We start from the raw sequence: 55,587 nt of genomic DNA on the forward strand, positions 1-55,587 counted from the left end.
GAACGGGGACAACAACCAGAATCCGAGTCAGGTGTCGCGCTTGGCGGAGATCACGGCCGTTTTCTCCGTGATCTGCGTGATCGGCGTTCTCTACCTGCCCCTCATCCTCTGACGGTCTTGCGGTCGGGCTGAGGACATCTAAGCTGGGTTCACGCCCGGAGCGGACTGGTGGTCCGCATTGCCGATGTCCCGTTGCCCCGACCGGAGACCTCCCATGGACGCCGTGTGGCCTGATCTGCCTTATGCCGACTGGCGGGAGACCGCGAGGACCCTTCAACTCTGGACCCAGGTGGTCGGAAAGGTGCGGCTCGCGCTGTCGCCCTGGCTCAATCACGGCTGGCACGTTCCGCTCTACGTGACCGCCCGCGGACTCGGAACCTCGCCCGTCCCGTTCGGGGCCGAGATCCTGGAGATCGAGTTCGATTTCATCGCCCACCGCCTCGTCGCCCGCACGAGCCGCGGGGACGAGGGGACGCTCGATCTCAAACCTCAGACCGTGGCGGATTTCTACGCAGGCGTCATGAACCTCCTGCAGGGAATGGGCGTCCGCGTGGCGATCAGCGAGATGCCCAACGAGGTCCCCGACCCGATCCGCTTCTCGGAGGACCGGATCCATTCCGCCTACGACGCTGCAGCAGCCCACCGGTTCTGGCGCGCGCTCGTGCAGGCGGACCGGGTCTTCAAGCTCTTCCGCAGCAGCTTTCTCGGCAAGGCGAGCCCGGTTCATTTCTTCTGGGGCAGCTTCGATCTTGCGGTCACGCGATTCTCGGGGAGGCCCGCTCCCCTGCATCCGGGCGGCGTTCCGGGACTGCCGGATGCGGTCACCCGCGAGGCCTACTCGCACGAGGTGAGCAGCGCCGGCTTCTGGCCGGGCAGCGAAGCCTTCCCACAGGCCGCCTTCTACTCCTACGCCTATCCGGAGCCGAAGGGATTTCGCGAGCATTCGGTGTCGCCGCCGGCCTATTTCGATGCGACCCTCGGCGAGTTCATCCTGCCCTACGAGGCCGTCCGCAGCGCAGATGCACCGGATGCGCTGCTGCTCGATTTCCTTGAGACCACCTACGCGGCAGCGGCCGAGGCCGGACGCTGGGACCGGGCGGCGCTGGAATGCCCGCTCGGGATTCCGGCGCAGCCGCGGCTCGTCGGGTAGGGCAGGGAGCCGGCTTCGTCCTTACGCCGCCGCGTCGGCGAGCGCGATGTCGGCGTGGGTGGCCTCGGTGAGCGGCAGGTGGACGAGCACGATGGTGCCGACGCCTTCCTGGCTCTTGATGCGAAGCGATCCGCCGTGGAGCTCCGTGAGCGAGCGGGCGATGGCGAGGCCAAGCCCCGAGCCCTTGTAGCTCTTCGAGAACTCGGTCTCGACCTGCTCGAAGGGCCGGCCGAGCTTCTGCAGGGCATGGGCCGGGATGCCGATGCCGTTGTCCTCCACGTAGATGTTGACCGCCTTGCCGGCTTGGCGGGTGCGAACCGTGATGCAGCCGCCCTCGCTGGTGAACTTGGTGGCGTTCTGCAGCAGGTTGACGAGGATCTGGTGCAGGGCGCGCTCGTCCGCCGGCACCACGATGTCCTCCGGGTTCACGTCGACGGCGATCGTGAGGTTTTTGGTGCGGATCTGCTCGCTCACGAGCTTGATCGCGCGCTGGATCGACGAATGGACCTCGATTGGCTGCTTGGTCAGGCTCGTGCGGCCGGCCTCGATGCGCGACATGTCGAGAATGTCGTTGATCACCGACAGCAGGTACTCGCCGCTGGAGCGGATGTCGGTGCAGTATTCCTCGTACTTCTCCGAGCCGAGCGACCCGAAGATGCCGCTCTGCATCACTTCCGCGAAGCCGATGATGGCGTTGAGCGGCGTGCGCAGCTCATGGCTCATGTTGGCGAGGAACTCGGACTTGGCGCGGTTCGCGCTCTCGGCCTGCGCCTTCTGGTCGAGGTAGCGCTCGGCGAGGTCCGCGAGCTGGTGCGTCTGCGCCTCGAGCTTCTGGCGCGACTGCTTGAGGTCGAGAACCGTCGCGATGAGTTCCTTCTCGGACTCGACGAGACGATGCTCGTGGCGTTTGAGCGCGGTGATGTCCGTGCCGACCGACACGTAGCCGCCGTCCTTGGTGCGGCGCTCGTTGATCTGGAGCCAGCGCCCGTCCTGGAGCCGCGCCTCGAAGGTGCGCGCGCCCACGTCCTGGTTCTGCGCCCGCACGAACTGGTGCTGCACCTCCGGCGGACGGCCGAGCGCCATGACATCCGCATAGCCCATGCCCTGGAGGTTCGCATCCGGCGGCAGCTCGTGCAGCTTCTGGAACTTCGAATTGCAGAGCACGAGGCGGTTGTTGGCGTCCCACAGCACGAAGGCCTCGGAGATCGCCTCGATGGCGTCGTGGAGGCGCGCATCGGCCTTGGCGGTCTTCTCCTCGAGCTTGCGCTGCTCGGTCACGTCGACTGCGATGCCCACGAGGTGGCTCGCAGCGTCGTCGGGATCGTTCATCAGCTCGGCGCGGGCACGCAGCCACACCCAGTCGCCGCTGAGGCTGCGGATGCGGAACTCGTAGTCGACCAGCGAGGTGCTGGCGGAGGCGAGCTGCTCGGCCAGGGTGTAGAGGTCCTGATCCTCGGGATGGATCATGGCGTTGACTTCGCCGAACGAGAGGAACTCGTCCTGGCGCTCGTAGCCGAGGAGTTCGTACATCGAGTCGGACCAATAGATGCGGCCGCGTCCGATGTCCCAGTCCCACAGGCCGCAGCGGCCGCGGTTGAGGGCGGAGTCGATCCGGTCGCGCACCTTCTCGCAGACCTCGTCGGCAGCGCGGGCGCGGTTGGACTGCATCACGTAGGCGATGCCGAGGCCGAGCAGCACCACGATGGTGGCGCCGAGCAGCGACACGTGGCCGATGGTGCGCGTCCACCAGCCAGAGAGAACCCGCGGCAGCGGCTGCACGACGGCGATCTGCCCATCCGATGCCGCAAGGGAGCGAACAGTGGCGATGCCGTCCTCGCCGCCTGCGAGCCGGACCGTCATCACGCCGGCGCGGTCGGCGAAGAGCGCGAGCGGCTGCGCGTCGCCCAGCACGTCGGCGAGGGTGCGCGGCGTCGCGGCCGCGGCCGGATGCGCGGCCATGATCGCGCCGGTACGATCGACGAGAAGAAGGGTGCGACTGTGGCCGAGCGTGCTCTCCGGCATGCTCTTGGCGAGCGCGGCGAGCTGCGCGGCGGCGGCGTTGCGGTCGGCCGGCGCGGCGCGGTCGCCGAACTTGGCCGCTGCAAGCGACGCGATGATGTCGATGTCGGCGATGGCGTCGACCAGCGTGTCCTTGCGGTTCTCGCGCACTTGGATCCAGGCGCTCGCCGCAAGCGTGACGAGGAAGAGGGCCAGAAGAGCGGGAACTGCAAGCCGGAGCCAGGGTTCGTATTGCTCGAGCCGCCGATAGGTGGGGTTCGCATCAGATCGCGTTACCCCGAGAATCGTACCCGCACGTGCGGGTACGCATGCGGTCACCGCCCCCGCCATGCGATGCTTCCTCCGGAACCGTTTACGTCCTTGATCGGAGGACGTGCCGCATCTCTCCGAATCACCATCAATAGAATCATGGGCGAGTGATTTGTCTAGCTATGTGATCGATGAGGTTAACAAAAAATTGAGACCGCGTTTTTCCGGTCATCCGTCCGTGGTAGACGACCGGAAACACTTTACGTTACAGGAACTTACGCGCCACGCGGTTCCTCGAGGGAACGTGCGGCTATATCGCCTACATCGCGGGAAAGATTGGGCTTTCCGGCAATGCGCTGAAGGGCGTTTTTCGCGTGCGTCTGGCGCGTCTTTTCCATCATCCGCCAGCTGCTGAACGAGGTCAGCAACCGCGCCGCGAGCTGTGGGTTCAGCTCGTCCACCTGCAGCACAATATCGGCCAGGAAGTCGTATCCCGAACCGTCCTTCGCGTTGAACCGCACCTGGTTCAGCATCGCGAAACTGCCCACGAGCGCGCGCACGCGGTTGGGATTGCCGATCGCGAAGGCCTGATGCTCCATGAGACGCCTCACGCGTTCGAGCGTGCCGTCCTCCGGGATCGCCGCCTGCAGCGTGAACCACTTGTCGAGCACGAGCGGCTCGTCGCGGTAGCGTTCCTCGAACCGGGCGAGCGCGGCCTCGCGTGCGTCGCCCGGAAGGGTCATCAGCACGCCGAGTGCTGCGAGCCGGTCCGTCATATTGCCGGCGTCGTCGACCTGCTCGACCGCAAGCTGCTCGCCCAGCGCCGCATCGGCCGCCGCCAGGAGATCGAGCGAGGCGTTCCGCAGCGCACGACGGCCCGCGCTCGCCGCGTCGGGGCTGTAGGGGCCGCGCTCGGCGAGAGAGTCGCGGAACCGATGAAGCGTTTCCCGGCAGGCTTGCCCGATGCGTCGGCGCATGGCCTTGCGGGCATGGTGAATCGCGTCGGGATCGATGTCGCGGCCGATCTCCTGCGCGATGTCCGCCTCGCTCGGAAGGGCGAGGACGAGAGCCGCGAAGGCCGGATCGTCGAGGGCGTCCGCCTCCATGAAGGCGCACAGGGCGGAGGCGAGATCCGCAAGATCGGAATCGGCGACCGCATCGCCCTTCGCCTGCGCGACGAGGAGACGCATGGCGACCGTCTGGGTCGCCTGCCAGCGGTTGAAGGCGTCGCTGTCGTGGCGGAGCAGCACGAGCAGCTCCTCGTTCGACAGGTCGAGCGACGTCCGCACCGGGGCCGAGAATTCGCGGAACAGGGACGGCACCGGCTGGGAGGTCACGCCCGTGAAGGCGAGGCTGTCGGCAGCCTTGTCGAGCAGGAAGACGCCCTGGGGGCTCACCCGATCGGAGGCGGCCTGCAGGGGCTCGCCGTCGCGGGACACGAGTCCGAGCGCGACCGGGATCGCCATCGGCTCCTTGTCCGGCTGGCCCGGCGTCGGCGGGGTCGCCTGCGTGAAGTCGAGGCGGTAGGTCTTCGCCGCCGGGTCGTAGGTTCCCGTCACGGTGACGCGGGGCGTGCCGGCCTGGGCGTACCAGCGGGCGAAATGCGACAGGTCGTGCCCGGTCACCTCCGCGAAGGCGGCGAGGAAGTCCTCCACGGTGGCGGCGGTGCCGTCGCAGCGCTCGAAATAGAGGTCCATCCCGCGCCGGAAATCCTCCGGGCCGATGATGGTCTTGAGCATGCGCACGATCTCGGCCCCCTTCTCGTAGACCGTCGCCGTGTAGAAGTTGTTGATCTCCCGGTACTGCGTCGGCCGCACCGGGTGGGAGAGGGGGCTCGCATCCTCCAGGAACTGGCGCGCCCGCAGGGTCTTCACCTCGGCGATGCGGTGCACGGGGCGCGAGCGCTCGTCGGACGAGAACTCCTGGTCGCGGAACACCGTGAGGCCCTCCTTCAGGCAGAGCTGGAACCAGTCGCGGCAGGTCACGCGGTTGCCGGACCAGTTGTGGAAGTACTCGTGCGCGATGATCGCCTCGATGTTGGCGTAGTCCACGTCCGTTGCGGTCTCCGGGCTCGCCAGCACGTACTTGTCGTTGAAGATGTTGAGGCCCTTGTTCTCCATCGCGCCCATGTTGAAGTCGGACACGGCCACGATGTTGAACACGTCGAGATCGTATTCGCGGCCGAAGACGCGCTCGTCCCAGCGCATGGAGCGCTCAAGCGCATCGAGGGCGTAGTCCGCGCGGCTCTCCTTGCCGGCCTCCACATAGATGGCGAGTTCCACCTCGCGGCCGCCCATGGTCCTGAACGTCTTGCCGACGCGGCCCAAGCGGCCGCCGACCAGCGCGAAGAGATAGGACGGCTTCGGGTGCGGATCGTGCCACACGGCATAGTGCCGGCCGGTGCCCGCGATCTCACCCGCCTCGATCCGGTTGCCGTTGCCGAGCAGGACAGGTGCCTCGTCCTTATCGGCCTCGATGCGGGTGGTGTAGACCGCCATCACGTCCGGCCGGTCGAGGAAGTAGGTGATGCGCCGGAACCCTTCCGCCTCGCACTGGGTGCAGTAGTTCCCGCTGGAGCGGTAAAGGCCCATCAGCTTGGTGTTCGAGGTCGGGTCGATCTCCGTCTCGATGGTGAGGGTGAAGGGGCCGCGCGGCGGCTGGGTGATGGTGAGCGATTGCGGCGAGGCCTCGAATTCGCTGTCGGGGAGGGGGCGGCCGTCGAGCGCGACGGATGTCAGGCTGACCTCGTCCCCGTCCAGGACCAGCGGCGCATCCGCGCGCCCCTTCGGATTCGGCCGCAGGGAAAGCGTGGCCGTGACGCGCGTCGCCGTGGGATGGAGCCGGACGTCGAGTTCGACCCGATCGATCAGGAAGTCGCTTGGCCGGTAATCCTCGAGGCGGACGATCTGGGCAATGTCGGTGCGCATCTTTCAGCTTTCGTGGGCGTCGCTCTGTCTTGTGATCTGGAGTCCCGGCCGGGTGGCGCAAGACCTCGGGATGGGGTCGGGCAATGGTTAATTTTCATTAAACATCATGAAGCTTTCCTGATGCTGGTGCAGCTTGGCCCTTGATCTTGCCGCAGGATGCGCCATCACGTAGCCGGAGAGTGACTCGATGTGATCTTTGGCTTTGGCGGCGCGACGACCCCATCCGTCATTCCGGGCTCCGCTGACGAGCCGCCCCGGAATGGCGGACCGAGATTCAACCTAGGCACCGCCCATATCGACCGCAAGAAGGGAAGACCGCCATGGAATACCTGCACACGATGGTTCGGGTTTCGGACCTCGACAAATCCCTCGATTTCTTCTGCAACAAGTTCGGCCTCGTCGAAGTCCGCAGGACGGAAAACGAGAAGGGGCGCTACACCCTCGTGTTCCTCGCCGCCCCGGGCGACGTGGACAAGGCCAAGGACTCCAAGGCGCCCCTGCTCGAGCTCACCTATAACTGGGACGAGAAGGAGTATGCCGGAGGACGGAATTTCGGTCATCTCGCCTACCGGGTCGATGACATTTATCAGACCTGCCAGAAGCTGATGGATGCGGGCGTCACCATCAACCGGCCGCCCCGCGACGGCTACATGGCCTTCGTCAAGACCCCGGACAACATCTCGATCGAGCTGCTCCAGCGCGGCGAGCCCAAGGCCCCACAGGAGCCCTGGGCCTCCATGCCCAATACGGGAACCTGGTAGGATTCAAGCGTTTCAGGCGCCCTGAGGCTCACCGTGAAAGGGCGCGGCTTGCGCGCCCAAAGATGGTGTTGGCGAAAAGCGCTTGCTCCGTCATTGTACCCGGCTCACCATAAGGAGCCGGGTCCAACCGGCGGAGGACGATAGTGACACGGGATGCGATCCGCTTCTGGCGGCATGGACGAGTTGTCGAAGTCACGGGCTTTCACCCGCGCACCACGCTTCTGGACTATTTGAGGCTCAACGAGCGCAAGCTCGGCACCAAGGAAGGCTGCGCCGAGGGCGATTGCGGCGCGTGCACCGTCGCGCTCGGGCGGGTTCGGGGCGGACGGGTGCGGTACGAACCGGTCAATGCCTGCATCCTGCTTCTCGGCCAGGTCGACGGCGCGGAGCTCGTGACCGTCGAGGATCTCGCGGTCGGGGACGATCTGCACCCGGTCCAGGCCGCCATGGTGGCGCGCCACGGCTCGCAATGCGGCTTCTGCACGCCTGGCATCGTCATGAGCCTCTTCGCGCTCTACCACGAAGGCGGGCGCCCCCTCGACCGTCAGGCGGCGAACGACGCGCTCGCGGGCAATCTGTGCCGCTGCACCGGTTACCGCCCCATCGTCGACGCAGCGCTCGACGCGTGCAGCGCGGAGGCAGGCGACCACTTCACGAAAGCGAGCGACGCGACCGTCCAGGGCCTCACGGCGCTGGCCGACGGGCGGGATCTTTTCATAGGAGACGCGGCGCGCTTCTTCGCCGCACCGGCGAGCGAGGATTCGCTCGCGGCGCTCTACGCGCAGCACCCCGACGCCACGCTGGTCGCAGGCTGCACCGATGTGGGCCTGTGGGTCACGAAAGGAATGGCCGAGCTCGACAGGGTCATCTGGCTCGGCCGCGTCGCCGGCCTCGACATCATCGAGGATTCCGACGACGCGCTCGCCATCGGCGCCACCGCAACGCATGCGCAGGCCTATTCTTCGCTCGCGCGGATCGATGCGGATCTCGGCGAGCTCATGCGGCGCTTCGGTTCGGCGCAGGTGCGCGCCTCAGGCACGGTGGGCGGCAACATCGCCAACGGCTCGCCGATCGGCGACCTCGCGCCCGCGCTGATCGCGCTGGACTCCACGATCGAGCTGCGCCGCGGCGACGCGACCCGCACCCTTCCGCTCGAAAGCTTCTTCATCGCCTATCGCCGGCAGGACCGGCAGCCCGGCGAGTACCTGCGCCGCGTCACGGTGCCGAAGCTGAAGGCGCACGAGGTCTTTCGCGCCTACAAGGTGTCGAAGCGGTTCGATGAAGACATCTCGGCCGCCATGGGGGCATTCAGGTTCACCCTCGACGGCCGCCGCGTCGCCTCCGCGCGAATCGCCTTCGGGGGCATGGCGGGAATTCCGAAGCGCGCCACGGAAACCGAGCAGGCGCTCGCCGGCATCTCGCTCGACGATCCGTCCGCCTGGGGCGAGGCGCTCGCCGCCATCGGGCGCGACTACCAGCCCCTCGACGATCATCGCGCCTCGGCCGCGTACCGTTCGACTGTGGCGCGCAACCTCCTGTTCAAGGCGTTGAGCGAGACCGCCTCCGGCCGAACCGACGCGACCCGTCTCGTCGGCGGGCGCGAGGCCCTCGAGGCCGCGGAGTAGGCGATGAACGAGCGTATCAAGATGGACGTTCCCGCCGCTTCCCCTCTCCGCCACGATGATGCGGCCGAGACCCTTCGCCACGTCCGCCAGCCGTTGCCGCACGATTCCGGCCGCAAGCACGTGCAGGGCACGGCCCAGTACATCGACGACATCCGCGAGCCCGAGGGCACGCTGCACGTCGCCATCGGCCAGTCGCCGAAGGCGCGCGGGCGGCTGATCTCCCTCGACGTCTCCGCCGGGCGCGCGGTGCCGGGCGTCGTTGCGGTGCTCACCGCCGACGACATTCCGGGCAAGAACGACGTGTCGCCCGCCTTCGGCGACGACCGGCTCTTCGTCGAGGACGTGATCGACTTCCTCGGCCAGGCGGTGTTCGCGGTGGTCGCGACGAACCGCGACGTGGCGCGTCGCGCCGTGAAGCTCGCCGTGATGGAGATCGAGCACGAGCGTCCCAGCATCACCGTCGAAGATGCGCTGGAGCGCGGCGAGACCGTGCTGCCGGACTACGCCTTCGGACGCGGCGACGCCAATGCGGCGATTGCGGCTTCGCCGCGCTCGCTCGCAGGCCAGTTCCGCGTCGGCGGGCAGGAGCATTTCTATCTCGAAGGACAGGTCGCGCTCGCCATTCCGGGCGAGGACGGCGACGTTCACGTTTATTCCTCGACGCAGCATCCGAGCGAGGTGCAGCACGTGGTTGCGCGCGTGCTCGACATCCCCGATTCTTATGTGGTCTGCGAGACGCGCCGCATGGGCGGCGGCTTCGGCGGCAAGGAGAGCCAGGCGACGCAATGGGCCGTGACGGCGGCGCTCGCGGCGCGTGTCACCGGGCGTCCGTGCAAGCTGCGCCTCGACCGCGACGACGACTTCATCCTCACCGGCAAGCGCCACGACTTCCGCTGCGACTGGAGCGTCGGCTTCGACGAGGACGGGCGCATTCAGGGCTATGCGGTGGAGCTTCTCGCCCGCTGCGGCTGCTCGGCCGATCTCTCCGGCGGCGTCGTCGACCGCGCCATGTTCCATGCCGACAACGCCTATTGGATGCCGGCGGTGCATGTGGGCTCGAAGCGGCTCAAGACCAACACCGTGTCGAACACCGCCTTCCGCGGGTTCGGCGGACCGCAAGGGATGCTCGCGGCCGAGCATGTGATGGACCAGATCGCCTGGGCGACGGGGCGCGACCCGCTCGACGTGCGCTACGCGAACTTCTACCGCCCTGGAGGCAACCACACGCCCTTCGGCATGGAGGTGGAGGAGACCGACACGCTCCTCGGCCTCGTGCAGAATCTGGAGCGCAGCTCCGACTACCGCGCACGGCGCCAGGAGATCGCCGCCTTCAACGCGTCCTCGCCGATCATGAAGCGTGGGCTGGCGCTGACCCCGGTGAAGTTCGGCATCAGCTTCACGCTCACCCATCTCAACCAGGCGGGCGCGCTCGTGCACGTCTATCAGGACGGGTCCGTGCACCTCAACCACGGCGGCACCGAGATGGGGCAGGGGCTCTACATCAAGGTGGCGCAGGTGGTGGCGGAGGAGTTCGGCATCGCCATGGAGCGCGTGCGCATCACCGCGACCACCACCGCGAAGGTGCCGAACACGTCCCCAACCGCCGCCTCGTCAGGATCGGACCTCAACGGCATGGCGGCGCGGGTCGCGGCGGGCGCCATCAAGCGCCGCATGATCGCCCACGCGGCGAAGGCTTACGACGTGCCGGAGGAGCAGGTCGAGTTCCGCGACGACCGCGTGTTCATCGGCAACGAGAGCCTGTCCTTCACCGAGCTCGCGAGGAAATGCATCCAGGCCCGCGTGGCGCTTTCCGAGGCGGGCCACTACGCCACGCCGAAGATCACCTGGAACCGCGACAAGGCGACGGGCCGCCCGTTCTTCTACTTCGCGTACGGGGCGGCCTGCTCCGAGGTGATCGTCGACACCCTGACCGGCGAGAACCGCCTGCTGCGGGCGGACATCCTCCACGACGTCGGCAAGTCGCTGAACCCCGCCATCGACATCGGCCAGATCGAAGGAGGCTTCGTTCAGGGCATGGGCTGGCTCACCACCGAGGAACTGGTGTTCAACAGCGAGGGACGCCTGCTCACGCACGCCCCCTCCACCTACAAGATCCCGGTCGCGTCCGACGTGCCGGCGGATTTCCGCGTTGCGCTCTATCCCAACGCCAACCGGGAGGAGACGATCTACCGGTCGAAGGCGGTGGGCGAGCCGCCGATCATGCTGGCGAACAGCGTCTTCTGCGCGCTCGCCGATGCGGTGCATTCGCTCGATCCGTCGAAGGCCGTTCCGCTCGATGCGCCGGCGACCCCGGAGGCGATCCTGCGCGCCTGCGAGGCCCTGCGCGGGAGGCCCATGGGGTGAAAGTCTGGCACCAGCTTGCGGAGCTCGTCCGCCGCCACGACGCGGCGGCCCTCGTCAGCGTCCACGACGTGAAGGGATCGGCCCCGCGCGAGGCCGGCGCCTGCATGGTCGTGCGCCGCGACGGGGCGTTCCACGGCACCATCGGCGGCGGCCAGCTCGAATTCCTGATGCTCGACATCGCCCGCGGCATGCTGGAGCGCCATGAGCGCCCGGCGCGCTTCGTCGATCAGGCGCTCGGCCCCGATCTCGGCCAGTGCTGCGGCGGGCGGGTCAAGATCCTCATCGAGACCTTCGGCAAGCAGGACCTGGAGGACATCGACTCCCTCGTCGAGGCCGAGGAGGAGGGCGAGTTCGAGGTCGAATGCCGCCTGGTGGACGGTCGCGTCGTGCGCGACCTGTCCTCGGCGGTCGGCGACGACAAGGGCACCCAATGGCGCGAGACCCACGGGGAGAACCGGACGCCGGTGCTCATCTTCGGGGCAGGCCATGTCGGCCGTGCCCTCGTGCTGGCGCTGGCGCCGCTGCCGTTTGCCGTCCGCTGGCTCGACGACCGGGAAGGGGCCTTCCCGTCCCACATGCCCGCCAACGCGACGGCGGTGCGCATGCAGGATCCGGCCGCCGAGATCGCCAACGCGCCCGCCAATGCGGTCGTCCTGGTCATGACCCACGACCACCCCCTCGACATGGCGATCACGGAGGCGGCGCTCCGCCGGGGCTTCCCGTATGTGGGCCTGATCGGCAGCGCCACGAAGCGGGCGCGGTTCGAGAAGCGGTTCCGGGAGATGGGCCTGTCCGACCGGCAGATCCGCGCCTTGGTCTGCCCGATCGGGCTTCCCGGCATCAAGGCCAAGGAGCCGGCGGTGATCGCGGCTTCCGTTGCGGCACAACTCCTCCAGGTGCGGGAGCGGCGCTCGTCCGTGTTAAATTTCTCGCGTCCGGCCGCCGCAAACGATAAAACCGCCCTATGACACACGACCAAGCAGAAGATCAGCGCCATCTCGCCCGCGCTGTCGCTCTTTCGCGCGAGCACATGCACGAAGGCGCCGGCGGCCCATTCGGGGCCGTGATCGTGCGCGACGGCAAGGTGCTGGCCGAGGGCTGGAACCGGGTGACCTCCACCAACGACCCGACGGCGCATGCCGAGGTGACGGCGATCCGCCGCGCCTGCGAGGCGGTGGGCGATTTCGCGCTCCACGGCGCCACCCTCTATACGAGCTGCGAGCCGTGCCCCATGTGTCTGGCCTCCGCCTACTGGGCCCGGGTGTCCCGGATCGTCTACGCCAACACCCGGCAGGATGCGGCCGAGATCGGCTTCGACGACAGCCTGATCTACGACGAGATCCCGAAGGATCCGACCGAGCGCCTCATCCCCATGGACCACCTGCCGAGCCTGGAGGCCAGAGCGGTGTTCGAGGCCTGGGCGAACAAGCCCGACAAGGTCTCCTATTAAAGAAACCGCCTGCCCATCCTATCTCAAGAACCAGACCGTCAACCTCCCGAGGCCCCAGCCATGCCCCGCGTCACCACCATCGTCCGCAAGCCCGCCGTGAAGGCCGACCGCGTCGTCGACACGATCACCCTCGACCACGCGGCCCGCAACCGCCGCGAGGGCGTGCTGAAAGGCGAGGGCGGGACCGAGATCCGGCTCGACCTCGACATGGAGACCACCATCAACGACGGCGACGCCCTGCGGCTCGAGGACGGGCGCCTCGTCCAGGTGAAGGCCGCGCCGGAGCGCCTGCTGGAGGTGAAGGCCGAGAACCCCTTGCGCCTCACGCGCCTCGCCTGGCATCTCGGCAGCCAGCACGGCCTCGTCGAGGTGGCGGCGGATGCGATCTACGTGGAGAACGACCCCGTGATCGCCGAGCTGGTGCGCGGGCAGGGCTGCACCGCGACCCCGGTCGAGCGCCCGTTCCGGCCAGAGCGCAGCGCCCACCATTGCGACCACGATCACGGCCACGGACATCACCACCACGGCCATGCGCATGGTCATTCCCATGGGCATGAGCACGATCATGGCCACGCCCATGCCCACGCTCACGTCCATCACGACCACAAGCATGATCATGATCACCACCACGATCACGATCATGGCCACGAGCACGGCCCGGGCTGCGGATGCGGCCACCATCACGGGCACAAGCACGACCACTGACCGGCTCTACCGGACGCCGCCATGTCCAAGACCACCCGCGCCACGCAGGCCCTGCAGCAGACGGGCGTGTCCTTCACGGTCCACGCCTACGATTACGACCCGAACGCCGAGCGCATCGGCCTCCAGGCCGCGGAGGCGCTCGGCGCGGACCCGTCGAGCGTGCTCAAGACCCTCATGGTGACGGTGGACGGCAAGCCCGCCTGCGCGGTCGTGCCCTCGGACCGCGAGGTGAACCTGAAGAAGCTCGCGGCGGCTCTCGGCGGCAAGACCGCCCAGATGATGAAGCCGGCCGATGCGGAGCGCATGACCGGCTACCACGTGGGCGGCATCAGCCCGTTCGGGCAGAAGAAGAGGGTGCCGACCCTGATCGAGGAGACGGCCCTGGCGCACGAGAGCGTCTTCATCAACGGCGGCCAGCGCGGCCTTCAGGTCCGTCTCGCCCCGCAGGATGCAGCCAGGGCGCTGGACGCGAAGGCCGTCGCCCTGGTCTGACGCCCTCGGGCTAGAAGTGGAAATCTCCGAGCCCGAGCTTGTGGACGAGCGTCTCGATCTGCGGCGTCGCGACGGGCACGTGGTGGGCCACCTGGGCCGCGTAGCCGGCCAGCAGGTCCGCCACGTTCGTGTTGTGGTGCCCCGGCTCCGCCCATGCCGCCTCGACGGCCTCCACCAGCAGGGTCTTCGCCTCCTTGACCGGGAACGTGAAGGCGACGTTGCCGAGGGGGAGGTTCAGGTCTCCCGGCGGCAGGCCCTTCAGATCGGCTGCGAGGTCCAGGAGCTTGTCCGCCGCGAGCGCTCCGAGGCGGCCGTGGCCGGTCGCCAGTTCGCCGGAGGTCTTCTCGAGCCAGCTTGCCAGGCCGGCTACCTCCTGCGCGTCCGGCTGGATGCTGCCCTGCTTGATCAGGCTCACGGCCTTGTCGATCGCCTTCGGCAGGTTGAGCTTGGCGAGGTATTCCGGGTGGTGGTCGTGCACGACGATGCGCCCGATGATTCCGATGATCGCGGCGCCCGCATAGAGATCGCCTTCACCCGTGACGGCATTGGCCGGCAGGGCCATGATGCCCTTGATCAGCGCGACATCCGCCTTCGCCTCGGCGCGAAGGTTGGGCGCGTTGCGGATGGCGATGTCGTGCTTGCGAAAGAGCGCGTCGAGCGGATCGACCGGCGTCGCCGTGAAGCTCGGCGCCTCGTCGGGGCCGAGCAGGATGCCGCCGGCATAGTCCGGGCCGCCGTAGAGGCCGTAGGTCGGCACCTGAAGGTCCTGGTCGTCCGGAGCCAGTACAAGCCAGTTGATGGGCATCGTTCCCCCTTGTGACACAATCGTTTCCGGCCGATGCAAAGGATCCGTCGGCCGCCTTTCGCCGAGGAGAGGGGCGCAATCGGGCGAGATTGCGGTGACGCGGATGCGGGCGGTCCCGTGGGAAAACTACGTACCTCTTTCGGGGTGGACCCGGCGGATCGTCTCCGCATCGGGCGTCAACGGATCTGGACCTTCCCGGTGGCGCATGACTGATGGGAGGAGGCTGCTTTGGGAAAGGGCGCAGTCCAATCGAGCCGTTGCCGGCTCCCCTAGCGCAGTCTCGGGCCAAAGCAGCCATCACTCCGGGCACGCGCCGGGCCCAGCACGCCGTCCGCCGAAACGGATCCCCTTGATCCCTGGGGCCGAAGTGAGGTGAAGGCCCGGCCACGATCGAATGCGCAGCCCGAGGACCGCCCCTCATCTCACGTCCGAAACGCCTTGGTCGGCACCTTCGGCCGAGACCGTACCAGAGCCGACCGTCATGCACCAGGGAACGGATTGCGCCGTCGCCTGGCCTTCTTTTAAAAAGTCGGACAGGAACCCCCATTTGGAGCACGCGGAGCGCTGTGGTATTCGCAGCGCCTCCCGGGCATTGAAATCTCAGCGAAATTTCTGAGCCGGTCCAATCTTGGCAGGACGTATGAAGCAGGTAACTTTCGGAAACGATTGGCGTTTTTCCATTGCGCCGATGATGGACTGGACTGATCGTTTTTGCCGGTCGCTCCACCGCGTCCTGTCGCGGCGCGCGCTCCTCTATACCGAGATGGTCACTACCGGTGCCGTCATCCATGGTCCCCGCGAGCGGCTGCTCGGCTTCGACGAGGCGGAGCACCCGGTGGCCGTCCAGCTCGGCGGCTCGGATCCGAAGGAACTGGCCCAGGCCGCCCGGATCTGCGCCGATTTCGGCTATGACGAGATCAACCTCAACGTGGGCTGCCCGTCCGACCGGGTGCAGAACGGCCGCTTCGGCGCCTGCCTGATGCAGGAGCCCGGCCTCGTGGGCGACTGCGTCGCCGCCATGAAGGCCGCCGTGTCGCTTCCCGTGACGGTGAAGTGCCGCATCGGCGTCGACGACCAGGACACTGAGGAAGCCCTGAACCGCCTCACCGACAGCGTGGTGGCGGCGGGATGCGACGCGCTCACGGTCCATGCCCGCAAGGCCTGGCTCCAGGGCCTGTCGCCCAAGGAGAACCGGGACATTCCGCCCCTCGACTACCCTCGCGTCTACCGCCTCAAGCAGGCCCGGCCGGACCTGCCCGTCGCCATCAATGGCGGCATCAAGACCATGGCGGAGGTGCACGAGCATCTGCGCCATGTAGATGGGGTGATGCTGGGCCGCGTGGCTTACCAGGAGCCGGAGATCCTCCTCTGCGTCGACCGGGAGCTTTTCGGAGAGGAGCCGCCGGTGGCCGACGCCTTCGAGGCGATCGAAGCCTATGAGCCCTACGTGGCGGTCCGCCTCGCCGAGGGCGTGCGCCTCCACGCCATGACCCGGCACATGCTCGGCCTCTTCACCGGCCGCCCCGGCGCGCGGGCCTATCGGCGCCATCTGGCGACCGAGGGCGTGAAGCCGAATGCGGACCTTCAGACCCTGAGGGACGCGGTGGCTCTGGTCTCGCGGGAGCCGCTGGAATCGGCCGGGATGGTGCTCGCGGCCGCGGGCTGACCGGCCGGTCAATTCGTGATTGCCGTTCTGGATTTGCTCCCGCCGCAGGACGCATTCTTCGCCTGCCGGTTGGGCGGGATTTCTCGCTCAAATTGAAACATCGTGACAAAACGCACATGCTGGTGCGACATTCGGGAAAAATTCCCACGTCTCCCATTGATATGTTGTTTCGCATCCTATGATCTGGGCGTCCGGCCAGGCTTCCGCCCGAGCCGGACGCTGCGAGTGATCATGGAGACCAACATGAAGGTTCGCATTCACACGGCTGTTCTCGCCACCGCCATCGGGCTCTTCAGCCTCTCGCCGGCTTCGGCATTCTGGGATGAGAGCCGCCCTCCGCCGAATGGCCTGAACGGATTATCGACGAACGGCCTGTCGGCGAATGGCCTGTCCGCCAATGGCCTCTCCGCCAACGGCCTTTCCACGAATGGCTTGGGCACCAACGGGTTGTCAGCGAATGGCCGGTCCGAGACGGGCTACAGCGTGGGCGACGCTACGATCAGAGCCGTCGTACTGACGGACGGCGCGCGGGCCGAACTTCATTAAGATCCCACTCGAATGCATCTGCCCTTCCGCCTGCGGCGGGAGGGCCTTTGCCCATGTGCCTGCTTTCCCGATTTCTCCTTCCGGTCTGTCTCTGGCTCGCCTTCCACGCATCGGCTCAAGCGTTGGAGGGTCGCTTCGCTCTCGACGGGCTCGATCTCGTCCTGCGCCTCGACGACGACCGCGCCTTGCGCGGGGGCGGCTTGAGCGGTCTGACCCTGGTGACGGCGGCTCCCTCCGGCGAGACCGAGATCCGCATCGACGGGATCGCTCGTGAAGGCAGCCTCGCAGGGCGGCCGATCACCTTCTACCGGATGTCCGTAAAGGACCGGGATGGCGTCTACGGGCCTCTCTGCGACGTGGACCCGGACGGCGAGCGCGCCGCCTTCGCGTTCCCGAACGGGGCGGGCGGGTTCTCTCTGACCTGCACCAGTGGGGCGGAAGGCAAGTGCATCCTCTTCGGCTACCTGCCCTGGGAGACCCGCGAGGGCGTTCCGCTCCGCGACCTGCACCGGGCCTGCATCCATATGCTGCGCGCCGATTATGGCGGCGACGACCGGCCGACCACCCGCAACGGCACGAAGGTCAACCTCTACGACCGCTTCGGCATCCAGGACCCGGGCCATGCCGCCGGCATGGCCTTCGAGGCCGCCTGGGGACCGGAGGGAGCGATCTGCGTCGCGCATCCCCCATCGCCGACAACGTGACGCTCGACGAGCTGACGGCCCGCCATGCGCGCCTGAAGGGGCGCGTGGGCCCGCATGTCTGTTACGAGGAGGCGATGCGGGCCGATCCGCGCGCTCTGCTGTTCAACGAATCCGTACTGACGTGGCGCAGCCGGAGATAGACGCTCACCCCGACCGGCTGACGTCGCTGTCCTTGCCGCGCAGGATCAGCCGGTTGCCGCGAACCTCGTAGGAGGCGAGGCGTTCGAGGAACGTCATGCCCAGCAGGTTGGCGTGCAGGACGCCGCTGCGGGCGACCAGCGCCCGCACGTTGCGTTCCGTGATCGGGCCGACCGACAGGCGCTCGATCACGATCGACGCGGCCAGCGCCGTGCCGTTGGCGGTGGAGACGGGGATCGAGTAGTTCAGCGTCTCGGTCTTGATGCCGAGTTGGGCCGCGTTCTCGGCCCGCAGCACCACGGTGCTGGCGCCCGTATCGAAGATGAAGCGGGCCTCGCGGCCATTCACCTTCCCGGTCACCACGAAGCTGCCGTCCGAGCGCCGGGCCGCCACCACCTCGCCTTCGGGCGTCACGACGGTTCGACCGAGCGAGATGTCGCCGATGGCCCGGTCGAGCACAGTCTGCAATTCGCTCCGCGACCCATAGGCGACGAGGAGCGCCACCAGGATGCCGCCGCTCAGCGCGACGGACTGCACGCCATAGGTCCAGTGGCGGCGGAACCCGTCGATGATGGAGCCCGCCATGACCAGGCAGATGCCGCCGAAGCCCAGCAGCATGGCGGCTTCGAGCGGGGAAAGGTCCGCGATCGGGTCCTCGCGCACCAGCGCGACCAGGATCGCGGCGCCGAGAAGCAGGCTGCTGACTGCGCCGAGACCCGGCATCAGGAAGCCTCGTCCGGCTCAGTCGGCATGAAGGCCCGGCGCATGCGCTCCGGCAGCTCTGCCATGATGCGCAGCCGCTCCTCCTCCGGCAGGCGGAACCAGCTTCCGATCTCCTCCCGCGTGCGCCCGCAGCCCTCGCACAGGCCCGTTTCGGGATCGAGGAGGCAGACGCGGATGCAGGGGCTCGAGACGCGGGTCATGCTAAGGCTTCATGTCGTTGACCGGGCCAGCGTGGTCAAGAGGCCTATCAGCGCGGCGATCTCCGCCACCTGCTGGGCGGCGCCCGCGATGTCGCCGGTCTGGCCGCCAATATGGCGCGCCGCGAGGCCCGCGAGGGCGGCGCCGGAGAGGCCCGCGAGGGCGATCATCAGGGCGATGCCGAAAGCCGGAAGGCCGGCCGCAAGCCCCACGAGGACCGCCAGCGTCGCCGCCAGGGCCGCCGCCATCCAGAAGGTCTCCCGGGTCGGCTGGCCGACCGCGTAGGATGCTCCATCGAGCCGGGCCGGGGGGAGGAAGACCAGCGGGATCAGGCCGGCCGTGCGGGACAGGACGGCGGCGGCGAGCACCGACCCGCAGGCGCTGCCGATGCCTGAGCGCGACGCGACCTCCGCCAGGGCGCCGATCCGCAGGGCGAAGACCAGGACGAGCCCGGAGGCCCCGAAGGAGCCGATCAGGCTGTCGCGCATGATGGCGAGGCGCCGTTCCCGAGTCGCGCCGCCGAAGCTGTCCGCGGTGTCGGCAAAGCCGTCCTCATGAAAGGCACCCGTCGTCACCGTCATGGCGGCCGCCGCGAGGGCGGCTGCCAGGAAGGGGCCGAGATCGAGGGCCAGCGCCCCCGCCAGCACGAGGGCCGGGAGAACGCCGAGCACGAGGCCCGCGAGCGGCACGGTCCGGGTCATGCGGGCGAAGTTCGGCAGGGCGTGCGGATCGGGCTCCCAGGGCAGGGCCGGGACGGGCAGGCGCGAGTAGAAGCGCAGGCAGCGGGCGGTGTCGGTCAGGATTTCCCGAATTCCCCCCGTTGCGACGATCCGCGTTTCGTTCAGCTGGTCCGACATGCCCCACCCCGTTCCAGCCGACGGATAAAGCATGGCCGGGTCCTGTGGAACCCGGCCATGCCTGCAGATCATCATTTCTAGGGTTCGGGCGGCGATCAAACCCGCTGCTGACCTGCGTCGGGGAGGAGCAGAAGCGGCGTCAGATGGAGGCTTTCGGCCTCGTTGACGCCCTCCACGTCGGCACGGGAGAGGCCGATATCGGCAAGGGCCCGGTCGTCCATGCGGTAAAGCGCCCGCCGGTTCGCCCGGCCGTCCTGCCAGGCCTCGAAGGCGAGCAGGAAGCGCAGGAACGTGTTCTTCCGCGGGGCTCGGGTGGTGGTGAAGGAGCCAAGATTTCCTGTGGCAATTGCGGTGGCCATAACGGACCTCGTCAAAGTTAATTTCTCTAGGCATAGATGTGCTCCTCCCTTAGGGTGGAAGCAAACGAGATGTTCTTCTGTTTCGCCCAAGTTCAACTTGGGCAGGAGCACTGCCTAGGGTCGAGCCATGTCCCGCCGCCGCCTGCCGCCGCTCAACTCCCTCCGGGCCTTCGAGGCCGCCGCCCGCCACCTCAATTTCGAGCGGGCCGGGGACGAGATCGCCGTGACGGCGAGCGCGGTCGGCCAGCAGGTCAAGCAGCTCGAGGCCTGGCTCGGGGTGCCGCTCTTCGTGCGCCTGCCCAGCAAGGGCGTGGCCCTTACGCCGGCGGGGCAGCGCTATGCGGCGACGCTGTCGGAGCTGCTCGACGAGCTCAACGAGGCGACGGCCCGGGTCCTGCGCTCCGAGAATGCGCGCACGATCACGGTCAGTACCCTGCCGAGCTTCGCATCGAGCTGGCTGATCCCCCGGCTGGGTTCCCTGAAGGCGCGCCACCCGGATCTCGAGCTGCGCGTCTCGATCTCCACCGGCAAGACGGATTTCGCCCGCGAGGACGTGGACGTGGCGATCCGGTGGGGGAAGGGGGATTATCCGGGCTTGCGGACGGATCTGCTCATGGAAGAGACGTTCTTTCCCGTGTGCAGCATGGCGCTCAGGGACGATCCCGCGCATCCCCTGCGCGAGCCCGCGGACCTCGTCCATCATCGGCTCCTGCACGAGATCCCGGAGGGCGTGCCCGATTACATGACCTGGCCGCGCTGGCTCGCGGCCGTGGGCGTCGAGATCGCGGACGTCGAGCACGGACCGCGCTTCTCCCACACCTTCCTGGCGCTCCAGGCGGCGGCCTCGGGGCAGGGGGTGGCGCTCGCCACCAACGTGCTGATCGGCGACTACCTCGAAGCCGGACGGCTGGTGCGGCCGTTCCCGCATCAGGTGAAGGGCGCCTACCAGTATTACGTCGTCTGCCCCGAGACGACCGCCGAGCGCCCGGCCATCGCGGCGTTCCGGGCCTGGCTCCTCGACGAGGCGCGCGCCCAGATCGAGCGCGACGGGCCAGCATGAGGCGGAACGCCCACCTCTCCTAGTGGGAGAGGTGAGGCCGCCGCGGTCTGCTGACCTTTCAGATCCATCTGCCATTCTCCTCCTGCACGGCCGCCCCGGAGCCAGTGCATCCGTCGGGTCTCCCTTTCAGGCCAAAATGGTCTATAGGACGGCCGACTTCTCCTTTTCTTCCGCGCCCTTCCGGGCTGGAGCCGTTCTATGACCGATGCCGCCACCTCGCCCTTCGACGACATCCGCCGCCTGATCACCACCATGCCAGGCCCGGACGAGGCGGCTGTCGAGGCGGTGCGGCTGCGCGAGCGCCAGCTCACCAAACCGGCGGGCAGCCTGGGCCGCCTCGAATGGCTCGTCGAGTGGCTCGCGGCCTGGCAAGGCAAGGCGCCTCCGACCGTCGACCGGCCGCTCGTCTGCGTCTTCGCCGGCAGCCACGGCGTGACGGCGAAGGGCGTCTCGGCCTATCCGTCCGACGTGAACCGGCAGATGCTGGAGAACTTCGCGGCGGGCGGTGCGGCCATCAACCAGATCTGCGCCAGCCTCGGCCTCGGCTTCAAGGTCTTCGACCTCGCCCTCGACATGCCCACCAACGACATCACCGAGCGCGAGGCGATGGACGAGCGGTCCTGCGTCGCCACCATGGCGTTCGGCATGGAGGCGATCGCAGGCGGCACCGACCTGCTGGCGATTGGCGAGATGGGCATCGGCAACACCACCGTGGCGGCGGCGATCTACGCGGCGCTCTACGGCGGGCCGGCCGAGCACTGGGTCGGCCGCGGCACGGGCGTGGACGACGAAGGCTTCAGGCGCAAGGTCGCAGCCGTCGAGGCCGCCATCGCCCGGCACCGGGAGCACCTGAACGACCCGCTCGAAACCTTAAGCCGCCTCGGCGGCCGCGAGGTCGCGGCCATGGCCGGCGCGATCCTGGCGGCGCGGCTGCAGAAGATTCCCGTGGTGCTCGACGGCTACGTGGCGACAGCGGCCGCCGCGATCCTGCACGCCATCCATCCGTCCACCATCGACCATTGCGTCGCCGGCCATCTCTCGGCCGAGGGCGCCCATCAGGACGTGCTCGCCCGTCTCGGCAAGATCCCGCTGCTGGCGCTGGGCATGCGCCTCGGCGAAGGCTCGGGCGCGGCGCTCGCGGTCGGGCTCATCAAGAGCGCGGCGGCCATCCATCGCGACATGGCGACCTTCGCCCAGGCCGGAGTGTCCGAGCGCCTGGCCTGACCATGGCGCGCATTCCGCTAAAACCCCGCCGCTCCGCACGCTCCTCCGGGCTCAGCTCCCTCTTCCTGGCCCTGCTGCTGGCTGTCGCGGCCTGGTACCTGCTTCACCCCAGCGGCCGAGTGCTCGAAGGCCGCGCCCACGCCATCGACGGGGACACGATCCGCATCGGTGACGAGCGGCTGCGCCTGAAGGGCATCGATGCGCCGGAGATGCGCCAGATGTGCTCGCGCTCCGGCCGATCCTATCTCTGCGGCGAGACCGCCCGCGACGCGCTGGTCGGCATGATCGTCAACGAGGAGCTCCGCTGCCGCTCCTCCGGCCGCGACCGCTACAAGCGCCTGCTGGTCTATTGCACGGCCGGTGGGACCGACCTGAACCGGCGCATGGTTCAGGAGGGCTGGGCCGTGGCTTATGACCGGGAGTACCGGGACGAGGAGGCGGCTGCCCGCCGTCGCGGGGCAGGGATCTGGGCCGGCGAGTTCCAGCGTCCGCAGGAATGGCGGCGGGAGAACGCGCCCCGGCAGTGACGCTGCGCCGCGCTCGCGGCCGCGCGCGACGATCCCCATCTGACGGGAATGGATTCCGCCCCCGATTTCGACGAACTGTCGCGGCACATCCGCGCCTGCCGCATCTGCCGCGACGCGCCGCTCTACGGTGCGCCGCTGCCGCACGAGCCCGTCCCCATCATCCGGGGCAGCGCCACGGCGCGCCTGTGCATCGCCAGCCAGGCGCCGGGTACGCGGGCGCATGCGAGCGGCATCCCGTTCTCGGACCGGTCGGGAACGCGGCTGCGGGACTGGCTCGGACTGGACGAGGCGACCTTCTACGATGGCTCGCGCATCGCCATCGTGCCCATGGGCCACTGCTTTCCCGGGCAGGATTCCAAGGGCGGCGACCTGCCGCCGCGCCGGGAATGCGCGCAAGCCTGGCGACGGCCGGTCTTCGAGGCGCTGCCGGATCTCGAGCTGATCCTGCTGATCGGGCAGTACGCCCAGGCCTGGCATCTCGGCGAGGACTTCAAGGACGGTCTCACCGAGACGGTGAAACGCTGGCGCGAGATCCTGTCCGCTCCGCGCCGTCCGCGCATCCTGCCGCTCCCGCACCCATCCTGGCGCAACAACGGATGGCTGAGGAAAAACCCATGGTTCGAAGCGGAGCTTTTGCCCGTGCTTCAGGCCGAGCTTCGCACTATGCTCCGGCTCGACGATCGAGGAGCCACGACCCCATGAATTCGACCACCCTGCGCTGCACCGTGAACGGCAAGGTCGCGACCGTCGCGCTTGCGCGGCCCGACAAGCTGAACGCCCTCAACGCCACGATGCATGCGGAGCTGCGCGAGGCGCTGCAGTCGCTGGCGCAGGACGAGGCCGTGCAGGTGGTGGTGCTCACCGGCGAAGGCCGCGCCTTCTCGTCGGGCCAGGACCTGACGGAGGACCTGCCGAGGGATGCTGAAGGCCGCATCGATCTCGGGCCGCCGCTCGCCCGCGACTACAATCCCCTGGTGCTCACCCTCGCCAACTTCCCGAAGGTGACGATCGCGGCCCTCAACGGTCCAGCCGTCGGCGCCTCCATGAACATCGCGCTCGCCTGCGACATCGTCGTGGCGGCGCGCTCCGCCTATTTGCAGGAGGCCTTCGCCAAGATCGCGCTCGTCCCGGATGCGGGAGGCACCTGGATCCTGCCGCGCCTCGTCGGCCCGAAGCAGGCGCTCGCCCTCATGCTCACCGCCGACCCGATCCCCGCCGAGGAGGCCCAGCGCCTCGGGCTCGTCTACCGGGTGTTCGAGGACGCGTCCTTCGCGGACGATGTCGCGGCCTTCGCGGCGAAGCTCGCCGACGGAGCGGGCCTAGCCCAGCGCCTCACCAAGCAGGCGGTGGCGCAGAGCTTGTCGAACGACCTCGAAGGGCAGCTCGCGCTCGAGGCGGCGCTGCAGAGCGAGGCCGGCTTCAGCCGGGATTTCATGGAAGGCATCGCGGCCTTCCGCGAGAAGCGCGCGCCCCGGTTCGAAGGCCGCTGAGGGAGACACCAGAGCATGCGTCCGAACTACCTGATCCTCATCCTTCTCGTGCTGATGATCGTGATCGGCATCTTCATGTCGCGCGATCCCGAGCACGCCCAGCGCCTGTCGCAGATGTACCGCGACGCCTCCTTCCAGGGCGAGACGCGCGAGATCGTCCTGATGCTGCTCGCCCTCGGCATCGGCGGCTTCATCGTCTATCTCACGATGACGCGGCGGTGAGGGCGACAGGTGCGGCGGGCTCCGCCGCACCGCCGAAATCACAGCACGAAGTAGTCGTTCGGCGACGAGCCCTCGGGCCCTTCGTTGATGTCCACCACCGTCGGCCTGGCGCAGTGCCCGGCGAGGCGGAAGAGTTCGGATCCGGTCTCCTCCGTCTCGGCCGTGAAGTACAGCTTGCCCCTGAACTCGGTGAAGCCGGTGGGGTTCGAGTCGCCTTCGCCCCGGTTCAGATCGACCAGGGTGGCATGGTTGCTCCGGGGCGAGATCGAGTAGACCTCGCGCCCGTTCGCCTCCGTCTCGGCCGAGAAGTAGAGCCGGCCCTTGTACTCCGTCAGTTCCAAGGGAGTCGAACTGGCCTCGCCCGGTGCGATGTCGATCAGCTGCGGCTTCGTGCTGCCCGGGCAGAGGCGGTAGAGCTCCATCCCGTTCTCCGACGTCTGGGCGGTGAAGTAGAGCGATCCCTTGAAGACCGTGAGGTTGTTCACGGAGGAGGACGCCTCGCCGGGATTGATGTCGATGATCGTCGGCGTGGTGCTGCCCGGCTTCAGGCGGAACAGCTCCGTGCCGGTCCCGGGCGAAGAGCCGGCGAAGTAGAGCGAGCCCCTGAAGGGAACGATGCCGCTGAACGTGCCGAGGAACGAGCCCTCGGCGCCAGGGGTCATGTCGATCACTTCAGGTGTGGTGCTGCCGGGCGCAAGGCGGAAAAGCTCGTCCCCCGTCTCCTCCGTGAAAGCGGTGAAGTAGAGATATCCCCTGTACGCGGTGAAGCTGCTCAGGAGACCCGGCGTGGACCAGTCGGGACCGGGATTGATGTCGATGAGTTCCGGCGTGGTGCTGCCGGGGTCGAGGCGGTAGAGCTCGTTGCCGTTCGCCTCGGAGAAGGCGCGGAAATAGAGCTGACCGCCGAACTCGAAGAAATCGGTAGGAACCGAGCCGGTCGCCTCGGGCCCCGGCTGGGCATCGGTGGGATTGATGTCGATGAGCGTCGGCGTGTCGCTGCCGCGGGCGAGACGGTAGAGTTCCGTGCCGTTCTCTTCCGTTGTCGCCCCGAAATAGAGCGCTCCCGCGAACGGGGTCAGCTGGTACGGGTCCGAGGGCGCGGCGCCGGCATTGATGTCGAATACGGTCGTCTCGCCGGTCCGCGGGGAGTAGCGGAACAGCTCCGTGCCCTGCTCCAGCGTCGCGTTCGCGAAATAGAGCTGCCCGCCGAGTTCGGCGAAGCCATGGGGCGATCCGTAGCCGCCGCCGGGCGAGAGATCGATCAGGGTCGGCTCGTGGCTCCAGGGATTGAGCCGGTAAAGCTCCCGGCCGGCCTCCTCGGTGAAGGCCGAGAAGTAGAGCGAATGGTCGTGCGAATGCCTCGCCATGGCGTTTCCTCGAATGGTTGTCCGCGCCCCCGGATCGCCCTCGAATGGTTCTGTCGTCGTGACTGACATGCCCCGGCCACGGGGCTCCTCCCGGCCGCCCGCCTTCTCGGCCGCGGCGCCGCAATCTCCCGCACACGGAGATCCAGGCGCTATTTTCACACGCGCTGATGGAAAAGGGCGCTGACCTTTCGATCAGCGCCCTGTGGTCTTGCGAGTTAGAGCATGGCTCGAACTTACCTAGGAGGGGGCAAAAGCGGACAGGCGTGCGGCGCCGCGATCAACGGTCCAGGCGGGCGATCAGGCTCGACGTGTCCCAGCGGTTGCCGCCCATCTTCTGAACCTCGGCATAGAACTGGTCGATCATCGCGGTGGCCGGCAGGCTGGCGCCGTTCTTGCGCGCCTCGTCGAGCACGATGGCGAGGTCCTTGCGCATCCAGTCGACCGCGAAGCCGAAATCGAACTTGCCCTGATTCATGGTCTTGCCGCGGTTCTCCATCTGCCAGGAGCCGGCGGCGCCCTTCGAGATCACGTCGAGCACCGCCTCGATGTCGAGGCCGGCCCGCTTGCCGAAATGGATGCCCTCGGCGAGGCCCTGGACGAGGCCGGCGATGCAGATCTGGTTGATCATCTTGGTGAGCTGGCCGGAACCGGCCGGACCCATCAGCCGGCAGGCGCGGGCGAAGCTCATGATCACGGGCTCGGCCTTCGCGTAAGCGCCCTGGTCGCCGCCGCACATGACGGTGAGCACGCCGTTCTCGGCGCCCGCCTGGCCGCCGGAAACCGGCGCGTCGATGAAGGCCGCGCCCTTGTCCTGCGCGGCGGCGTAGAGCTCGCGGGCGACCTCCGCCGAGGCGGTGGTGTGGTCGACGAAGAGGCTGCCGGCCTTCAGGCCGTGGAAGGCGCCGTCGGCCCCGAGGGTCACCTGACGCAGGTCGTCGTCGTTGCCCACGCAGGCGAACACGATCTCCTGGCCCTCGGCGGCCTCGCGGGGCGTCGGGGCGGCGCGGCCGCCGTTCTCGGACACCCATTTCTCGGCCTTCGCGGCCGTGCGGTTGTAGACCGTCACCTCATGCCCCTTGGCCATGAGATGCCGCGCCATGGGGTAGCCCATCACGCCCAAACCCAGAAATGCGACCTTCGCCATCGTCTGCTCCCGTTTCGTCATGGTGGTTGTATGGAGACGAGGGGGCGCGGTCAAACGCGGTTAGGGCATCGGTCGCAAAAGTGGTTCCGCACTTTTGGGAGCGGTCCGATGCCCTACTTGATGTCGAAGGAAAAATACTTGGCGCGGATGCGGTCGTAGGTGCCGTCCGCCATGACCTGGACGATGGCGGCGTTGAAGCGGTCCTTCAGGGCCACGTCCTCCTTGCGCAGGCCGATGCCGTAGGACTGGTGCCGGTAGGCCGGGTTCGCCGGCGCGTCGCCGAGGATGTGGCAGCAGCCGCCTTCGCGGGATTCCAGGAACTTGGTCAGGAAGCGCTTGTCCCCGAACACGGCGTCGAGCCGGCCGACCAGAAGGTCGAGATTGGCCTCCTCGGTCTTGCCGTAGAGCTCGATCTCGGACTCCTTGTAGAATTCCTTGAGGTAGGTCTCGTGGTCGCTGCGGTCGGCGGTGCCGATGCGCTTCTCGGCCAGGGCCCGGGGCGTGACGTCGCCGGCCGGCATCTCCTTGAGCCCGATGAAGATTGCCGGGATGCGGTAATAGGGGTTGGTGAAGGCGATGCGCTTCTGCCGCCGCTCGGTGATCTCGAGCGAGGACATGATCGCATCGTATTCCTTGTTCAGGAGCCCGCGCATGATGCCGTCCCACTGGTGGACGGTCGGCATGCACTCGGCCTTCATGGCATCGCACAGCGCCTGGAGGAGATCGACCTCGAAACCCTGGAGCTCGTTGTTCTGGTCGAGATAGTTGAAGGGCGGATAGGCGCCTTCGACGGCGACGCGGATCACCGGCTTGTCCTGCGCGGCAGCAGGAAGGGCGGACGAAAGCCCGACGGCCAACGCCGCGATCGGTCCCAGTTTCCGCCAGATACTCAACAGGTCCACGTTCATCGCCCAGGTAATCCAGGTCGATATTCCGTGAAAGCGTTGTACAGTCAACGTCTGAACGGCTGAGTTACTTTGGCGCGAGGAGATTTCGTTCCGGAAAGCTTAACCGCCGGTCATGCTCATGTGGCGTCCCACCGCCGGGCGGGAATGGCGCCGGTCGATGATGAAGTCGTGTCCCTTGGGCTTGCGGGCGATGGCGTCGACGATCGCCTGCTCCAGGGCCTGGTTGGACTCGGACGTCCGCACGGGCGTGCGCAGGTCCGCGGCGTCCTCCTGGCCCAGGCACATGAAGAGCTGGCCCGTGCAGGTGAGGCGGACCCGGTTGCAGCTTTCGCAGAAATTGTGCGTCATCGGCGTGATGAAGCCGAGCTTGCCGCCGGTCTCCTTCACCCGCACGTAGCGGGCGGGCCCGCCGGTCCTCTCGGCCAGATCCTCCAGCGCGTACGATGCGGCGAGCCGGGCGCGCACCATGGAGAGGGGCAGGAACTGGTCGACGCGCTGCACCTCGATCTCGCCGAGCGGCATGACCTCGATGAGCGTCAGGTCCATGTCGCGCCCGTGCGCCCAGCGCATCATGGGCTCGATCTCATCCTCGTTCACGCCCTTGAGCGCGACCGCGTTGATCTTGACCTTGAGGCCGGCCTTCTGCGCCGCGTCGATCCCGGCCATGACCTTCGACAACTCGCCCCAGCGGGTGATGCGGCGGAACTTGTCCGGGTCGAGGGTGTCCAGGGAGACGTTGACCCGCCTCACGCCGCAGGCGGCGAGCTCCGCCGCGTGGCGGGCGAGCTGGGACCCGTTCGTCGTGACCGTCAGCTCGTCGAGGGCGCCGGAATCGAGATGCCGCGCGAGGGAGCGGAACAGGGTCATGATGTCCCGCCGCACCAGCGGCTCGCCGCCGGTGATGCGCAGCTTGCGCACGCCCCGGTTCACGAAGGTCGAGCAGATGCGGTCGAGCTCCTCGAGGGTCAGCAGGTCGCGCTTGGGCAGGAAGGCCATGTCCTCGGACATGCAGTAGACGCAGCGAAAATCGCAGCGGTCTGTCACCGAGACGCGCAGGTAGGTGATCGCCCGGCCGAAGGGGTCGAGCAGGGGGGCGTCAGCGCCGGGGGTCGTCAACGGGATCGCAGGTCCCTGCATTCTTGAGCCATCCTTGTCGCCAGGCGTCCGGGAGCTTGCCTTAAAGTTAGTTCTCCCGCAGCTATCGTCAAATCATCCCTGACGTCACGAGGATTCTCCACCATGTCCGAGCGCTGGCCAACCGAACTCCGCCTTGCCAAGGACAAGCGGACCCTGAGCATCGTGTTCGACGACGGCGCGGCCTTTCACCTGCCGGCGGAGTACCTGCGCGTCACGAGCCCCTCTGCCGAGGTGCAGGGGCACAGCCCGGCTGAGCGCAAGACGGTGCCGGGCAAGCGGAACGTGGAGATCATCGGCGTCGAGCCCATCGGCAACTACGCCGTGAAGCTGGTCTTCGACGACATGCACGACACGGGCATCTACGGCTGGGACTACCTGTACCGCCTCGGCAGCGAGCAGGCGGAGCGCTGGCAGGCCTATCTCGACGAGCTTGCCGCGAAGGGGCTGTCGCGGGAGGGGCGGTGAGGGGAGGCACCGTCATTCCGGGGCGAGCAACGCGAGAGCCCGGAACCCATAAGCGCTAGCGTCTCAAGAAAAGGCGATCAGCGTCTCGCTCAATCCTGAACCGTCAGCGGCTATGGGTTCCGGGCTCCGCTACGCGGCCCCGGAATGACGATGGTGAACTTCAACTCAGCGCTGGACCACCACGCGGGCGCCGACCTTGGCGCGGTTGTAGAGGTCCACCACGTCCTCGTTGGTCATGCGGATGCAGCCCGAGGAGACGGCCTCGCCGATGGTCTCCGGCTCGTTCGAGCCATGGATGCGGTAGATGGTGCTGCCGATGTAGAGGGCGCGGGCGCCGAGCGGGTTGTCCGGGCCGCCCTTCATGTAGCGCGGCAGGTCGGGACGGCGCTTCAGCATCTCGGCCGGCGGGCGCCAGTCGGGCCATTCGCGCTTCATCGTGACGGAGTGGGTCCCAGCCCAGGTGAAGCCCGGGCGGCCGACGCCGACCCCGTACTGGATCGCCTGGCCGTTGCCGAGCACGTAGTAGAGCCGGCGCTCGCTGGTCGAGACCACGATGGTGCCGGGGGCGTAGCGCCCGTCGAAGGAGACCACCTGCCGCTGCGGAGCGACGGCCTGGGCCTTCAGCGAGTCGTCCACGCTGTAGAGCGGCTGGCGGGTGAGAGGATCGACCGCCGTGAAAGCGGAAGCCGGCGTCGCCAGGACGGCGAAGGCGCAGGCGAGCCCGGAGAGGGCAGCGAAAGTGCGTCCCATAATTGCCTCGGAAAAATCCAGTTTGGTGCGGGTCGGTGATTGCTAAACGCAACAGCCGCGGTTCGGATCCAAGCTTTATAGGGATTTCGTAATAGAATCCTAGGCGACCTCAGCCATGTTTTCGCCACAGAGTAACCGGCCCGTTAAGGCTCCGCTGCCACATTCGGCCACCGGATCAAATTGTCCGCGCGGTTTCGGATTCTTTGGCTTGACGTCAGGGGTTTAACGCCTCTAGAAGGCGCTGGTCAGGGCGCGTAGCTCAGCGGGAGAGCATTCGCTTCACACGCGAAGGGTCACAGGTTCAATCCCTGTCGCGCCCACCATTTCCTTCCTGATCCATCATCTTCACATTTTCGTGCTCAGGATCGGAGCGCGGCCCCTGCCGCGCCTTTCATGCGGCCATCGGCTTCAGCACGTTCTCCACCGCGGCGAAGAGCTCGTCGAAATGCTCGATCACGAGATCGGGCCCGAGTTCCTGGACCGGTACGTCCGTGTAGCCGAAGGGCACGGCGATGCACGGGATGCGAGCGTTCTGGGCCGTCACGATGTCCGTTCGCGAATCCCCGATCATCACGGCCCGGCCAGGATGCCCGCCCGCGCGCTCGACCGTCATGGTCAGGTGGCGCGGGTCCGGCTTGAAGTACGGGAAGGTGTCCCGACCGCAATTGGCCGCGAAGAGGTGGCTCACGCCGAGCGCGTCGAGGAGCTTCACCGAATGCTCCTCCACCTTGTTGGTGCAGACCGCCAGGATGAAGCCTGCGGCATCGAGCCGCCGCAGCGCCGTCCTGACGCCGGGGAAGAGGCGGGTCTTGACGCAGATGTTCTCGCCGTAATGGACCATGAACTGACGGAAGAGGTCATCCAGGTAGGCCGGCGCCAGCTCCTTGCCGGCGGCCTCGAAGCCGCGCTGGATCAGGGCCCGCGCCCCTGCCCCGATCATGTCGCGGGCATCGTCCACCGGCAGGGGAGCCAGGCCCTCCCGGTCGAGAATCACGTTGAGGGTGCCGACGAGGTCGACGGCCGTGTCGGCCAGCGTTCCATCCAGATCGAAGACGGCGACGGGTGGGGTATGAATGGCCATGAAGGTCGGCTACCTGCTGAGGGCAAGGGAATCACGCACCACGATGCTATGGTGTTTAGGTTGATTCGATCTTACCGGATGGAGTTTTGGATGCGGTTCTTTGGTTCTGCGGCGGGTGTTTCTGCGGTCCTGGTTCTGGGAGGGCTCTCCTTTCCTGCGCTTGCGGCCACCTACGATTTCGTTCCCGCGCCCCAGACCGACCTCAACCGGATTTATAGGATCGATCGCGTCACCGGCGAGGTCAGCTCCTGCCAGTATGGTTTGCAAGAAGGCACGATTGGGGTGACGCTCTGCTTTACCTCGGGAGAGGGAGCGGGACCCCAGACGCCGGGCGAGTACGGGCTCGTCGCCTCCCGGCACGAGCGCGAGGGCGGCGTGTTCCGGGTCAATTACCGCACCGGCGAGATGAGCATCTGCTACGTGTTCGACGAGCGGGTCGTGTGCACGCCCCAGGCGACACCGTCCCCGGCCGCTCCTGCGACGCCGGCGCCGTCCGCCACGCCCTCCGTGCGTCCGGGCACCGGCGCGTCGCCGCAGCGGCCATAACATCCAGCCGCGCCTCCCCCTCGTTTGCAGGGGGTGAAACGTTCTTTCTTCCAGGGTCCCTTACGTGCTAAGGGCGGGGCCGAGCGGGCCCGCCCGCATGAAAATGAACGATGAGGCTTTCGTGAGCGATACACTCAAGCGCGCAGCAGGCGAACGGGCGGCGGCCCTCGTCACCGACGGCATGAAGCTCGGCCTCGGCAGCGGCTCCACGGCGGCGCACTTCGTCGCGGCCCTGGGCGAGCGCGTGCGCGAAGGACTGCAGGTCGTCGGCGTGCCGACCTCGGAGGCGACGCGCGAGCAGGCCGAGCGCGAGGGCATCCCCCTGACGACCCTCGACGAGACGCCCGAACTCGATCTCACGATCGACGGGGCCGACGAGATCGACGAGGACCTGCGCCTCATCAAGGGCGGCGGCGGCGCGCATCTGCGGGAGAAGATCGTGGCGTCCGCCAGCCGGCGCATGATCGTCATCGCCGACGGGTCGAAGCGCGTCCAGACGCTCGGGCGCTTCCCTCTGCCGATCGAGGTGGTGCCGTTCGGCCTGCGGGCGACCGAGATCGCCATCACGAAGCTGGTGGAGAGCCTGGGCCTGGAAGGCGAGCTCCGTCTGCGCAAGGCCGCGGACGGGTCTACCTACGTGACCGACGGCGGCCACTACATCCTCGATGCGCATCTCGGGCGCATCGACAAGCCGAACGTTCTCGCCTCGACGCTCAACAACATCCCCGGCGTCGTCGAGCACGGTCTCTTTATCGGCCTCGCCACCGGCGCGATCCTCGCGACCGGGGAGGGGCTCGTCGAACTCGGTCAGGTCTGACCCCTCACTTCCATTGGAGCACAACCCGATGATCCGTTCCTCATCCCGCCTCGCTGCGACCACCTTCGCACTCTTCCTGCTGGCGAGCCCCGCCTTCGCGCAGGCTCAGGCGCAGCCCAGCGAGAGCCATCTCGCGGTCGCCCGCGAGGTCGCCATCGGGTCCGGCATGACCCGCTCGTTCGACGCCATGACCGAGCCGCTGCTCGGCCAATTGCAGCAGATGAACGTGACCCGGCCCGAGATCCAGAAGGACCTCGACGAGGTGACCGCCATGCTCCGCCCCGAGGTCGAGCAGCAGAAGCAGAAGATGATCGACAGCGCGGCCCGCGCCTTCGCGACCCGCATGAGCGAGGCCGAGCTCAAGGAGGTCGCGGCCTTCTACAAGACGCCGGCCGGCAAGAAATACGTGGAGCTCCAGCCGCTCCTTCTCGACGACATCGTCCGGGACCTGGCGACCTGGACCCAGAACGTCTCGGAATACATCATGATCCGCGCCCGCGCCGAGATGGGCAAGCGCGGCCATCAGCTGAACTGAGACCGGCTGGAGGGACCTGAGGCTTTAGTCCCTTCAGCGATACGGACAACGAAAACGGCCCGGGAAACCGGGCCTTTTCTTTTGTTGTCGACCGCCGATCGTCCAAGTTTGGGCGGGTTCGGCCACGTCTTTCATGCGGCGATGAAGCTCTGCCGCTGCCAAACGGGTGCCGCGGGCTACGCTTCTCAACAAAATGGCCGGGACAAGCCCGGCCATCACAGAAAGCTTCTCAGCGAAATTTTAATTCGTGCAGGTGATCGCCACCGGCAGGTGTTCCTGTGGGCCGACGGAGGCTTTCTGGATCGATCCGGTGACCTCTTCCGGGCGGATCTGCCGGAAGGAGGTGGCGCGGGTGAAGCCCTGGGCCTCGCACCAGGTGTCCGCCACAACTTGGCCACAGGACTGGTTTGAGGTGAGGCAGCTGGCGACGCCGTAGCCGTCGGCGGCCGGGACCATGAAGGTGGCTTCGGTGGATGAGGCCTGGGTGCCGTTGGGCAGCATGGTCAAGGACGCGGCTGCGACGAGCACAGCACTACCCAACCCGAGCACGGTGAATGCGCGGCGCATAGAAACCTCACTTACTTTTACTCGTGATCCACTATCACGAAGGGGTATGAATAAAGCTCTAACGCTACGGTTTTCAGCGCGTTCCCACGCCTTTTGTATGCAATTCTGCAAATAAGGCGCGTCCACCTGACGGGAACCTTGACGCGGCTGGGCCGACAGGGCATTGATCTGTGTCATGAACACGGCAACGATCCTCATTTCCGGGATTATTTGCAGCTAGCGCATTTCGCTGGCTGGAGCCGTCTCGTTCTCATTCCAAGATCGAAACCATCCTCCGGCCTGCGGCCTGAAGGGACTTGGTTTCATGGCGCCGAACTTAAGGCTCTACAACACGCTGACCCGATCGAAGGACGTGTTCGTTCCGATCGATCCGAAGAACGTGCGCCTCTACGTGTGCGGCCCGACCGTCTACGACTATGCCCATATCGGCAATGCGCGCCCGATCATCGTCTTCGATCTTCTCTTCCGCCTTCTGCGCCATGTCTACGGCGCGGACGCCGTGACGTATGTGCGCAACATCACGGATGTGGACGACAAGATCAACGCCCGCGCCGCCCAGGACTACCCAGGCCTGCCGCACAACGAGGCCATCCGCGAGGTCACCCGGAAGACCGAGGGCCAGTTCCACGCCGACATCCGGGCGCTCGGCGTCCTCATGCCGGAGGACGTGAACGAGGCGGGGCGGCCCCCGCGCTTCGTCGAGCCGCGGGCGACCGAGCATATCGACGAGATGCGCATGATCATCGAGCGGCTCCTCGCACGCGGCGCCGCCTACGTGGCCGAGGAGCACGTGCTCTTCTCGGTTGCCGCGATGCAGACCCTGCCGAACGTGCCGAAATACGGCGCCTTCTCGAAGCGCTCCCTCGACGAGCTCCTGTCCGGCGCCCGCGTGGACGTGGCGCCCTACAAGCGCGACCCGATGGACTTCGTGCTCTGGAAGCCGTCCGGCCCGAAGGATCCGGCCTGGCCCTCGCCCGCCGGCATCGCGACGCCCGGACGTCCCGGCTGGCACATCGAGTGCTCGGCCATGTCGTGGAAGCATCTCGTGAAGGCGTTCGAGACGAGGCTTTCGTGCAGCGATCCGAGCGAGCGCGAGACCTTCGACATCCACGGCGGCGGCATCGACCTCGTGTTCCCGCACCACGAGAACGAGATCGCGCAGTCCTGCTGCGCCTTCGACATGCCGCGCATGGCCAATGTGTGGATGCACAACGGCTTCCTGCAGGTGGAAGGCGAGAAGATGTCGAAGTCGCTCGGCAACTTCTTCACCATCCACGACCTGCTGAAGGACTGGCCGGGCGAGGTGCTGCGCTTCAACATGCTGCGCACGCATTACCGGCAGCCGATCGACTGGACCGCCAAGGGCCTCGAGGAGAGCGAGAAGGTTCTCGACCGCTGGTACGAGCTGGCGGGTGAGGGCACGTCCGCGGGGCTGTCCGAGCAGGTGGTCGAGGCGCTGTCGGACGACCTCAACACGCCGAGGATGCTGGCGGAGTTGCACGCTCTCGACGGGCAGGGCGCACACGAGGAGCTCGGCGCCAATCTCCGGGCGCTCGGCTTCCTCGCGGAGGGAGCTGCTGCGTGGGAGGCGCGCAAGCGTGCGTCGCTCGGTGTCGATCCGGCCGTCGTGGAGGGATTGATCGCCGCCCGCAAGGATGCCCGCGCCTCGAAGAACTGGCCGGAGTCCGACCGCATCCGCGACGAACTCGCCAAGCTCAACGTGGTCGTGAAGGACAACAAAGACGGCACCACCACCTGGGAGGTCGCACGCTGATGGGACAGTCATCGCAGAAGCCGGGCCTGCGGCCCTTCCTTCCGGCCGACGTCGCGGCGCTCGTGGAGATCTACCAGGCCAGTGTCATGGAGCTGGCCGAGGAGGATTATAGCGAGGCGCAGCGCTCCGCCTGGGCCGAGATCGCCGATGACGAGAGCTTCGCGAGGCGGCTTGCGGAGGGGCTCACCCTCGTGGCGACGCTCGAAGGTTCGCCGGTCGGGTTCGCGTCGCTTAAGAACAACGAGCACGTGGACTTTCTCTACGTCCATCCCGAGGCGGCGGGCCAGGGCGTCGGCGCCATGCTCTACGACGCGGTCGAGAAGCTCGCCCGCGCCCGCGGGGCAAGCCGCCTGACGGTCGATGCCAGCGACACCGCGCGGCTCTTCTTCGAGCAGCGCGGGTTCACGCCTCAGCGCCGGAACACCATCTCGCTCGGCGACGAGTGGCTTGCCAACACCACCATGGAAAAGCGCCTCACGGCGCCCGAGGACGAGAGGCGTCCGTCATGAGCCGCGAGCGGATCTATCTCTTCGACACCACCCTGCGCGACGGCGCCCAGACCACGGGCGTCGATTTCTCGATCGAGGACAAGAAGGCGATCGCGGGCCTGCTCGACCGGCTCGGCATCGACTACGTGGAAGGCGGTTATCCGGGCGCCAATCCGCTCGACACCACGTTCTTTGCAGAAAAGCGGACCAGGAACGCGAAGTTCACGGCTTTCGGCATGACCAAGCGCGCCGGCCGCTCGGTCTCGAACGATCCCGGCGTCTCGGCCCTGCTGGAGGCCGAGGCCGACGCGATCTGCTTCGTGGCCAAGGCCTGGGACTACCATGTCCACGTAGCGCTCGAGACGTCTCTCGAGGAGAACCTCGCCGGGATCCGCGACAGCGTCGAGGCCGCCCGCGCGCGGGGCCGCGAGGTCGCGGTCGATTGCGAACACTTCTTCGACGGCTACAAGGCCAATCCCGACTACGCGCTCGCCTGCGCCCGGACGGCCTACGAGGCCGGGGCGCGCTGGGTCGTGCTCTGCGATACCAACGGGGGCACCCTGCCGCACGAGGTCACGGAGATCGTCGGTGCGGTCGCGCGCGTCGTGCCGGGCGACCATCTCGGCATCCACGCCCATGACGATTGCGGCTGCGCGGTCGCCAACTCGCTCGCGGCCGTGGAGGCGGGCGCCCGGCACATCCAGGGCACGCTCAACGGGCTGGGCGAGCGCTGCGGCAACGCCAACCTCGTGACGCTCATCGGCGCCCTGAAGCTGAAGGACGGTTATGCGTCCCGCTTCGAGCTCGGCGTCACGGACGAGACGCTGGGCCAGCTCACCCACGTGTCGCGGCAGGTGGACGAGGTTCTCAACCGGCCGGCCAACCGCCACGCGCCCTTCGTGGGCGCGAGCGCCTTTGCCACCAAGGCGGGCATCCATGCCTCGGCGGTGCTCAAGGACCCGCGCACCTACGAGCATGTGGAGCCGGAGGTGGTCGGCAACGTGCGCAAGGTGCTGGTCTCCGACCAGGGAGGCCAGTCGAACGTGCTGGCCGAGCTGAAGCGCCTCGGCTTCGAGCTCCAGAAGGGCGATCCGCGGGTCGGCCGCCTGCTCGACGAGGTGAAGCGCAAGGAAGCCGAGGGCTTCGCCTTCGAGGGGGCGGACGCGTCGTTCTACGTGCTCGTCAAACGCATGCTGGGCGAGGTCCCGGCCTTCTTCGACGTGGAGCGCTTCTCCGTGAACGTGGAGCGCCGCTTCAACGCGGTGGGCGAGCTGGTCACCGCCTCGGAGGCCATCGTGAAGGTGCGGGTGGGCGACGAGGTGCTGATCTCGGCCGCCGAGGGCAACGGCCCCGTGAACGCCCTCGACGTGGCCCTGCGCAAGGATCTCGGCAAGTACCAGGACCTGATCCAGGACCTGGAGCTGATCGACTACAAGGTTCGCATCTACCAGGGCGGCTCGGACGCGGTGACCCGCGTCCTGATCGAGTTCGGCGACGCCTCCGGCGACCGCTGGACCACCATCGGGGTCTCGGCCAACATCATCGACGCCTCGTTCCAGGCTCTGACGGACTCGATGGTCTACAAGCTCCTGAAGAGCGGGGCGGGGCTCTAGCGCATCGTGCGGAAAAGTGGACCCGGTTTTCCGTAAAGAACGATGCGCCGCCAATGGTGGAGCATCGGATTGGTCCCAAAAGTGCAAGTCCACTTTTGGGTCCGATGCTCTAGAACCGCTCCTCGATCACGTCCTCGTTGGCCACGAGGCCGATGCGGCGGGCGGAAGCTTCGAGCATTGGGATCACCTCCTCGACGCGTTCGGCCACCAGGTAGTTCAGCTCCAGCCCCTGGCGGATGAAGCCCTGGTCGCGCATGTGGGCGAAGAGGGTCAGCAGGGGCTTCCAGAAGCCCTTGGTGCTGAGCAGCAGGATAGGCTTGGTGTGGCGCCCGAGCTGGGCCCAAGTCATCTGCTCGACCAGTTCCTCCAGGGTGCCGATGCCGCCCGGAAGGGCCACGAAGGCGTCGGCCTTCTCGAACATCAGGCGCTTGCGGGTGTGCATGTCGGGAACCACGATGGTTTCCTGAACGGCATCGAGCAACTTCTCGCGGGACTTGAGGAATTCCGGGATAATCCCGGTGACATAACCCCCATGGTCCAGGGTGGCCTGGGCCACGGTGCCCATGAGGCCGACATTGCCGCCGCCATAGACGAGCCGGATGCCCTGTTCGGCCATCGCGCGGCCTAATGCCGCCGCATTTTCAGCGAAAACGGGGTCGTCCCCGAAACCGGAGCCGCAATAGACGCAAATCGATTTGATATCGGACATGAGCATTTCAAAGGAGCGGGGAGCATCCCGCGCTGAATCGTAGAACATTGTTATTGTTCCTTATGGCCGTAGCCTTTTGAAAGATAAACGGTTTAAATGCACGAAAGTGCCTGAGTGTGAGAAAAAGCATGGCGATTGAGAAACAGATCAGCGGAACCATCGCTGTTCTCGGCGGAGCAGCCGTTGCCGTCGTCGCTGTGCTGCTCGGGGTCCTCTACTGGGAACGGTCCGAGACGCCGCCTCCGTCCCAGAGTGCGTCGGTGGCTCCGGCCCAACCGGCCCCGGGCCAGGGAGCCTCGTCCCCCGGCGCTCCGGGCCAGCAGGCTGCGCAACCAGCCCCGAAGGCGGAAGCCTCCAAGGCTCCCGAGGCCAAGCCCGCCGACGCTCCGGTGGCCCCGTCCTTCGACGTGGTCCGCATCGAGCCCGACGGCGAGAGCGTGATCGCTGGCCGCGCCGCCCCCGGCGCGACGATCGAGCTGCTGCGCGGCGACCTCGTCCATGCCCGTGCGGCCGCCGATGCCTCGGGCCTCTTCGCCATCGTGCCGCCGCCGCTGCCGCCCGGCTCGCACCAGATCGCCCTGCAGTCGATCGCGCCGGACGGCACCCGCCAGCGCTCGCGCGAGAGCGTGACCGTGGTGCTCGATCCGGCCAAGACCCGGCCGCTCGTGGCGCTGACCGCGCCCGACAAGCCCACGGTCCTTCTCTCCAATCCCGAGCCGCCGGAGCAGAAGGCAGCCCAGGCTCCCGCGCCGGCTCCTGCCCCCGAGACCAAGCCGGCCCCCGAGGCGAAGGCGCCGGAAGCGCCGGCCAAGCCCGCGCCGCAGCAGCAGGCGAGCGCGTCTCCCGAGACCGTCCCGCCAGCCCCCGCGCCGGCGGAGCCCGCCGCACAGCCGGCCCCGCGGCCCGAGATCAAGATCGTCACCGTCGAGGCGGAGGACGGAAAGCTCTTCGTGTCCGGCCAGACCGCCGCCGGCGCCACCGTGCGCCTCTACCTCAACGAAAGCTTCGTGGCGCCCGGAGGGGCCGGCAGCGACGGCAAGGTGTCCTTCGCCATCGGCAGCGGCGTCCGTCCCGGCGACTACCGGGTGCGCCTCGACGACGTGGATCCGGTCTCCGGCCAGGTGAAGTCGCGCGCCCAGGTGACCTTCAACGTGCCCGCCCAGGTGGCGACGGCGCCGACGCCGCCTTCGACCCCGGCACCGGCTGCGCCCGAGGTCGCCGCGGCCCCGTCCGCCCCTGCGACAGCCGGCCTGCCGGCTTCCGCCACCCGGACGGCCTCGGCGGACTCGGTCGTGATCCCGTCCGGCACGGTCGTGATCCCCAACATCAACACCACCATCGTGTCGAAGGGCGACAACCTCTGGCGCATCAGCCAGCGGACCTACGGGAAGGGCGTGCGCTACACGGTGATCTACGGCGCGAACCAGGAGCAGATCCGCAATCCTGACCTGATCTATCCCGGCCAGGTCTTCGTTCTTCCGGGGGAAGAGCCGCAGAAGACCAACTGATTAGAGAGGCGGGCAGGGTGAATTCCCGACTTTAATCATCTATATGCAGGTCCGACAGTTTGATCGGATTCTAAGAAATGTCCCCCTCCAGCGTCCCTGCCGCGAGCGCGCCCGCCTCGCGGTCCAGCGGTTTGGTCGCCACCATCAAGAAGCTCTGGCCCTATCTCTGGCCGCACGGCCGGCCCGACCTCCAGCGCCGGGTCTTCCTGGCTTTCGGGCTGCTCCTGGTCGCCAAGGGCGTCACGATGGTCACCCCCTTCGCCTTCAAATGGGCGACCGATGCGCTCGTCGCCGTGACCGGCGCCGCCGGACAGGGGACCGAGGCGGCGGCGACGGCCGGTTCCTGGCTCTGGCGGGCTCCGGTCCTGCTTACGATTATCTACGGCGTCACCCGCATCCTCATGGCGGTGCTGACCCAGATCCGCGACGGCCTCTTCGCCAAGGTGGCGATGCACGCGGTGCGCAACCTCGCGCTCCAGACCTTCGAGCACATGCACCGCCTGTCCTTGCGCTTCCACCTGGAGCGCAAGACCGGCGGCCTGACCCGCGTCCTGGAACGCGGCCGCGAGGGCATCGAGGAGCTGTCCCGTCTCGTCGTGCTCACCCTCGTGCCGACCATCCTCGAATTCGTGCTGGTGCTCGGGATTTTGGCGTACGAGTTCGACTGGACCTATTCGGCCGTCGTCTTCGTCATGGTGGTGATCTATCTCGGCTATACCTACCAGGCGACCCAGTGGCGGATCTCGATCCGCAAGCGGATGAACGAGTCCGACACGGACGCCAACACCAAGGCGGTGGATTCGCTCCTCAACTACGAGACCGTGAAGTATTTCGGAGCCGAGGCCCGGGAGGCCGAGCGCTACGACCGCTCCATGGAGAAATACGAGAAGGCCTCGACCCAGACCTACACGTCGCTCGCGGTGCTCAATGCGGGTCAGGCAGTGATCTTCTCCATCGGCATGACCATCGTGATGATCCTGGCCGCGCGGGACATCATTGCGGGCCGGGTCTCCATCGGCAGCTTCGTCCTCGTGAACGCGATGCTGGTTCAGCTCTACATCCCGCTGAACTTCATGGGCATGCTCTACCGCGAGATCAAGCAGGCCCTCATCGACATCGAGGACATGTTCCGGATCATCGAGCGCAATCCCGAGATCGAGGACAGGCCGAACGCCAAGCCGCTCCAGGCCTCGAACGGCGTGGTGCGCTTCGAGGACGTGCATTTCGCCTACATCCCCGAGCGTCCGATCCTGAAGGGAGTCAGCTTCGAGGTGCCGGCCGGCCACACGGTCGCCATCGTCGGCCCCTCGGGCGCGGGCAAGTCCACCATCTCGCGCCTGCTGTTCCGGTTCTACGAGCCGACGAGCGGGCGCATCCTCATCGACGGCCAGGACATCGCCGATGTGCAGCAGGCCTCCCTGCGCAAGGTGATCGGCATGGTTCCGCAGGACACGGTGCTGTTCAACGACACCATCGGCTACAACGTCCAGTACGGCCGCTGGGACGCCTCGGCCGAGGAGGTGAGGGAGGCGGCGCGCCTCGCCCAGATCGACCGGTTCATCGGCCAGCTGCCCGAAGGGTATGACACGCCGGTGGGCGAGCGCGGGCTGAAGCTTTCCGGCGGCGAGAAGCAGCGCGTCGCCATCGCCCGCACCATTCTCAAGGGACCGCCGATCCTGGTGCTCGACGAGGCGACCTCGGCGCTGGACACCTTCACCGAGAAGGAGATCCAGGACGCCCTCGACCGCGTCAGCCGCGGGCGCACCACCCTGGTGATCGCCCACCGGCTCTCCACCGTCATCGGCGCGGACGAGATCATCGTCCTCGACCAGGGGCGGATCGTCGAGCGCGGCACCCATGCCAGCCTGCTGGCCCAGGGCGGCGTCTATGCGGCCATGTGGAACCGCCAGCGCCAGGTGGACGAGGCCCGCGAAACCCTCAAGCGGGTCGAGCAGGAAGCGCACAGCGAGGAAAGCGTGGCGGGTTGACGGAACCCGCCCCTCCTGCCATCCCCCTCCCACGATCCATCAAGGCCCTGAAGAATGACCGATATCCTCGAATCGATGCGCCGCATCTTCGTCCCGATCCACAAGGAGGGCTATCCCTTCATTCTCATCGCCCTGGTTGCGACGATCCTGCTGGCCATGCTGTGGTCGCCCCTGGGGTGGATCGGCACGATCCTGACGGTGTGGGTCTGCTATTTCTTCCGCGATCCTCCGCGGGTCACCCCGATCCGGGACGGCCTCGTGGTCTCGCCGGCCGACGGGCGCGTGAGCCTCATCACCACGGCGGTCCCGCCGGCGGAGCTCGACCTGCCGCAGGAGCCGATGACCCGCATCTCGGTCTTCATGAACGTGTTCGACTGCCACGTGAATCGCTCGCCCGTCGCAGGCCGGATCACCCAGATCCTCTACACGCCGGGCCTCTTCCTCAATGCGGAACTCGACAAGGCGAGCGAGGACAACGAGCGCAACGCCCTCGTGATCGAGACCGGCGAAACAAAGATCGGCGTGGTGCAGATCGCCGGCCTCGTGGCGCGCCGCATCGTGTCCTTCGTGAAGGTCGGCGACACCCTCGGGGCCGGCGAGCGTTTCGGCCTGATCCGCTTCGGTTCCCGCCTCGACATCTACGTGCCGCTCTCGACCCAGGTGCTCGTGGGCCTCGGCCAGACCGCGGTGGCGGGCGAGACTGTCCTGGCCGATCTCACCGCGAAGGAGCCGTCGCGCCCCTTCCGGGTCGGCTAGCGCTCTGGCTTGCCGCTCCCCTGGGCTGACCCTAGTATTTCCGCATGAGTGACCTGTTCCCCCCCTTCGCGCCCGATCCGGACGAGCCTCGGAGGCGTCTGTTCAAGCCGGTTCCGGTTCGGGTCATCATCCCGAACATCATCACCCTGATCGCCCTCTGCCTCGGCCTGACGGCGATCCGGCTGGCCTATGAGGGACGCTACGAGCCGGCGGTGATCGCCATCGTGGTGGCGGCCCTCCTCGACGGGGTGGACGGGCGCATCGCCCGGCTTCTCAAGGGGACCTCGCGCTTCGGCGCCGAGCTCGATTCCCTGGCCGATTTCGTAAATTTCGGCGTCACCCCGGCCCTGATCCTCTACAGCTTCGTGCTGCATGACCTGAAGGCGCTCGGCTGGATCGTCGTCTTGGTCTTCGCCATCGCGATGGCGCTGCGCCTTGCCCGCTTCAACGCGATGCTGGACGATCCCCACCGGCCGGAATGGAAGAAGAACTTCTTCACCGGCATGCCGGCCCCGGCCGGAGCCGTGACGTCGATGCTGCCGCTCTACCTGAGCTTCCTCGGGGTGCCTGTGGAGGCGGCCGCAGCGCCGGTCGTGCTGGTGTACCTCCTAGGCCTCGCCTTCCTGATGGTGTCCACGATCCCGGTCTATGCGGGAAAGAACATCGGCCGGGTGCCGCGCCACTGGGTCCTGCCGATCTTCGTGCTGTCCGTCGCTGTGTTCGGGCTCCTGGTCAGCTTCCCGTTCGAGATGCTCACCCTGATCACGGTGCTGTTCCTCGGCACGATTCCCCTCGGCGTCATGCGCTACCGCAAGCTCGAGCGCATGCATGCCCTGCAACCCGTTCCCGTCGCGACCGAGGCATCGGCGCCGGGAGCCGAGCCGCCGCCGGCGGCTTGATTCATCGTTCGCCGGTTCCATCTTGTGACCGGCCGACAGTGCCGCTTCCTGAGGAGGCGGCCTGTTCCCCGTCAGGTCCGGACCGGACCTCAAAAGCGTTTGGAGATCGTTCGTGGCGTCGTCTTCCGAGGTGTCGAATCCCAGCTGGCGTCCGAAGCTCGTTCTGGCTTCCGCGTCGCCCCGAAGGCTCGCCCTGCTGCAGCAGGCAGGGATCGAGCCCGATGCGCTCCTGCCGGCGGACGTGGACGAGACGCCCCTGAAGGGCGAGAACGCCAAGGAACTGGCCCGGCGCCTGTCGCGACAGAAGGCCGAGATCGCCGCCAGGGTGGCCCGCGGCTCCGACGAGCTGAAGGACGCCTACATCCTGTCCGCCGACACGGTGGTGCTTGCGGGCGGGCGCATCCTGCCCAAGGCCGAGGTGGTGGACGAGGCGGCGGCCTGCCTACGCCTGCTCTCCGGCCGCGCCCACCGGGTCTACACCTCGGTCTGCCTCGTGACCCCGAAGGATGCGATTCGCGAGCGTCTCGTGGAGACGCGGGTGCGCTTCAAGCGCCTCTCGCGGGACGAGTTCGAGCGCTACCTCGCCTCCGGCGAGTGGCGCGGCAAGGCGGGCGGCTACGCGATCCAGGGGCTCGCCGGCACGTTCGTGGTCAAGCTGGTCGGCTCCTACACGAACGTGGTCGGCCTGCCGCTCTACGAGGCCGTGGCCCTGCTGGACGGGGAGGGCTATCCGGTCCGGTTCACCTGGCTCAACGCGGCCTGACGAGGCAGGAGGGCGCTTCATGACTCCCGCGAACGAGAACAACCCGCAAGGCGCCGCCGGCAAGTGCCCGATCTGCGGCAAGCCCACGAACCCCGACTACCGCCCGTTCTGCTCGAAGCGCTGCGCGGACGTGGACCTGAACCGCTGGCTTTCGGGCACATACGCGATCCCCACTGTCGAGGACGACGAGGACGGGAACGAGGGCGATCGCGAGGCGTGAAAATTTTTCCGCTCCGTCATGTCAGAAGCGGGTAGACAGGCGCCGCTGGTCTGACTATACAACCGGCCTCGACGCGAACAGCCAAGCGCTGACGCCGAATGCCCAGGTAGCTCAGTTGGTAGAGCATGCGACTGAAAATCGCAGTGTCGGTGGTTCGATTCCGCCCCTGGGCACCACTCCCCTAAATCAGCTCTGATCTCAAATCCGCATTCTGAATGCTCGGCTCTCGGCCGCGCTCAGATACCGAGACGTGCGACCTGCGCACTGAAGGCCGCGCGCTATCGCTCCGCCCGGCTGGTCTGAGGAGGCTTGATGCGGGTTCGGGGCGGCAGGACCGTCACGGTGATCTTCTTGGATGCGAGCAGCGGCGCGAAGGGCTTGTGATCCGCGTCCCCCAGGACAAGCTGCAGCGTGTGCTTGCCGGGCGGAAGGTCGAGGCGCGTCTCGGTCTGTCCGGCGCCGAAATGGAGGTGCTGCTTGTCGGTCGGGATCGGCTCGTTAGGGTCGATTGTCTCGTCCACATCGACCAGGAGATGGTGGTGCCCCATGTTGGGCGTCTTGTCCCCCGCATGGGTGACGCCCATGTTGCGCAGCCCGAACCGCACAGGGAAGCCGCCGCGGATCCGCTGCCCGTCGCGCGGATAGATGATGTAGACGGAGGCGTCCGCTGGCGCCGGGGTCTGCGCCTGCGCCTCCCATGGGATCCAACAGGCGCCAATGGCAAATGCGGCGGCAATCATACCCTGGCGGGCGCTGGCATGCATCGCAGGTCTCCTCCCTAAAGCGAACGGGCTACCCGGAATCCATGGGCCGGATAGCGCACGCCGCTGTCGTAATAGGCCCGGCTCGCGGACCGGGCATAGCTCGCATCGTTCCGCCAGGATCCACCGCGCAGCACGTTCTCGCGACAGTTCGGCTCGGTCCAGGCGGACCCGTCGGCCGGAGCGCCGGTGTAGTTCGGATGCCAGCAATCCTCGACCCATTGCGCGACGCTGCCGACGAGGTCATGAAGCCCGAGCGGATTGGCCGGGAAGCTGCCGACCGGCGCGGGCTGGCGCGGATCGTAGGCCCCGCCGCAGCCTTTGCAGCTCGCCATCTTCGGCACGACCTTCTCGCCCCACCAGTAGCGGCTGGTGGTGCCGGCACGGGCGGCATATTCCCACTCGGCCTCGCTCGGCAGGCGATAGTTCTGGCCCGTGCTATTCGAGAGCCACGCCACGAACTGCTTCGCGTCGGCCCAGCTCAGGTTCCGGGCCGGAGCCGCCGCATTGCCTTCGAGCGCCGCCGTGCAGGCATTCGCCGCCACGCACTGGTTCCATTCGCCGACCGTGACGGGATACCGCCCCAGGGCGAAGGCGGTGACGCGGACGAGATGAGCGGGCGCCTCGGAGGGATCCTCGCTGCTCCCCATCCGGAAGCTGCCGCCGGGCAGGCGCACCAGTTCCGGACAGCCCTGGCAGTCGCGCAGGCTCGTTCCTGACTCGGCCGGCTTGCTGAAAGGCTGCGGGGGCGGAACCGCGGCGACCTGGGTGTTGCCGGCCGGAGCGGTAGCAGCGGGAGCCGCCTGCGGGATCGGGATCGGCAGCACGCCCGAAAGGGGCGGAGGCGGGGGCGGCAGGCCGGGCGGGTTGGCGGTCGCCTGAGGTGCAGGCTCTGGCGGCGGCGCCGGACTGGCCTGCAACTGCGCCGTGGCAGGAGCCGGCTGGCTCGCGACGACCTCGGGCGCCACCGCTGATCGTTGCGACAGGAGGACGTAGGATCCCGCTCCCGCCGCGGCCAGCACCGCCACGAGGCTGGCTGCCACCCGTTTCCATCTGGCATGGGTCGCACGGGAGACGGCGGCCGGGTCGGGCAGGACGCGATAGATGCGCACCGGGTCCGTGATGTTCTTCAGCTTCTCGTCGCCGAGCGACTGGTAGCCGCAGACCAGCTTGTTCTTGATCTGCTCGTAGACGCCGCCCGAGATGTAGACGCCGCCGGGGTCGGCCATGTTCTCAAGTCGGGCCGCGATGTTGACGCCGTCGCCATAGACGTCGTCCGGATCGACGATGACGTCGCCGAGGTTCACGCCGATCCGGTAGCGGATCCACTGCTCAGGCGGCAGCGAGGTGTTTCGCGCGGCCATCGACTGCTGAATCACGATGGCGCAGCGAACGGCCTCAAGGGGACTGTCGAACATGGCCAGGAAGCCGTCGCCCGTCGTCTTGATCAGGCGGCCGAAATGCTCCTGGATCGTCGGCTCGATCATCTCGCGCCGGTGCCGCTTCAGGCGGGCGAGGGTGCCTTCCTCGTCGAAGCCCATGAGCCGGCTGTATCCGGCGATGTCGGCCGCAAGAATGGCCGCCAGCCGACGCGGGCTGCCGATGACATGCGATGTGCTCTCTCCGGGCATGGTAACTCCCGATGGCACGACGACATCCTGCGAAGGTACACCCAACTGCACCGTCGAGGCAACGAACGGTCTTGCGCCGCATCCCCTCTTCGGCTCAGGTCCCGTCGTCCTCGGGCTGCGTCTCGAGATTGTCGAGGCACCAGGGCCGCCCGCCCGAGCGCCTCTCCAGCGCCTCCACCCGCCGCAAAAGCTCCGTGGCGAGCGTCGCCTCTCGCCGGAAGCCCTCATCGCCGGGATCGCTCCCGAGCCGCAGATGCAGGTCGCGCACTCTCGCTTCGAGGGAGCGTCTAAGGACGCCCAGGTGCTCCTGTTCGATGTCGATCCGCACCGCGGTGCCTGTCGGATTCATGCCTACTCCGGATTCAGATGGCCCCGCCGGTCATGGTTTTCCCGGGAGCCTTCTCCCAGCTCACCGCGTGCGCATCGGCCGAGGCGTCAGGGCCTACAATTCCCTCCCGTCGCTTGGTGCCGGAGCGTGGGGCGAGGGGGCTGGATCGTCCCAGAGGCTCTCACTGGTGTCACAGTCGGTCCGCGGCAGCGCCCAAGCGGGCTGTACCGAAGCGGAGGGTGTCACCTTGCCCGCGATCTCGCGAACGATCTTGGCTCTCGTCTCCGTGAGAAACTGCTGCCGCGCGCGCACCGGGATCATGAACGCGTCCGGTCCACCGATCACGCAGTCGCGATAATAGGCGTCCAGCGTCGCATTCTCTCGCCGGTCGGGGGCCTTGAGCATGATGGGCAATCCGTTGATGGTCACACCGCGCGCGACCGCCTCGTCGCGTGCATCCGTGACGAGACGTCCCTGATTGTTCGAGCCATCGCCCGAAATGTCGATCACCCGCCGCGAGGCGAGGAGATGGCCCGACCAGAAGAGGGCTACGCTGAAGTCGATCGCCTCCGAAATGGAGGTCCCCGCCACGCGGTGAACGGGGGCCCGCGCCAGTCGGTCGGCAAAAGAGGCGGCATCGCTCGAACCGCTCAGGATCGTCCAGGGGACCACCAAGCTCTGGTACCTCGGCGCATGAGCTCCGGCCCATTCGACATAGGCGACCGCAATCTGCCCGTACATGCCGTTGCGAATGGCTTCATGGACCAGAGGCGACCGGAATGCTTCGACATAACCCTGCCGTTGCAGGTCCTGCTCATCCGGATCCATCGAGGTGGAGACATCGACCGCGAGGACCAGCGCCAGGTCAACCTGGGTCGGAGCGCCACGCCAGGCACCGGCAAGAGGCAGGAGCCCGACGGCAAGTACAGGGAGTAGCCACGGAGCCTTGAAATACCCCATTGCAGTCTCTCCTGACGGAAGGGCTTTGCCCCCTCGGCCCTCCGGTCGCTCCCTCAGGTTTCCTTCTTGCGGAAGGTCTGGTGACAGCCGCCGCAGTTCTGGCCGACGCGCTGGACCGCTGCCTGCAGGCTGGCCTGGTCGGTGATCCCCGCCTGGGCCGCCTTGGCATCCTGTTCGAGCTTGGCCGCATGGGCGTCGAAATCGGCTTTGCGCTCCCAGATCACCGGAAGAGCCTCCGTCTTGCCCTGGTGGGTCCCTGGCGGGAACAGGGCGGGGATCTGCCTAGCGTTCTGCTCGATTCTCCCGAAGGCCGCTTGGGCATTGGCCGCATTGAACGGGACCTGTCCCCGGACCATCCCCGTCAGCAGTCGCACCTGCTCCTGGTTGTTCTTCATCAGGTCCTGGCGCTGACGGACCGGATCGCCCTGTTGGGCCAACACGCCGAGCCCGCTGGCGACCAATGCACCTGCCGCGGCAACAAAAATCCTTCGCATGACCGGCATCCTCTCTTGCAGCCGTCAGAATGCGCTTCGACTGCGACCGCGAACAGGGGCGAATGAGTGTTAGGGTCGGTTCTCCCGTTGAGTTATGCCAAACGGCCACCTCAGTTGAACGAGGCCGTGTTGTCGATCATCTGCCGAATCCGCTCGATCATCATCACCTGATACTCGTCGAGCCCGAAGCGTTTGCCGAGGTCCCGGCAGAGGATGATCGTCTCGAGGGCGTGCGCCCATTCGCGGGAGCGGTAGGCCGAAAGCATGGCCCCGTTCAGATCCGCCAGTTCCCGGAACGCGACGCTGCGGGCGACGTCCGCCCGTCCGAGCACCGTGAAGATCCGCTCCGGCTCCGTCTTGCCCTTCACCTGAAGCTGATCGAGCTCCAGCACCGCGAAGCGGCCCTGGACGGAGTGGGCCGTCTTCTCCCCGATGACGATCGGGACGCCGTATTGCTTCGTCAGTCCCTCCAGGCGAGATGCCAGGTTCACCGTGTCCCCGAGCACCGAATAGTTGAAATGCAGGTCGGAGCCGAAATTGCCGACGACGCATGGGCCCGTGTTCAGGCCAATGCCGATGCGCAGCGGCGGGACCTCCTCGCCGTCGCCTGCTTCGCGCAGGCGTTGGTCGTTCAGCCGCGCGAGGCTCTCCAGCATCGAAAGGGCCGCGTCGCAGGCATTCGCCGCATGGGCGGAATCGAGGAGAGGGGCGTTCCAGAACGCCATGACGGCATCGCCCATGTATTTGTCGATCGTCCCCTTGCGCTCGATGATGTCGTTGGTCAGCGGCGTGAAGAGGCGGTTGATGAGGGCCGTCAGTCCCTGCGGATCGCCCTTGTAGAGCTCCGCGATCCCGGTGAAGCCCCGCACGTCGGAGAACAGGACCGTCAGCTCCCGCTGCTCGCCCCCGAGGGTCAGCTTCTCCGGCGAGCGAGCCAGTTCCTCGACGAGGGCCGGCGAGATGTACTGGCTGAAGGCGGAGCGGATGCGGTAGCGGTCCGCCGAGACGGACACGTAGTTCGTGCAGACCAGCACCGCGTAGACGAGGAAGCCCGAGATGAGCGGGAACGTATAGTCGATGAGAAGTCCGAGAAACCGGAAGCAGTACCACGATACGCCAAGCGTCAGCACGGCGGTCGCGCCGCCCAGGATGAACAGGGTTCCGGCATTCATCCGCGGAGCCAGCGCGATGAGGGCGAGGCTCAGCAAGGTGGCGAGCGAGACCTCCACGAAGGCGGTGTAGCTCGGGCGGCTCAGGGTCGAGCCGGTGAGGGCGCTCTCCAGGAGCTGCGCGTGCAGCTCGACACCGGGTAGGGCCGGATGAACGGGCGTTACCTTGAGATCGAGCAGGCCGGCTGCGGACGTTCCGACGAGGATCATCTTTCCGGCGATCTGCTCGGGCCGGACGTTCCCGCGCAGCAGGTCGATCGCCGAGACGTACTTGGCGGGTGACGGCGGGGAGAAATGGATCCAAATGCGTCCCTTGCCGTCCGTCGGGATGTCGAAATCGTGCACGGCGATGCTGCGGATGCCGCTGGCGTCCGTCCTGATGAGAATGGCGCCCGATCCCGTCAGCACTCGGAGCATCTCGAGCGAGAGAGATGGCACCATGGTCTCGTCGGCGAGGGCAACCAGCGGCACCCGGCGGACGGTGCCGTCTCCTTCGGGGATCACCGAGAAAAGGCCGTGTCCCTTGGCAGCTTCGTCGAGGATAGGAAGATTGCGCAGCAGGCGCGGGAAATCGACCAGGAAGGGCCGGGGATCAGGTCCGAGCGTCGCGATTCCCGTCTGGGCGGCCGGCCTGTCGATGGGTGCCGTCCCCGAGACACGATAGCCCGATTGCCCGAGCACCACCTTCGCCCGTCGCACGGCTTCGGCAAAGATCATGTCGTTGTTCGGCAGGCTCTGAAGCGCCTGCCGCGCCGCATCGTCCAGCCCCTTGAAGGTCTCGAGCGCCACGTCCGGGGAGCTGCGGTCGGCTTCCGGAAACAGCACGTCGAACCCGATGACGGTACCACCCAGTTCCGACACCTTCGAGACGATGTCGGCCATGATCGTCCGAGGCCAGGGCCATTGTCCGAGCGCCCGCAGGCTCGGCTCGTCGATGTCGATGATGGCGACGAGATCGTTCGTCGCCTCGCGGGGATGGAGCAGCTGGTAGATGTCGAAGGACTTCTGCCGGAGCGCCTCGATCGGCCTTGGATCCCAGATCCGCAGTGCGAGAAGCTCGACGAGGAGCAGCAGGGCGACGATGCGGCCGGTCCCGAAATCGTGCATGCGTCGGAGAAGGCCCCGCGTCACGGCAGGGCTCCTCTCCGACCCCGGTCGCACCGGATGCGCATTTTGCCAGTGGGGCCGGCGGGATCCCTAGTCGCCATGTGGAGCATCTGCACCTCAAAGCAGGAAATCGGTGGAGCGTGGCAGGGCGCCTGCGATCGTCAGCTGCGTCGTGAGGACCTCGTTGCTCGCGAAGGTCACTGTCGCCGTCACCACGTTGTCCTCGCCGACAATCCGATCGAGGCCGCTCACCGACGCGTCGAGCGCGAGGCCGGTTGGTGTGCTGACGAGATCCTCGGGACCGATCTCCGGAACCTCCGTGCCGTTCACGAAGACTGCGACGTCCACAACCTGTCCGGACCCGAGCGGCCGGCCCAGAACGGTCGTGTCGATCTGATCCGGCGAGGTCAACCGTGAGGCCCCGCCCGTGTTGTCGATCGTGTTGAGCTGGGACAGGCTGGCATCCGCGCCGATCCCCACGGCAGTGATCTTGGCACCATAGATATCGTTCAGGGTGGCGAGTTCGCCTCTGATCGGGCCCTCCCCATTGCCGTCCGAGAGGAAGTAGAGGAAGTTCCTTTCGCCGCCTTGGTCGAGGCCCTGCAGCTTCTCGTTGGCGACCCGCAACGCATCGGCGAAGTTCGTCTGGCCACTGGCGTCGAGACCCCTCAGGTAGTTCGCGATCGACTGCTCGCCCGCTTCGCCGAGGCTGAACGTCGCCGCGTTCACGCCGGGCGCGGGAGTGCCTGTGTCGTCGGTCGGATCGGCGCTGCCGTTGAAGGGAATGACCGTGACGGTGACATCCTCGGGGGAAAAGCCGAGGCTCCTGATCCGCTCGGTCAGGGTGATCAGGCCGGCGATCTCCGCATCGAGAACGGTGTTGGCGCTCCCGTCGCCGTTGAGATCCCCGACGGGCGTCCCGGCGAAAGCTCTGGCTGTGCTGCCCGAGACGTCGACCAGGTACAGGATGTTCGATTGCGGCTGCACGACCGGACCCAGGTCGATGGTCAAACCGAGCTCCGCCGTCGCGGTCGTGGTGGCGGACGGCGCCTCCATCGTCAGGGTGACCGTCTGCTGGTTGAACCCGAGAACGGCGTCGGCGGCATCCGCCTGAAGCGGAGACGAATAGGTTCCCTCGCCGCGGACCTGCACGGTAGCGTTCGCGGTATCCGCTCCTCCCTTGCCGTCGGATACCGTATAGGTGAAGGAGACCGTAGCGGTCTCGCCGGCGCCGAGCGCGCTGAACGCGTCGCCCGGGTCGAAGGCGAGGTCCCCGGACGAGGTCTGGAACAAAAAGCCCTCGGCCGGCGCGGTCCATTGCACGATCCTGAGGGCGTCGGAATCGACATCGCGGTCGTTGGAGAGCAGGGCGAGCACCGTGGGACGGGCCTCGTCGACCCCGACGATGATGTCGTTCGCGGCTTCGGGCGCGTCGTTCGCGCCCGTGATCGTCACGGTCACGGTTTCCACCGCACTGCCGCCATGCGCGTCGCTGACGGTCACGTCGTATCTCTGAACCAGGACCTGACCGGCCGCGAGGGAGTCGAGCACGCTGTCCGCCACCGAGAACGTCCAGCCCACGGTGCCGCCGCTGTCGATGGCGGACGTGTCGAGGCTGAAGGTGCCCGGATACCCGGCGTCCCGCGGCACGAAGGTTGCCGTATGGGTGTCCGGCGTGTCCACATCCGTGAACGTGATGGCACCCGACTGGCTATGCATCACGGTGGTTGCACCGGCCACGAGTTCGGCCGCCTCGGTGACTGTTCCCGACGGTGCCGCGGAGGTGATCACCGGGCTGTCGTTGGCGCCGGTGACGGTCCACGACGCCGATGCAGGTGCCGTGGCGATCCCATCCGAAACTGTATAATCGACCACGACGACGGTTTGGGCGCCCGCCGCGAGGGACTGGTACGCGGCCGGGTTCAGCCGGAAGGTCTTGGTCGCCGCGTCATAGGTCACTCCCGGAGGAAGGGACGACGGCAGGTCCACAATCGTGAGGGTCGCGCCGGAATCCACGTCGGACGCCTTCGCTAAGGCGGAGAGCGTCGAGACGGATCGGTCCTCCGTGGCCGCGCCGGTCACGTCACCCCGGACGACGGGAGCGTCATTCGCGCCGCTCACGGTCCATGAGACGGATGCCGGAACGCGACTGCCGGCAACCACGAGGCTGTAGTTGACCGTGACGGTCTGTTTATCACCCGCGCCGAGATGCTGATAGGCCGGGTGCGACGGATCCAACGTGAACGTGCGCGAAGCTTCAACATAGCGAACGCCGGGAGGCAGGACCGCCGGCACATCCACCAGCCACGCGGACACGGCGCCGTTCGGGCCGGTCACCGCCGGTGAATCGAGACGCTCCAGCGGACCGTCCTCCACGGCGTTGCCGCGGATCGGCGCAGGCGGGGATATGAGTGGCGCCAAGCTCGCATCCCGGGGCGTGGCAAGTTCAGGAATATAGGGCGTGATGGAAAAGAGCGCGTGTTCGACGGACGGGGCGTCGTGCAGAAGATTGGCTGGGACGATGGGGCCCGGCTCGAAGTCGCTGCTGCCTCGCCGCTGCTGCGGCGCGAAAATCTGGAACAGGTCGCGGACGAGATCGCTCTCGCCGCGCAACTCGTCCGCGGTCTTCGTCACCTGCGTGATGCTCAGGTCCGAGGCCGCCCGCGGCGTGAGAATGGTTGCGGATCGTGCATCGGATATGGTGGTGAGAACCCGTGACGGGTTGTTCTTGTCGAGAAGAACGAAGGATCCGACCGAACCGTCCGGCTCCGTAAGCAGCGAGATCTTCGTGACGCCGCTCAACGCCGCGATTTCCGTGTGAACGGCCGTGCCGCGGATCGCCATGGTGGCGACGGGCGTGTCGACCTTGAGGTCGCCCGTTTTGGCGACGCGTCCGGCCACGAACCCGATGACGCCCTGCACGAGGGTGAAGAAAGCGGAGTTCGACTGCGAGTCGGCGGAATACACCATCTCGTTCAGCACCATGCGGGCGCTGGACGAGAGACCGAAGACCGTTCCGTCGTTGAGCTTGATGGTGAGGGATGAGTCGGCGGCGGTTTGGACCACATCGCCTTTCGCGACCGGATCGCCGAGATGAAGTTCGACCGGGACGCCGTTACGCAGGACGGTCGCCGTTCCCGAAACCTTTTCGACGCGGCCGATCGGAACCCGTGCCGCCGTCGTATCGGTCGATTGCGCATATTGCCCGGGAGGGTCGGGACCGGCGAGGGCATCGATGGTCTCTCCGGTCAGGCTCGCGCCCTCCGGGGTCCTGATGTTCGGTCGTCGATCATCCTTGAAATAGCCCGTGATGACGGCCGTCACATCCTGACCGATGAGGAGCAGATCGGCGCCGGATCTCTTGAAATCGGCTGTGAAGAGAAGATCGGCATCCGGGAAGACGATCATGCCGTCGGCGTCAACATTCTCCCCCGACGCCTGTTCAGCATCGACCCAAATGTCGAAAACAGTGGCGCCGTCCCCGGATTGGTACACAGCAGGCCCCTTGTGTCGCAACGATAGTAGCGCTTTTGCGAAGTCCTTCCTACCGGAATGAAATCTCAGCACATGGCGGCTGCGACGACACCGGTCGAGCAAACGGAGTTTTGACAGAAAGCAATCATGTTGATATCAACGTTTCTGGACGTGGAGCGACGCTGCTCCGAGCAGCGACATCAGAGAGCAGGGGAGAACGCCGATGGCATACGTGGACGGATTCGTCTTGGCCGTGCCGGCCGACAAGAAGGAGATCTTCCGCAAGCACGCCGCCGAGGCGGCGCCGCTGTTCAAGGAGTTCGGCGCAACGCGCATGGTCGAATGCTGGGGCGACGACGTGCCGGACGGCAAGCTCACGGATTTCCGCCGCGCCGTGAAGGCGACGGATGATGAGATCGTGGTGTTCAGCTGGATCGAATACCCCTCGAAGGAGGTTCGCGATGCGGCGAACCAGAAGATCATGACCGATCCGCGCATGAAGGCGATGGGCGAGCAGATGCCGTTCGACGGCAAGCGCATGATCTTCGGCGGCTTCGCGCCAATCCTCGACGTCTGAGGTGCCGCATGACCAATCAGCATGGGGACTTCATCTGGTACGAACTCATGACCACGGAGGCTGACGCCGCTGCCGCCTTTTATGGTGCGGTGCTCGGCTGGCAGGCACGGCCCGCCGAGGGATCCGTGCGCGGCTACAACATCTTCGGGGTCGGCGGCGCCGACGTGGGTGGTCTCATGACCATCCCGCCGGAGGATTGCGATACGGGCATGCAACCGGGCTGGCTCGGCTATATCGCTGTCCGCGACGTGGATGCGGCGGCGGCCGAAATCCTGGACGCAGGCGGCCGGCAATATGTGCCGCCGACCGACATTCCGGGCGTCGGCCGCTTCGCGCTCGTGGCTGATCCGCAGGGGGTTCCGTTCTACGTGATGCGCGGCGCCATGGATGGAACGAGTGCGTCGTTCTCGCAGGAGAAGACCGGGCATTGTCACTGGAACGAGCTCGCCACCAGCGACCCTGCGGCCGCACTCGCGTTCTACGGCGCCCGCTTCGGCTGGGAGAAAGGCGACGCCATGCCGATGGGCGAGATGGGCGACTATCAGTTTATCACGCACCATGGAACGACCATCGGGGCGGTGATGAAGCGGATGCCGGATGGGCCGCGGCCGGCCTGGACCTTCTATTTCGGCGTCGAGGACATCGACGCGGCCGCAAGCGCCGTGTTGGGCAACGGCGGCACGATCCATTACGGACCCGCCGAGGTGCCGGGCGGCGTCTTCATCGTCGTCGCCGGCGATCCGCAGGGGGCGATGTTCGGTGCCGTCGGCCCCCGCAAGGCCCAGGCATA

54 protein-coding genes and 2 tRNA genes (1 of these 56 running past the window's edge) are annotated in these 55,587 nt (G+C 67.1%); 34 read left to right on the top strand and 22 right to left on the bottom strand.

Translation table 11 applies throughout. From position 1 onward, the window contains the following. Positions 1-214: 214 nt before the first annotated feature. Positions 215-1,150 carry a DUF5996 family protein gene (locus DES45_RS14610; RefSeq protein ID WP_114770750.1) on the top strand — a complete coding sequence of 312 codons (936 nt, stop codon included), beginning with the start codon at positions 215-217 and terminating at the stop codon, positions 1,148-1,150. A gap of 21 nt (positions 1,151-1,171) precedes the next feature. Here the strand turns inward: DES45_RS14610 and DES45_RS14615 are convergent, their stop codons facing one another. Both DES45_RS14615 and pepN read right to left on the bottom strand, forming a co-directional pair. Beyond that, positions 1,172-3,499: a PAS domain-containing sensor histidine kinase gene (locus DES45_RS14615; protein ID WP_114770751.1), complete on the bottom strand. Its 2,328-nt coding sequence runs from the start codon at positions 3,497-3,499 to the stop codon at positions 1,172-1,174. A 194-nt stretch (positions 3,500-3,693) separates the two neighbouring features. Next, positions 3,694-6,345, bottom strand: a complete 2,652-nt coding sequence (gene pepN, locus DES45_RS14620; protein WP_114770752.1) for an aminopeptidase N — start codon at positions 6,343-6,345, stop codon at positions 3,694-3,696. Positions 6,346-6,665: 320 nt separating this feature from the next. On the opposite strand from pepN, the gene DES45_RS14625 reads away from it, so the two are divergent. The 7 genes from DES45_RS14625 (at position 6,666) to ybaK (ending at position 13,742) form a co-directional block, all read left to right on the top strand. Then, positions 6,666-7,106: a VOC family protein gene (locus DES45_RS14625; RefSeq protein ID WP_114770753.1), complete on the top strand. Its 441-nt coding sequence runs from the start codon at positions 6,666-6,668 to the stop codon at positions 7,104-7,106. Positions 7,107-7,249: 143 nt separating this feature from the next. Then, on the top strand, positions 7,250-8,731 hold the full coding sequence (gene xdhA / locus DES45_RS14630; RefSeq protein WP_114770754.1) for a xanthine dehydrogenase small subunit: 1,482 nt from the start codon (positions 7,250-7,252) through the stop codon (positions 8,729-8,731). Positions 8,732-8,734: 3 nt separating this feature from the next. Beyond that, positions 8,735-11,095: a xanthine dehydrogenase molybdopterin binding subunit gene (gene xdhB / locus DES45_RS14635; protein ID WP_170151513.1), complete on the top strand. Its 2,361-nt coding sequence runs from the start codon at positions 8,735-8,737 to the stop codon at positions 11,093-11,095. Continuing rightward, entirely contained in the window at positions 11,092-12,063 is a 972-nt protein-coding gene (gene xdhC / locus DES45_RS14640) for a xanthine dehydrogenase accessory protein XdhC (RefSeq protein ID WP_114770755.1), read from the top strand. The genes xdhB and xdhC overlap by 4 nt, the downstream gene beginning before the upstream one ends. Further along, positions 12,060-12,545, top strand: coding sequence for a nucleoside deaminase (locus DES45_RS14645; protein WP_114770756.1), 486 nt, complete (start codon positions 12,060-12,062; stop codon positions 12,543-12,545). Before xdhC ends, DES45_RS14645 begins: the two co-directional genes overlap by 4 nt. Positions 12,546-12,605: 60 nt before the next feature. Further along, positions 12,606-13,250, top strand: coding sequence for an urease accessory protein UreE (locus DES45_RS14650; RefSeq protein WP_114770757.1), 645 nt, complete (start codon positions 12,606-12,608; stop codon positions 13,248-13,250). A 21-nt stretch (positions 13,251-13,271) separates the two neighbouring features. Next, on the top strand, positions 13,272-13,742 hold the full coding sequence (ybaK, locus tag DES45_RS14655; RefSeq protein ID WP_114770758.1) for a Cys-tRNA(Pro) deacylase: 471 nt from the start codon (positions 13,272-13,274) through the stop codon (positions 13,740-13,742). Positions 13,743-13,752: 10 nt separating this feature from the next. Here the strand turns inward: ybaK and DES45_RS14660 are convergent, their stop codons facing one another. Continuing rightward, positions 13,753-14,547 (bottom strand): hypothetical protein, encoded by a 795-nt coding sequence (locus DES45_RS14660; protein WP_114770759.1) that lies wholly within the window; start codon positions 14,545-14,547, stop codon positions 13,753-13,755. A gap of 640 nt (positions 14,548-15,187) precedes the next feature. On the opposite strand from DES45_RS14660, the gene dusA reads away from it, so the two are divergent. From dusA to DES45_RS14675, 3 genes are all read left to right on the top strand, one after another. Further along, positions 15,188-16,213, top strand: coding sequence for a tRNA dihydrouridine(20/20a) synthase DusA (gene dusA / locus DES45_RS14665; protein WP_114770760.1), 1,026 nt, complete (start codon positions 15,188-15,190; stop codon positions 16,211-16,213). 243 nt (positions 16,214-16,456) lie between these two features. Further along, entirely contained in the window at positions 16,457-16,759 is a 303-nt protein-coding gene (locus DES45_RS14670) for a hypothetical protein (RefSeq protein ID WP_210210221.1), read from the top strand. A gap of 53 nt (positions 16,760-16,812) precedes the next feature. Beyond that, complete coding sequence (locus DES45_RS14675; RefSeq protein ID WP_114770761.1) at positions 16,813-17,463, top strand: ADYC domain-containing protein; 651 nt, start codon at positions 16,813-16,815, stop codon at positions 17,461-17,463. 144 nt (positions 17,464-17,607) lie between these two features. Here DES45_RS14675 and DES45_RS14680 read toward each other — a convergent pair whose 3' ends face one another. The 4 genes from DES45_RS14680 to DES45_RS14695 all read right to left on the bottom strand — a co-directional run bounded on the left by DES45_RS14680 (position 17,608) and on the right by DES45_RS14695 (position 19,738). After that, positions 17,608-18,324: a retropepsin-like aspartic protease family protein gene (locus DES45_RS14680; RefSeq protein WP_245571727.1), complete on the bottom strand. Its 717-nt coding sequence runs from the start codon at positions 18,322-18,324 to the stop codon at positions 17,608-17,610. Next, positions 18,324-18,524: a DUF1289 domain-containing protein gene (locus DES45_RS14685; protein WP_114770762.1), complete on the bottom strand. Its 201-nt coding sequence runs from the start codon at positions 18,522-18,524 to the stop codon at positions 18,324-18,326. Before DES45_RS14685 ends, DES45_RS14680 begins: the two co-directional genes overlap by 1 nt. 9 nt (positions 18,525-18,533) lie before the next feature. Then, positions 18,534-19,379 (bottom strand): adenosylcobinamide-GDP ribazoletransferase, encoded by an 846-nt coding sequence (locus DES45_RS14690; RefSeq protein ID WP_114770763.1) that lies wholly within the window; start codon positions 19,377-19,379, stop codon positions 18,534-18,536. Positions 19,380-19,474: 95 nt separating this feature from the next. After that, a complete protein-coding gene (locus tag DES45_RS14695; protein ID WP_114770764.1) occupies positions 19,475-19,738 on the bottom strand; it encodes a DUF1127 domain-containing protein in 264 nt (87 codons plus the stop codon). 127 nt (positions 19,739-19,865) lie between these two features. Here DES45_RS14695 and DES45_RS14700 point away from each other — a divergent pair, with 127 nt between their 5' ends. The 6 genes from DES45_RS14700 to DES45_RS14725 all read left to right on the top strand — a co-directional run bounded on the left by DES45_RS14700 (position 19,866) and on the right by DES45_RS14725 (position 24,261). After that, positions 19,866-20,798, top strand: coding sequence for a transcriptional regulator GcvA (locus DES45_RS14700; RefSeq protein ID WP_114770765.1), 933 nt, complete (start codon positions 19,866-19,868; stop codon positions 20,796-20,798). A gap of 198 nt (positions 20,799-20,996) precedes the next feature. After that, positions 20,997-22,022 (top strand): nicotinate-nucleotide--dimethylbenzimidazole phosphoribosyltransferase, encoded by a 1,026-nt coding sequence (cobT, locus tag DES45_RS14705; RefSeq protein WP_114770766.1) that lies wholly within the window; start codon positions 20,997-20,999, stop codon positions 22,020-22,022. Positions 22,023-22,024: 2 nt separating this feature from the next. Then, positions 22,025-22,549: a thermonuclease family protein gene (locus DES45_RS14710; protein ID WP_114770767.1), complete on the top strand. Its 525-nt coding sequence runs from the start codon at positions 22,025-22,027 to the stop codon at positions 22,547-22,549. Between the two features lie 48 nt (positions 22,550-22,597). Continuing rightward, positions 22,598-23,251 carry a uracil-DNA glycosylase family protein gene (locus DES45_RS14715; RefSeq protein WP_114770768.1) on the top strand — a complete coding sequence of 218 codons (654 nt, stop codon included), beginning with the start codon at positions 22,598-22,600 and terminating at the stop codon, positions 23,249-23,251. After that, the gene (locus DES45_RS14720; protein ID WP_114770769.1) at positions 23,248-24,039 is read left to right on the top strand and encodes an enoyl-CoA hydratase-related protein; all 792 of its coding nucleotides are present in this window, start codon (positions 23,248-23,250) and stop codon (positions 24,037-24,039) included. Before DES45_RS14715 ends, DES45_RS14720 begins: the two co-directional genes overlap by 4 nt. Positions 24,040-24,054: 15 nt before the next feature. After that, positions 24,055-24,261 carry a hypothetical protein gene (locus DES45_RS14725; RefSeq protein ID WP_114770770.1) on the top strand — a complete coding sequence of 69 codons (207 nt, stop codon included), beginning with the start codon at positions 24,055-24,057 and terminating at the stop codon, positions 24,259-24,261. Between the two features lie 38 nt (positions 24,262-24,299). Here the strand turns inward: DES45_RS14725 and DES45_RS14730 are convergent, their stop codons facing one another. From DES45_RS14730 to moaA, 4 genes are all read right to left on the bottom strand, one after another. Further along, a complete protein-coding gene (locus tag DES45_RS14730; protein ID WP_170151514.1) occupies positions 24,300-25,628 on the bottom strand; it encodes a hypothetical protein in 1,329 nt (442 codons plus the stop codon). A 277-nt stretch (positions 25,629-25,905) separates the two neighbouring features. Beyond that, positions 25,906-26,772, bottom strand: coding sequence for an NAD(P)-dependent oxidoreductase (locus DES45_RS14735; protein WP_114770772.1), 867 nt, complete (start codon positions 26,770-26,772; stop codon positions 25,906-25,908). Positions 26,773-26,885: 113 nt separating this feature from the next. Continuing rightward, positions 26,886-27,674, bottom strand: coding sequence for an ABC transporter substrate-binding protein (locus DES45_RS14740; RefSeq protein ID WP_170151515.1), 789 nt, complete (start codon positions 27,672-27,674; stop codon positions 26,886-26,888). A 105-nt stretch (positions 27,675-27,779) separates the two neighbouring features. After that, positions 27,780-28,817, bottom strand: coding sequence for a GTP 3',8-cyclase MoaA (moaA, locus tag DES45_RS14745; protein ID WP_114770774.1), 1,038 nt, complete (start codon positions 28,815-28,817; stop codon positions 27,780-27,782). A 102-nt stretch (positions 28,818-28,919) separates the two neighbouring features. On the opposite strand from moaA, the gene DES45_RS14750 reads away from it, so the two are divergent. After that, on the top strand, positions 28,920-29,282 hold the full coding sequence (locus DES45_RS14750) for a gamma-butyrobetaine hydroxylase family protein (RefSeq protein WP_114770775.1): 363 nt from the start codon (positions 28,920-28,922) through the stop codon (positions 29,280-29,282). Between the two features lie 165 nt (positions 29,283-29,447). Here the strand turns inward: DES45_RS14750 and DES45_RS14755 are convergent, their stop codons facing one another. Next, entirely contained in the window at positions 29,448-30,032 is a 585-nt protein-coding gene (locus DES45_RS14755) for a L,D-transpeptidase (RefSeq protein ID WP_114770776.1), read from the bottom strand. 248 nt (positions 30,033-30,280) lie between these two features. On the opposite strand from DES45_RS14755, the gene DES45_RS14760 reads away from it, so the two are divergent. Continuing rightward, positions 30,281-30,355, top strand: a tRNA-Val gene (locus DES45_RS14760). Between the two features lie 68 nt (positions 30,356-30,423). Here the strand turns inward: DES45_RS14760 and DES45_RS14765 are convergent. Continuing rightward, the gene (locus DES45_RS14765; RefSeq protein ID WP_114770777.1) at positions 30,424-31,113 is read right to left on the bottom strand and encodes an HAD family hydrolase; all 690 of its coding nucleotides are present in this window, start codon (positions 31,111-31,113) and stop codon (positions 30,424-30,426) included. 90 nt (positions 31,114-31,203) lie between these two features. On the opposite strand from DES45_RS14765, the gene DES45_RS14770 reads away from it, so the two are divergent. The 3 genes from DES45_RS14770 to DES45_RS14780 all read left to right on the top strand — a co-directional run bounded on the left by DES45_RS14770 (position 31,204) and on the right by DES45_RS14780 (position 33,011). Beyond that, positions 31,204-31,659 carry a hypothetical protein gene (locus DES45_RS14770; protein ID WP_114770920.1) on the top strand — a complete coding sequence of 152 codons (456 nt, stop codon included), beginning with the start codon at positions 31,204-31,206 and terminating at the stop codon, positions 31,657-31,659. A gap of 103 nt (positions 31,660-31,762) precedes the next feature. Further along, positions 31,763-32,476 carry a ribose-5-phosphate isomerase RpiA gene (rpiA, locus tag DES45_RS14775; protein ID WP_114770921.1) on the top strand — a complete coding sequence of 238 codons (714 nt, stop codon included), beginning with the start codon at positions 31,763-31,765 and terminating at the stop codon, positions 32,474-32,476. A gap of 28 nt (positions 32,477-32,504) precedes the next feature. After that, positions 32,505-33,011 (top strand): DUF2059 domain-containing protein, encoded by a 507-nt coding sequence (locus DES45_RS14780; RefSeq protein ID WP_114770778.1) that lies wholly within the window; start codon positions 32,505-32,507, stop codon positions 33,009-33,011. A 240-nt stretch (positions 33,012-33,251) separates the two neighbouring features. Here DES45_RS14780 and DES45_RS14785 read toward each other — a convergent pair whose 3' ends face one another. Then, on the bottom strand, positions 33,252-33,578 hold the full coding sequence (locus DES45_RS14785; protein WP_114770779.1) for a hypothetical protein: 327 nt from the start codon (positions 33,576-33,578) through the stop codon (positions 33,252-33,254). 304 nt (positions 33,579-33,882) lie between these two features. On the opposite strand from DES45_RS14785, the gene cysS reads away from it, so the two are divergent. Genes cysS through cimA form a run of 3 tightly spaced genes read left to right on the top strand, consistent with a single transcriptional unit; the run spans position 33,883 to position 37,453 of the window. Beyond that, a complete protein-coding gene (gene cysS / locus DES45_RS14790) occupies positions 33,883-35,352 on the top strand; it encodes a cysteine--tRNA ligase (RefSeq protein ID WP_114770780.1) in 1,470 nt (489 codons plus the stop codon). Further along, entirely contained in the window at positions 35,352-35,861 is a 510-nt protein-coding gene (locus tag DES45_RS14795; protein WP_114770781.1) for a GNAT family N-acetyltransferase, read from the top strand. Before cysS ends, DES45_RS14795 begins: the two co-directional genes overlap by 1 nt. Next, positions 35,858-37,453 carry a citramalate synthase gene (cimA, locus tag DES45_RS14800; protein WP_114770782.1) on the top strand — a complete coding sequence of 532 codons (1,596 nt, stop codon included), beginning with the start codon at positions 35,858-35,860 and terminating at the stop codon, positions 37,451-37,453. The genes DES45_RS14795 and cimA overlap by 4 nt, the downstream gene beginning before the upstream one ends. Before the next feature lie 109 nt (positions 37,454-37,562). On the opposite strand, the gene DES45_RS14805 is transcribed toward cimA, so the two are convergent. Then, entirely contained in the window at positions 37,563-38,162 is a 600-nt protein-coding gene (locus DES45_RS14805) for an LOG family protein (RefSeq protein ID WP_114770922.1), read from the bottom strand. Between the two features lie 128 nt (positions 38,163-38,290). Here DES45_RS14805 and DES45_RS14810 point away from each other — a divergent pair, with 128 nt between their 5' ends. From DES45_RS14810 to DES45_RS14840, 7 genes are all read left to right on the top strand, one after another. After that, positions 38,291-39,670 carry a LysM peptidoglycan-binding domain-containing protein gene (locus tag DES45_RS14810; protein WP_114770783.1) on the top strand — a complete coding sequence of 460 codons (1,380 nt, stop codon included), beginning with the start codon at positions 38,291-38,293 and terminating at the stop codon, positions 39,668-39,670. A gap of 77 nt (positions 39,671-39,747) precedes the next feature. Continuing rightward, positions 39,748-41,658, top strand: coding sequence for an ABCB family ABC transporter ATP-binding protein/permease (locus DES45_RS14815; RefSeq protein ID WP_114770784.1), 1,911 nt, complete (start codon positions 39,748-39,750; stop codon positions 41,656-41,658). A 54-nt stretch (positions 41,659-41,712) separates the two neighbouring features. Beyond that, positions 41,713-42,414, top strand: a complete 702-nt coding sequence (locus DES45_RS14820; protein ID WP_114770785.1) for a phosphatidylserine decarboxylase — start codon at positions 41,713-41,715, stop codon at positions 42,412-42,414. 44 nt (positions 42,415-42,458) lie between these two features. Continuing rightward, a complete protein-coding gene (gene pssA, locus DES45_RS14825) occupies positions 42,459-43,313 on the top strand; it encodes a CDP-diacylglycerol--serine O-phosphatidyltransferase (RefSeq protein ID WP_114770786.1) in 855 nt (284 codons plus the stop codon). 112 nt (positions 43,314-43,425) lie between these two features. Then, complete coding sequence (locus DES45_RS14830) at positions 43,426-44,076, top strand: Maf-like protein (RefSeq protein ID WP_114770787.1); 651 nt, start codon at positions 43,426-43,428, stop codon at positions 44,074-44,076. Between the two features lie 19 nt (positions 44,077-44,095). Beyond that, positions 44,096-44,296, top strand: coding sequence for a DNA gyrase inhibitor YacG (yacG, locus tag DES45_RS14835; protein WP_114770788.1), 201 nt, complete (start codon positions 44,096-44,098; stop codon positions 44,294-44,296). A gap of 100 nt (positions 44,297-44,396) precedes the next feature. Continuing rightward, a tRNA-Phe gene (locus DES45_RS14840) sits at positions 44,397-44,472 on the top strand. A 102-nt stretch (positions 44,473-44,574) separates the two neighbouring features. Here the strand turns inward: DES45_RS14840 and DES45_RS14845 are convergent. From DES45_RS14845 to DES45_RS14875, 7 genes are all read right to left on the bottom strand, one after another. Further along, positions 44,575-45,060, bottom strand: a complete 486-nt coding sequence (locus tag DES45_RS14845) for a DUF4399 domain-containing protein (RefSeq protein ID WP_245571728.1) — start codon at positions 45,058-45,060, stop codon at positions 44,575-44,577. Between the two features lie 14 nt (positions 45,061-45,074). Further along, positions 45,075-46,688, bottom strand: coding sequence for an SUMF1/EgtB/PvdO family nonheme iron enzyme (locus DES45_RS14850; protein WP_114770789.1), 1,614 nt, complete (start codon positions 46,686-46,688; stop codon positions 45,075-45,077). A 94-nt stretch (positions 46,689-46,782) separates the two neighbouring features. Then, positions 46,783-47,037 (bottom strand): hypothetical protein, encoded by a 255-nt coding sequence (locus DES45_RS14855; protein WP_114770790.1) that lies wholly within the window; start codon positions 47,035-47,037, stop codon positions 46,783-46,785. Positions 47,038-47,130: 93 nt separating this feature from the next. Next, positions 47,131-47,976 carry a DUF1194 domain-containing protein gene (locus DES45_RS14860; protein WP_114770791.1) on the bottom strand — a complete coding sequence of 282 codons (846 nt, stop codon included), beginning with the start codon at positions 47,974-47,976 and terminating at the stop codon, positions 47,131-47,133. 53 nt (positions 47,977-48,029) lie between these two features. After that, positions 48,030-48,470: a c-type cytochrome gene (locus DES45_RS14865; RefSeq protein ID WP_170151516.1), complete on the bottom strand. Its 441-nt coding sequence runs from the start codon at positions 48,468-48,470 to the stop codon at positions 48,030-48,032. A gap of 110 nt (positions 48,471-48,580) precedes the next feature. After that, complete coding sequence (locus DES45_RS14870; protein ID WP_245571729.1) at positions 48,581-50,770, bottom strand: CHASE2 domain-containing protein; 2,190 nt, start codon at positions 50,768-50,770, stop codon at positions 48,581-48,583. A gap of 93 nt (positions 50,771-50,863) precedes the next feature. Beyond that, entirely contained in the window at positions 50,864-54,241 is a 3,378-nt protein-coding gene (locus DES45_RS14875; protein ID WP_147282416.1) for a VCBS domain-containing protein, read from the bottom strand. 202 nt (positions 54,242-54,443) lie between these two features. Between DES45_RS14875 and DES45_RS14880 the strand changes: the two genes are divergently transcribed. Further along, the gene (locus tag DES45_RS14880; RefSeq protein WP_114770795.1) at positions 54,444-54,797 is read left to right on the top strand and encodes a DUF1428 domain-containing protein; all 354 of its coding nucleotides are present in this window, start codon (positions 54,444-54,446) and stop codon (positions 54,795-54,797) included. 8 nt (positions 54,798-54,805) lie between these two features. Next, on the top strand, positions 54,806-55,587 hold the 5' portion of the coding sequence (locus DES45_RS14885) for a VOC family protein (protein WP_114770796.1). It continues 1 nt past the right edge of the window; only the first 782 of its 783 coding nucleotides appear in the window; it begins with the start codon at positions 54,806-54,808; the stop codon is cut by the window's right edge — 2 of its three bases fall inside, at positions 55,586-55,587.

The organism is Microvirga subterranea, assembly GCF_003350535.1.
In the GTDB taxonomy this organism is placed as follows: Bacteria; Pseudomonadota; Alphaproteobacteria; order Rhizobiales; family Beijerinckiaceae; genus Microvirga; species Microvirga subterranea.

Excerpts from the sequence above, each read along its gene's own strand:
- DES45_RS14610 (WP_114770750.1), top strand. The coding sequence starts at position 215 with ATGGACGCCGTGTGGCCTGATCTGCCTTATGCCGACTGGCGGGAGACC.
- DES45_RS14615 (WP_114770751.1), bottom strand. The coding sequence starts at position 3,499 with ATGGCGGGGGCGGTGACCGCATGCGTACCCGCACGTGCGGGTACGATT.
- pepN (WP_114770752.1), bottom strand. The coding sequence starts at position 6,345 with ATGCGCACCGACATTGCCCAGATCGTCCGCCTCGAGGATTACCGGCCA.
- DES45_RS14625 (WP_114770753.1), top strand. The coding sequence starts at position 6,666 with ATGGAATACCTGCACACGATGGTTCGGGTTTCGGACCTCGACAAATCC.
- xdhB (WP_170151513.1), top strand. The coding sequence starts at position 8,735 with ATGAACGAGCGTATCAAGATGGACGTTCCCGCCGCTTCCCCTCTCCGC.
- DES45_RS14645 (WP_114770756.1), top strand. The coding sequence starts at position 12,060 with ATGACACACGACCAAGCAGAAGATCAGCGCCATCTCGCCCGCGCTGTC.
- DES45_RS14650 (WP_114770757.1), top strand. The coding sequence starts at position 12,606 with ATGCCCCGCGTCACCACCATCGTCCGCAAGCCCGCCGTGAAGGCCGAC.
- ybaK (WP_114770758.1), top strand. The coding sequence starts at position 13,272 with ATGTCCAAGACCACCCGCGCCACGCAGGCCCTGCAGCAGACGGGCGTG.
- DES45_RS14660 (WP_114770759.1), bottom strand. The coding sequence starts at position 14,547 with ATGCCCATCAACTGGCTTGTACTGGCTCCGGACGACCAGGACCTTCAG.
- dusA (WP_114770760.1), top strand. The coding sequence starts at position 15,188 with ATGAAGCAGGTAACTTTCGGAAACGATTGGCGTTTTTCCATTGCGCCG.
- DES45_RS14670 (WP_210210221.1), top strand. The coding sequence starts at position 16,457 with ATGAAGGTTCGCATTCACACGGCTGTTCTCGCCACCGCCATCGGGCTC.
- DES45_RS14675 (WP_114770761.1), top strand. The coding sequence starts at position 16,813 with ATGTGCCTGCTTTCCCGATTTCTCCTTCCGGTCTGTCTCTGGCTCGCC.
- DES45_RS14680 (WP_245571727.1), bottom strand. The coding sequence starts at position 18,324 with ATGCCGGGTCTCGGCGCAGTCAGCAGCCTGCTTCTCGGCGCCGCGATC.
- DES45_RS14685 (WP_114770762.1), bottom strand. The coding sequence starts at position 18,524 with ATGACCCGCGTCTCGAGCCCCTGCATCCGCGTCTGCCTCCTCGATCCC.
- DES45_RS14690 (WP_114770763.1), bottom strand. The coding sequence starts at position 19,379 with ATGTCGGACCAGCTGAACGAAACGCGGATCGTCGCAACGGGGGGAATT.
- DES45_RS14695 (WP_114770764.1), bottom strand. The coding sequence starts at position 19,738 with ATGGCCACCGCAATTGCCACAGGAAATCTTGGCTCCTTCACCACCACC.
- DES45_RS14700 (WP_114770765.1), top strand. The coding sequence starts at position 19,866 with ATGTCCCGCCGCCGCCTGCCGCCGCTCAACTCCCTCCGGGCCTTCGAG.
- cobT (WP_114770766.1), top strand. The coding sequence starts at position 20,997 with ATGACCGATGCCGCCACCTCGCCCTTCGACGACATCCGCCGCCTGATC.
- DES45_RS14710 (WP_114770767.1), top strand. The coding sequence starts at position 22,025 with ATGGCGCGCATTCCGCTAAAACCCCGCCGCTCCGCACGCTCCTCCGGG.
- DES45_RS14715 (WP_114770768.1), top strand. The coding sequence starts at position 22,598 with ATGGATTCCGCCCCCGATTTCGACGAACTGTCGCGGCACATCCGCGCC.
- DES45_RS14720 (WP_114770769.1), top strand. The coding sequence starts at position 23,248 with ATGAATTCGACCACCCTGCGCTGCACCGTGAACGGCAAGGTCGCGACC.
- DES45_RS14725 (WP_114770770.1), top strand. The coding sequence starts at position 24,055 with ATGCGTCCGAACTACCTGATCCTCATCCTTCTCGTGCTGATGATCGTG.
- DES45_RS14730 (WP_170151514.1), bottom strand. The coding sequence starts at position 25,628 with ATGGCGAGGCATTCGCACGACCATTCGCTCTACTTCTCGGCCTTCACC.
- DES45_RS14735 (WP_114770772.1), bottom strand. The coding sequence starts at position 26,772 with ATGGCGAAGGTCGCATTTCTGGGTTTGGGCGTGATGGGCTACCCCATG.
- moaA (WP_114770774.1), bottom strand. The coding sequence starts at position 28,817 with ATGCAGGGACCTGCGATCCCGTTGACGACCCCCGGCGCTGACGCCCCC.
- DES45_RS14750 (WP_114770775.1), top strand. The coding sequence starts at position 28,920 with ATGTCCGAGCGCTGGCCAACCGAACTCCGCCTTGCCAAGGACAAGCGG.
- DES45_RS14755 (WP_114770776.1), bottom strand. The coding sequence starts at position 30,032 with ATGGGACGCACTTTCGCTGCCCTCTCCGGGCTCGCCTGCGCCTTCGCC.
- DES45_RS14765 (WP_114770777.1), bottom strand. The coding sequence starts at position 31,113 with ATGGCCATTCATACCCCACCCGTCGCCGTCTTCGATCTGGATGGAACG.
- DES45_RS14770 (WP_114770920.1), top strand. The coding sequence starts at position 31,204 with ATGCGGTTCTTTGGTTCTGCGGCGGGTGTTTCTGCGGTCCTGGTTCTG.
- rpiA (WP_114770921.1), top strand. The coding sequence starts at position 31,763 with ATGAACGATGAGGCTTTCGTGAGCGATACACTCAAGCGCGCAGCAGGC.
- DES45_RS14780 (WP_114770778.1), top strand. The coding sequence starts at position 32,505 with ATGATCCGTTCCTCATCCCGCCTCGCTGCGACCACCTTCGCACTCTTC.
- DES45_RS14785 (WP_114770779.1), bottom strand. The coding sequence starts at position 33,578 with ATGCGCCGCGCATTCACCGTGCTCGGGTTGGGTAGTGCTGTGCTCGTC.
- cysS (WP_114770780.1), top strand. The coding sequence starts at position 33,883 with ATGGCGCCGAACTTAAGGCTCTACAACACGCTGACCCGATCGAAGGAC.
- DES45_RS14795 (WP_114770781.1), top strand. The coding sequence starts at position 35,352 with ATGGGACAGTCATCGCAGAAGCCGGGCCTGCGGCCCTTCCTTCCGGCC.
- cimA (WP_114770782.1), top strand. The coding sequence starts at position 35,858 with ATGAGCCGCGAGCGGATCTATCTCTTCGACACCACCCTGCGCGACGGC.
- DES45_RS14805 (WP_114770922.1), bottom strand. The coding sequence starts at position 38,162 with ATGTCCGATATCAAATCGATTTGCGTCTATTGCGGCTCCGGTTTCGGG.
- DES45_RS14810 (WP_114770783.1), top strand. The coding sequence starts at position 38,291 with ATGGCGATTGAGAAACAGATCAGCGGAACCATCGCTGTTCTCGGCGGA.
- DES45_RS14815 (WP_114770784.1), top strand. The coding sequence starts at position 39,748 with ATGTCCCCCTCCAGCGTCCCTGCCGCGAGCGCGCCCGCCTCGCGGTCC.
- DES45_RS14820 (WP_114770785.1), top strand. The coding sequence starts at position 41,713 with ATGACCGATATCCTCGAATCGATGCGCCGCATCTTCGTCCCGATCCAC.
- pssA (WP_114770786.1), top strand. The coding sequence starts at position 42,459 with ATGAGTGACCTGTTCCCCCCCTTCGCGCCCGATCCGGACGAGCCTCGG.
- yacG (WP_114770788.1), top strand. The coding sequence starts at position 44,096 with ATGACTCCCGCGAACGAGAACAACCCGCAAGGCGCCGCCGGCAAGTGC.
- DES45_RS14845 (WP_245571728.1), bottom strand. The coding sequence starts at position 45,060 with ATGCATGCCAGCGCCCGCCAGGGTATGATTGCCGCCGCATTTGCCATT.
- DES45_RS14850 (WP_114770789.1), bottom strand. The coding sequence starts at position 46,688 with ATGCCCGGAGAGAGCACATCGCATGTCATCGGCAGCCCGCGTCGGCTG.
- DES45_RS14855 (WP_114770790.1), bottom strand. The coding sequence starts at position 47,037 with ATGAATCCGACAGGCACCGCGGTGCGGATCGACATCGAACAGGAGCAC.
- DES45_RS14860 (WP_114770791.1), bottom strand. The coding sequence starts at position 47,976 with ATGGGGTATTTCAAGGCTCCGTGGCTACTCCCTGTACTTGCCGTCGGG.
- DES45_RS14865 (WP_170151516.1), bottom strand. The coding sequence starts at position 48,470 with ATGCGAAGGATTTTTGTTGCCGCGGCAGGTGCATTGGTCGCCAGCGGG.
- DES45_RS14880 (WP_114770795.1), top strand. The coding sequence starts at position 54,444 with ATGGCATACGTGGACGGATTCGTCTTGGCCGTGCCGGCCGACAAGAAG.